This is a genomic window from Levilactobacillus sp. HBUAS70063 (assembly GCF_038374745.1).
GTDB lineage: Bacteria > Bacillota > Bacilli > Lactobacillales > Lactobacillaceae > Levilactobacillus.
The window spans coordinates 172,424-230,094 of record NZ_JBANSM010000002.1; the positions used below are offsets into that span (position 1 = coordinate 172,424).

The window sequence follows — 57,671 nt, forward strand, 5'->3', positions numbered from 1 at the left end:
CTACTTCTTCATTCATTACCGGCATGAAAACCTAGATACGCTGTATATGGATCTGAATACCGGGAATAAAGAGATTCGTTATCATGGCGTCAATAAAGAGGCCTATGTCGCGACAATCTTAGCTCTCATATTGTCACTCAGTGGTCAATTTATTCCAGCCGTAAAAGTTATTTCTGATTTGTCATGGTTTGTTGGATTTATCTCTGCATTCCTGATTTACCTAGGGTTAAAGAAAATGGTGTCGAAAAAAGAACCGGCAACACTTAACCAGAGTTTAAACCAAGATATAAAGGAGGAATAAACATGAGTCATGAATTAGTCATTAAAAATGGATTAGTTATCCTTGAGGGTGGCGAAGTCCACACTGATGTGGCGGTCGACAATGGTAAGATTACGGCCATCGGGCAAAACCTGGATGGAAGTAAGATTGTTGATGCCAAGGGCTTAGTTGTTAGTCCTGGGATGGTTGATGCCCACGTACATATTACCCCAATGGGTGGTGGGTACCGGGATCAATGGGAAGGTTATGTAACCGGAACGGCTTCTTGTGCTAAAGGTGGGGTTACTTCCTTTATGGAAATGCCACTGAACCAAGTGCCGGCAACGGTTGATGGCAAGACCCTTGAAGAAAAGTATTCACACAAAGATGAATTGAAAGTGGATGTTGGCTCATTTGGTGGCTTAGTACCATCTAATTTAAAGGGCGGCATTCAGGAATTGGATGAAGGCGGCGTTGCAGGTTACAAGTGTTTCTTAGCAACCTGTGGGGACCGTTCCATCGACGGCGACTTTGAAAACGTTGATGACTACTCCCTGTATGAAGGGATGAAGCAAATTGCCAAGACGGGTAAGGTCTTAGCCATCCACGCCGAAGACGCCGCAATCACCGACCGTTTAGGCGAGATTGCCAAGGCGGAAGGGAAGACTACGTTGGCTGATTACGTAGACACCCGGCCAGCATTTACCGAAGTCATGGCGATTAAGAAAGCCATCTTCATGGCTAAGCAAACGGGCTGCCGGATTCACATCTGCCACGTGGCTTGCCAAGAAGGGGTTGACGCGGTTATCCAGGGACGTGCCGAAGGTGTTGACGTTACCTGTGAAACCTGTGTTCACTACCTCTACTTTGCCAAGGATGAGCTGGATGCCATTGGTGCCGTTGTTAAGTGCTCACCGCCAATCCGGGAACAAGCACAACAAGATGCTTTGTGGAAACGGGTTGAATCCGGTGCCATTAGCTTCGTCACTTCCGACCACTCACCATGTACACCAGACTTGAAGGATACCGACAATGCCTTCGATGCTTGGGGTGGGATTTCCGGTGTTCAAAACGACGTTGACGTGATGTTCGATGAAGCCGTTCAAAAGCGCGGTATGTCATTGACACATTTCGCACAAATCATTGCTTCGAACCCGGCTGATCGGTACAACTTGGACGACAAGGGCCGGATCAGTGTTGGTAAGGATGCCGACTTCGTTCTGATTAAGCCAAACGCGCCTTACACCTTGAAGGCGGAAGACTTGGAATACCGGAACCAGATCAGCCCATACATCGGCCGTGAAATCGGTGCACAAGTTATGCAAACCGTCTTACGGGGCCAAACGATCTACAGCAAGGAGGCTGGTGTCACGTCAGCATTCCCTGGTAAGTTCATCGAAAAGGCATCAAAGAAGGTTGCACAAACCGTTTAAATTGCACGACAGCCATGAGTTGGCTGACCAAACGACTTGTTTTCGACTTGACTCGAAGCGAGTCGTTTTGTTTTGGCGGGAGTTATGCGGGTGACGACACGGAATAACCAATGTGAAATGCCGTGATAACGCTAAGAAAACGATGGGGTGAGGACGATAATTTTCAAAGCGGCTGGTGAGCGGCACTTAAGTTGAGGGAAATGGTTGGTCGTCTGGTTAATTTTGGCTAAATCTAGTCGAAATGCGACAATTTCACGATTGGATTTGGTCAGAATGACTAATGATGATCGGAATGAAAGCGCATACAATGAGTTTGTAACATAATATGAAGGAGGCAAAGATTATGGAACTCGAAAAAGTTGTTGATGAACGACTTAAGAAATTGTCATCGATTGGTAGCGATCCCACGGGTGGGATGACGCGGTTGCTGTACTCTGATTCTTGGCTAGAAGCTCAGAAGTACGTCAAAGCTCAGATGGAATCTACCGGCATGGCAACCAAGTTCGATGATGTTGGTAATTTATTTGGGCGAATCGAAGGGTCCGAGAAGCCTGAAGAAACCATCATGACGGGTTCACATATTGATACGGTGGTCAATGGCGGGAAGCTTGATGGCCAGTTTGGGGTTGTCGCCTCACTGACCGCTGCTCAGTTCCTACAAGACAAGTACGGCGCACCGAAGCGGTCCTTGGAAGTTATTTCCATGGCCGAAGAAGAAGGTAGCCGGTTCCCAACCGTATTCTGGGGCAGCAAGAACTTTGTCGGGATTGCGAATAACGACGAAGTCAAGGACGTTGCCGATGCTAACGGTAAGAAGTTCGTTGATGAAATGCACCGTCAAGGCTTTGACTTTAGTGAAAAGCAAACGCGACGTGATGACATCAAAGCCTTCGTGGAAGAACATATTGAACAAGGAAGCATCCTCGAAAGAGAACATGAACAAATCGGGGTTGTAAATAGCATTGCCGGTCAGCGGCGGTACGACATTACCTTGAAGGGTGAAGCCAACCATGCCGGAACCACGCCGCTGAGTTACCGTCACGATGCCGTTTATGGCATGGCCAAGATAGTGAATACCGCTTTAGACAAAGCTCATGAAATTGGCGATCCACTGGTTCTGACGTTTGGTAAAGTTGTCCCGAAGCCTAATACGGTTAACGTGGTTCCCGGAGAAGTTCTCTTCACGATGGACTGCCGGCACACCGATGCGGATTACCTGGTTAAGTTCACCACTGAGATTGAGAACATGATGCGTGATGTGGCCAAGCAAATGGGCTTAGACATTAACATCGATCTCTGGATGGATGAAAAGCCCGTTCCAATGAGTCAAAAGATTGTGGACACCATCGAAGGCCAAGCCAAGGCTGGCAATTACAAGTATCGGGTTATGCATAGTGGTGCTGGCCATGATTCTCAAATCATTGCGCCGGTTTATCCAACGGCGATGATCTTCGTGCCAAGCATCAATGGGGTGAGTCACAACCCAGCCGAGAATACCAAGTTTGAAGACTTAGTTGAAGGCGTGAAGTTGATGGCAGATACGCTCTATCAATTGGCTTACAAATAATCTACTTAGAACAAGGCAAAAACTAATCAAAAAAGTTGGGAGACTTGATCATGAGTTACAAAAACAATCGTATGGGTTATCAAAAACAATTATTGGGTTCACGTTCCGTTGTTAAGGCCGGCAACTTCGCTTTAATTCCTAATGACGGCTTGGTTAAGAACAACGTACCAGGTTTTGAAAATGTAGACGTTTCCATCATGGGGACACCACGCTTGGGCGCCCACTTCGTTGATTACATTGCGAGCTTCCAAAAGGGTGGTAAGCACACTGGTTTTGGTGGCGAAGGCATTGAAACGGTGGCTTACGTGGTTTCCGGTAAGCTGAAAGTTTCCGATGGTAAGGAAGAAAATATCCTGACTGACGGTGGATACGCCTACTTCCCTGAAAGTGTCATTATGACCATGGAAAATGCACAGGACGAACCAACCGAAGTCTTCCTGTACAAGAAGCGCTATCAACCAATCGCTGGTCACAAGGCTTACAAGATCGTGGGTAACACGCATGACCGGGCACCACAAGACTACGAAGGCATGACCGACGTTCACCTGTGGGACTTCTTACCAACCGATGACTTAGGCTTCGATATGAACATGCATATCTTGGCCTTCGAACCAGGTGCTAGCCACGCTTACATCGAAACCCACTATCAAGAACACGGCGCATACTTAATCAGTGGTTCTGGGATGTACAACCTGGATAACGGCTGGTACCCAGTTGAAAAGGGTGACTACCTTTACATGGGTTCTTACTCACCACAAGCTGCTTACGCCGTTGGCCGTGGCGAACCATTAGCCTACGTCTACTCCAAAGATGCTAACCGCGACCCAGAAATCTAACACACGACCACACACACTAGACTCGGAGGGACAGCATATGTCAGATTCAGGAATTACGCTAGTTGAAGCGCAAGAATTACAAGATTTAATGATGAATAAGTTTATCGCCGCCGGGTTACCTAAGGAACCTGCTGAAGAAACGGCTCGGCACCTCACCTATGCCGATGCTTGCGGGATCCACTCCCACGGGACCGTTCGAGTAGCTTACTATGCCGAACGGATTGCGAAGGGTGGCGTTAACCTTAACCCAAACATTCAATTTGAAAAGACCGGGACGTCTACCGGGATTGTCCACTGTGACAATGGTATGGGGCAATACGTCTGCAACGAAGCCCTAACCTACGCGATTGATATGGCCAAGGACACCGGGACAGCCGTCGTTGGTGTTGAAAAGACCGGCCACAGTGGGATGCTCTCCTACTACGTTAAGCGAGCCGCCGAAGAGGGCTTGGTTGCCATTGCAATGTGCCAATCCGACCCGATGGTGGTGCCTTACGGTGGTAGTGAAAACTACTTTGGGACCAACCCAATCGCCTTCTCAGCACCACGTTCCAGCGGTGAACCGCTCGTCTTCGATATGGCGACGACCGTTCAAGCTTGGGGGAAAGTTCTGGATGCCCGGTCTAAGAACCGGTCCATTCCGGATACCTGGGCCGTTGATGGCAACGGGGATCCAACCACTAATCCTCACGATGTACGTGGCTTGCTCCCAATCGCCGGACCTAAAGGCTATGGTTTAATGATGCTGGTCGACGTGGTAGCCGGTTCCTTACTCGGCTTACCATTTGGGAAGCACGTTTCCTCAATGTATGCCGATTTGACCGAAAAGCGGAACTTAGGTCAATTCTACATTCTGATTGATCCGAAGAAGTTCACGGACCCTGACGCCTTTGCTAAGCAGGTTCAACAAATGACGGAAGAGCTACACGAGATGAAACCAGCTAAGGGCTTCGATCAAGTTTACCTGCCAGGTGAACGTAGCCAGATTCGCCGGAAGAAAGCGATGAAGGACGGTATCGAAGTGGCTACTGAAATTTACGATTACTTGAAGAGCGATACGGTTCACTTTGATAAGTACAATGGGCAAGGTGCCTTCGCCGAATAAAATCTAAACGAAAGAGAGTTGATAACTATATGCTGCACACAGTGATTGAAAAGAATAGTTATCAGGACTCCATCGTGCTCATGCTGTTGACCAACTATCTGGAAACACTGGATGGCGTCAACAATGTACAAGTCATGATGGGAACCCCTGCTAACAAGGATATCTTTAAGACGGGTGGCCTGGCGACCGATGAATTGGAAGCCGCTACACCTAACGACATGGTCATCGTCCTCGATGTCGACAATGAGGATTTGATCGATGACGTGGTTAAGAAAGCCAAGACTTACTTGGATGAACAATCCAGTGGAAACGACGATGACGCCAGTGGTGAGGAACGGGTTAAGACCTGGGACAAGGCCTTAGAAGTGGCTAAGGATGCGCCCGTTGCCTTAATCTCCGTACCCGGCGTCTACGCCGCTAGCGAAGTCGAAAAAGCCTTGGATGCTGGTAAAAATGTCTTCTGTTTCAGTGACAATGTCACTATCGAAGACGAAGCACGCCTGAAGCAAATGGCTCACGAAAAGGGACTGCTCTTAATGGGACCTGACTGTGGGACTGGGATTGCCAATGGGTTACCCTTAGCCTTTGCTAACCGTGTTCGTAAAGGGAGTATCGGGATTGTTGGTGCTTCCGGAACCGGGATTCAAGAAGTCACGGCTATCATCCACAAGATGGGTGAAGGGGTGACCAACGCCATCGGTACCGGTGGTCGTGATCTGAAGGCCCAAGTTCAAGGTATTACGTTTAAGGATAGTATTGCCTTACTGGATCAAGATCCCGATGTCAAGGTGATTGTGGCCATTTCCAAGCCGCCTGCAAAGGAAGTTCGCGATGATGCCGTTGACCTGTTACGGGCAGCCAAGAAGCCAGTCGTGGCCATCTTCTTAGGTGAGAAGCCGGAAGCCCATGAGAAGGGCCTTTACCGGGCTTACACGCTGGAAGAAACGGCAAAGATTGCGGTTGGCCTGCTCCATGGACAAGAGCCAACCGGGCATGAAGATGTTGCCGTGAAGGTTCCTGATGTCACCTTACAGCCACAGCAGAAGTACATTAAGGGCTACTACTCTGGTGGAACCTTGGCTTATGAAGCCGCGACCTTGATGAACAATACGTTGGGCTTGCATGCTGAGAATGGCGTGGATGGTTCCATCCTGAAGAAGGACGGTTACGAAGTCTTAGACCTCGGGGATGACGTCTTTACACAAGGTCGGCCACACCCGATGATCGATGCTACGAAGCGAAAAGAAATGATGGTTTCGGCCGGTAAGGATCCGGAAACTGCCGCAATTCTCTTAGATATTGTGCTGGGTTACGGGACGACCGACGATATGGCCGGTGACTTGAAGGATACGATCATCAAGGTTAAGGCGGATGCCAAGGCTGAGGGTCGTGAATTACCAGTCATTGCCACGATTGTCGGGACCGACATGGACCCACAAGACTACAGCCAACAACAGAAGACGTTGGAATCTGCCGGCGTTATCCTGTGCGAAAACAACGCTCAGGCGGTTAAGACGGCGTTGGCTATCGTGGGCCATCCAGTAGAGGAAAAACCATTACCAATCCTCCCAGAACAGCCATCGAATGTGAAGATGCCGGCTGTTTCTGACAAGCTGAAGGAAATGCTGACGGCCACACGCTTCTTAAACATTGGTCTGGAAAGCTTTGCGGATGCGATTAACGAAAGTGGCGGAAGCGCTGTCCAATTCGATTGGAAGCCGATCGCCGGTGGGAATGTTGAGCTGCAAAAGGCGCTGCTATTCCTCAGTAAAGTAGATTTGAAAGTAGGGGTGTAATGAATGGTTTATAAAAGTATTGACGAAGCCAATCAGGCGGTAGTCTCAAAAATTATTGCCGGTTCACCATTCCTATTGGATGTTGTCCCTGCAATGGACGTGATTGACGAATTTAAACATGGCAAAGTGTTACTGCATGCCGGTCCACCAATCACTTATGACAAGATGATTGACCCCGTCCAGGGTGCCTGCATCGGTGCCGCCATGTTTGAGGGCTGGGCAGATAACGAAGATGATGCACGCAAGCTCATGGAGAGCGGCGAAGTCACGCTGATTCCTTGTCACCACGTGGATGCGGTTGGTCCAATGGGAGGGATTACCTCAGCGCACATGCCATTAGTCGTTGTCGAGAACCGGACGGATGGCAACCGCGCTTACTGCACGATGAACGAAGGAATTGGTGCGGTTCTGCGGTTCGGTGCCAACGGTCCTGAAGTCATTGACCGGCTGCGTTGGATGCGAGACGTCTTGGGGCCAGTTTTGAGCAAGGCCTTGCAAAAGCGCGAACCACTTAATGTAAACGTTTTAATTGCCAAGGCCATTGCCATGGGTGATGAGTTCCATCAACGGAACATTGCCGCTTCGCTGGCCTTCCTCAAGGAAATGTCCCCAAGCATTGTGGCTTTGGATATTGACCAAAAGGATAAGGAAGACGTCATTCAATTCCTGGCCGATACCGATCAATTCTTCCTGAACATTATGATGGCTTCCGCTAAGTCCGTCATGGATGGCGCCCGTCAGATTCAAGAAGGAACAATCGTAACGGCGATGTGCCGGAACGGTTATGAATTCGGTATTCGGATTGCTGGGATGGGGGACGAATGGTTTACCGGTCCCGTTAACACGCCGCATGGCCTGTACTTCTCTGGCTTCTCCGAAGATGATGCATCTCCCGATATGGGTGACAGTGCTATTACCGAAACGTTTGGGGTGGGGGGCTTTGCCATGATTGCCGCACCAGCCGTCACACGTTTCGTCGGTACCGGTGGTTTCTTCGACGCCTTACACACCAGTGAGGACATGACCGAAATTACCACGGCATCTAATCCGAACTTCCCAATCCCAACCTGGGACTTCCGGGGAATCTCCATCGGAATTGATGCACGAAAAGTTGTCGAAACGGGTATTCTCCCAGTGATTAACACCGGGATTGCCAACAAGAAAGCGGGTCTAGGACAAATCGGAGCTGGGACCGTTAATCCACCGATGGAAGCCTTCGAAAAAGCTGTCCTGGCTTACGCAAAGAAGTTAGGTTTTGAGGAATAAATGCGTGAAGTAGAAGTTCTGGGCGACCATGTACTTCTGGCTCTAGAAGATAGAGAGTGGTATGTTCACAGCATCTTTGAGCACACCTTTAATTTAACAGACAAGCAGCACACGCCGTTGGTGATTCTGACTAGCGACCGCTCAAAACTTTTACCAGGTGGACTCTATCTTCCGCCACGCGATTTTACCGATTTATTGAGTCAAGTTCGAGATACTCGTCGCGTCGAGTTTCACGATGGGGCGTTTTACCTTGAGACCTACCAAGACGCTTGGAAACTCGAGATTACCGAAACCTTCCGGGCGGACTTGCTGACTGAAGGAATTCGCTCGGATCGGCTGGGTTACTTGCTGAATAACTGTCGGAATATTGACCGTCAGACTGGATTTGATCAACCGTTTCAGGATTTCTTGACGATGGAAACGTCGCCCTATCAAAAAGAGACGTCCTGGCTAACAAATGCCGTCACCGTCCAATGGGGAGTCGACTTCTTCATTGGCAGAGGCAGGGGGCTCACCCCATCGGGCGATGACTTCTTGTTAGGCTGGACCCTTATTGATTGGCTCAGTGGCAATCATCAAGAGCTCCGAGCGGCGATTGCGTCACGGATCGAGACGGGCAACTATACCACGGATGTTGGGCGAAGCTACCTATACTATGCTTTGCGACGGCGATTCAGTAGTGCCTTGCTTGGCATTGTTCGCTACCTTAAGGGCAATGAACCGCTGGAAAATTTGGATAATCTCTTGGCACAGGCAATCGATTACGGGAACACTTCCGGAATTGACTGCTTGGCGGGAATTGTGTCAGCGCTCGTTTATAAGCAGGTCAATCTCGACCTTGACTTGAAATATTGATTTGATTTTGAAACGGAAGAAAGGGGGAATCCCAATGGCTAAAAGAGTTGTAATTGCGGTTGGTGGGAATGCTATTCTCCAACCTAAGCAGGATCCAACGTTTGAAGTTCAGATGGAAAACGTGCAAAAGAGTGCGGAACAAATCGCCAAGATCGAAGCCATGGACTATGAAATTGTCTTGACGCATGGTAACGGTCCGCAAGTTGGGAACATTCTCCAACAGAACGAATTGGCTAAGCACACGGTTCCGGCGCTCCCGCTGGATGCATGTAACGGGGAATCGCAAGGATTCATTGGTTATATGCTGGAGCAGAGTTTAAAGAATACGCTACGCAAGAATCAGTCGTCGGCTAACGTTGCAACGTTGCTGACGGAAGTCGAAGTTGATCGAGACGATCCGGCATTTAAGGACCCGAGCAAGCCAATCGGCGTGTTCTATACCCAAGAAGAGGCCGATCAACTAAAGGCTAACAAGGGCTGGATCATGAAGGAAGATGCTGGTCGGGGTTACCGACGGGTCGTTCCTTCACCAATGCCAGCGATGATTCATGGCGTGGATTCGATTAACCACTTGTTGGAACAGAACATCATTGTCATCGCCGGCGGTGGCGGGGGAATTCCCGTTTACCAAGACGAAGATGGCTTACTCCAAGGCTTGGAAGCCGTGATTGATAAGGACCGGACCGGCCGGAAATTGGCGGAACAGGTGAATGCCGATATCTTCATGATTCTGACCGATGTCAGCAACGTCTACATCAACTATGGCAAATCGAACCAAAAGAAACTGGAGAATGTTTGCGTCAAGGAAACCCAGAAGTATCTCGACGACGGTCAATTTGCCGCCGGGAGTATGGGTCCTAAGATTGAAGCAGCGATTGCCTTTGCCAAAACCGGGCGAACGGCTATCATCTGTTCGCTGGATGAAGCCGATTTAGCCTTGCAAGGTAAGGCTGGGACGCGCATCAGCTATACTTAAATCGTTACCAGCATCTAGCTTTAAGATTGATTGATGAAAAGGTTTTTGAACGAATTGCGGTCATCCGCCGACAATGAACTGCCAGGCATCGGGAATGATTTTCCTTGCGATTGTTAGCGGATAACTACTCAAAAGTAACGGCCGAAGCGGAGGCTTTGGACACCACCGTTATGGCGAAGTTGGGTCGAACTATCCTGTGGCATTTGAGCACGATAGCTCGACTTTCGCCGCAATTAATTGTGAATGTTGTTACAACCATACTAGAATTCTGGAGGTCGAACACTATGAGTCATCGTTTAGATGGAAAAGTTGCGATTGTTACCGGAGGAACGTTAGGAATTGGCTTGGCCGTTGCGGACAAGTTCGTTGAAGAAGGCGGCAAGGTCATGATTACCGGACGCCATGCCGATGTTGGGGAAAAGGCTGCCAAGAGCATCGGCGGACCAGATGTCATTCAATTCTTCCAACACGACGCCACCGATGAACAAGGTTGGCTCGATTTATTCGATGCGACCGAAAAAGCTTTTGGCCCCGTAACGACAATCGTGAACAATGCGGGGATGGCCGTTAACAAGAGTATCGAAAATACCACGACGGAAGAGTGGAAACAACAACTGGCCGTTAACCTGGATGGTGTCTTCTATGGGACGCGGTTGGGTATCCAACGGATGAAGAACAAGCATTTAGGCGCGTCAATCATTAACATGTCGTCGATCGAAGGCTTCGTCGGCGACCCTAACTTGGGTGCTTACAACGCTTCCAAGGGTGGCGTCCGGATTATGTCTAAATCGGCCGCTGTCGACTGCGCCTTGAAGGATTATGACGTCCGGGTAAATACCGTGCACCCCGGTTACATCAAGACACCGTTGGTCGATGACTTGCCAGGTGCCGAAGCCGCGATGTCTGACCGGACCAAGACGCCGATGGGCCACATCGGTGAACCCAATGATATTGCTTGGATCTGTGTTTACTTAGCCTCGGACGAATCCAAGTTTGCTACGGGTTCAGAATTTGTGGTTGACGGGGGTTACACTGCCCAATAAACCGGCAGTGCATCGCTTGGTGAAAACGTATACAATAGAGTTGTAAACCCAAATCTTGCAAAAGGAGTGATAGTCATGGCTAGTGTTTTAGTAACTGCAGCAATTCCACAGTCTGCCTTGGCGATTCTGAAAGAGGCCGGACTGGAGATCGATGTCTATACGGGCAGTGGATTAATCACGAAAGAAGAATTGGTTAAACGGATTGCGGGGAAGGATTACTTGATTACCCCACTATCAACGCAGGTTGATCGGGACGTGATCGACGCCGACCCTAACCTCAAGATTATTGCCAACTACGGTGCCGGCTTCAACAATATTGATGCCGCCTATGCTCGGCAAAAGGGAATTCCGGTTACCAATACGCCAGAGGTCTCAACCGTTTCAACAGCTGAAGTCACGACCGGACTGATGATTACGTTAGCGCATCGGATGGTTGAAGGCGATAAGCTGATGCGGACGAAGGGCTTTGACGGTTGGTCACCGCTCTTCTTCTTAGGCCATGAACTCTCTGGCAAGACGTTAGGGATTGTCGGCATGGGACAGATTGGACAAGCCGTTGCTAAACGGATGAAAGCCTTCGATATGAACATCATCTACTCGCAACGGACCCGGCTTGATCCAGCGATAGAAGCCCAATTTGACGCTAAGTTTGTCAGTCTGGAAGAACTGATTAAGACCAGCGACGTTTTGAGCTTACACTGCCCATTGAACGACCAGACGCACCACATGATTGGGGCACCACAGTTTAAGCAAATGAAATCATCTGCTTACTTGATCAATGCCGCTCGGGGGCCAGTTATCGATGAAGCGGCTCTGCTCGCAGCACTGAAGGCTGGCGAATTGGCCGGCGCAGCGCTGGATGTTTATGAAGCAGAACCGAACGTTGACGATGGCTTTAAGGCACTGGATAACGTTATCTTAACGCCGCACGTGGGAAACGCCACCGTCGAAGCACGGGACGCCATGGCTGCGATTGTGGCCAAGAATACCGTTCGGGTTGATCAAGGTCAGGAACCATTACACATCGTTAATTAATTAACACCACCTTCATATTATGATTAGAGAATAGTTTTTGCGGGAGTCGTCCAGACATGGATGGCTCCCGTTTTTTACGCTGACTAAATCTTGAGCGTAGAATAAACACGCTGATTCCCGTGACGGCAGTGTTCTGTTCACTAAAATTAGTGAAACTAGGAGCCTGCGCCTGCTATGGGGCCACTTCCACCCTGGAAAGTGGACTTCTAGTTCGCTTGGAAGCCTTGCCTACCGACTGAGTCGAATCATGAGTGATCGTTCAATTAGGTTAGACCACTATGACTGCTAAAGGATGGAAAGCGAACTTATGGTGATGCCTTTGTTACCTGCATGCCCTCAGCAAGCCAACTTATAGGTTGAGCATACCAGATGCAGCGTAAAATAGCGATAACTATCGTTTTAGCCGATGAGAAGTCAGGTGGGGGAGTTATTTTACTGACCAACCGACTCGCCCCTAAACGGCAAATGCGGTTCTTAGGTAAGGGGCAACACAAAAGGGAGCAGTCACCACTGCTCCCTCACACGACACCACACTAGACTTGCGGTTACCCATATTATACGCTGTCGGTAAAACGAGGACAACGCTTTCACTAATGATTTAATAATTTAACCGTGACCAATCAAAAAGAAGCAGCAAGATCAGTCGCTAGCAAGACGACCGCTACTGCTTCTTCGTTTACGGTTAAAAGCCGCACCGAACCGGCGAATATCGTTAAGTTTATCTGAAAAGTGGCTATTTCGACGAGCCTTATTTTAGGCGACGAGTTCGTACCCAGCAAAGGCACTGGCCACCCCGAGCGTCGCGGACAAGACCAGATAGCTTATGGCCGTAAACGGTCGGTGGTCCATCAACTTGATGAAGTCATTGGTAAAGGTTGAAAAAGTGGAGAACCCACCGAGAAATCCGCTGACCACTTGGAAAAGTAGAGCGGTTGGCGCCAATAGGCCGGTCGCAATCCCCAGCAAACCGGAACCGAGGATATTGATCGAAACGGTGGCGATTGGAAATGAAGTGGCTGGTATCACGCGATCGACCATGTAGCCCACGGTAAATCGGGCCAGGGCGCCACAACCACCGGCTAAACAAATATATAGGATCGCTAGCATCCCGTCACGCCCTTTCGGTGATTCGGGAACTAGAGCGAAAGCCGAGGACGGCGGCACTGCAGCCCAATAGGAGACTGGCTAACCAGTAAGTTAGGGCCAACCCCATGGCCCCCTGCTGGAGGAGGTGGACAACGTCCATGGAGAACGTGGAAAAGGTGGTGAAGCTCCCAACGAGGCCCACGGTTAAACCGGCCATGGCGGCCTCTGAGAGGCGAATTAGCGTGGGAAGGGTTTTCGAGATAAAGGCGAGGAGAAAGGATCCCACGACATTGATGAGCAGGATGGTGGTCAGGTGGTGGCTGGTCATTGCCGTCAGGCCAAGCCGTAAGAGACTACCGCAGCAGGCAAAGATGAAGATGTAACTGAGCTTTTTGAGCACACTGAGGACCTCCAGTTCAGACAAGTAGGCATCTAAGCACCCCTAGTCGTGACCACCCACGATCGTTAGAACAATCTGGCAGTGAGTGGCAACGACTAGGGGTGCTTGGGTGAACATCAATCGTTTTGTGATGGTGCACTAGCAATCGGGTTAATGAAGAACTTACGGTAGACTTAGGCCTGAGCCTGCTTCTTACGCAAGTTAGCCAGTAAGAATAGAATTGTCCCGACGGCCAGTAGAATGATGGCGATGTAGAAGCCCAGGACCTTGGAACCCGTGGCATCGGAGATACTCCCAGTCAGGGCAGGTGCAATGATTGAGGACATCATACCGAAGAAGTTGAAGACCCCAAGCGTCGTCCCAACACCAACGGCGGGGGCATTTTCACCCAGCCAAGAGATGATGATGGGTTCTACGGCCAGCTTGCCTAAGAATCCGTAGAGGATCAGGGCGGTCAGTAGGAATGCTGAGCTGGTCGCCTGGACGGTCAGTAGCAACATAGCGGCGGAAAGCAATTCCAGAACCACGATAAACTGAATCTTCTTGTTTAAGTATTTATCGGCCAGCTTACTGAAGAAGAGGGCGCCGGGAATCGAAGCGAAGGCGACCAATGACGATGAGAACCCGATGGCGGCACCGTGGAATCCCCGTTCGGTGGCTAAGAAGTTAGGCAACCAGGTCACAATCATGTAGTAGGCGTAGCAGGTCGCAAAGTACAGAATATAGGCGAAAAGCATTTTGGGTTGGAAGAGCGTCCCTAAGGAAACCTTCTCTTTAACCTTGGGTGCTTCGGCTTCAGCGGCCTTAGCGGCGGCTTCGGCAGCTTGAATGTTAACGATATCGTCCTTGTTGCTCTTAATAATAGCTTGAAATGCGATGACCATGCAGATAATCATGACGATGGTGATGTACATCATGGTTTGCCAAGGCAGGCCTTGTTGGGCAACCAGGAAGCTAGAGAGGATCATCCCTAGACCGGAACCAACGGCGGAACCACTATTAACGATGGCCGTTGAGAAACTCTTTTTGTCGGCGGGGATGTTTTGCGAGGTCAAGGAATAAGCGGAACCGTAGAAGGAACCACACCCGAGTCCGGCTAAGACAGACCCAACGTAAATCATCTGAATGGAACTTGCCAAAGCCACGATCAGGGCGGCGATGGCAAATAGAATAAATCCAGGAATCAGGACGCGTTTTTTCCCAATCTTATCGACTAAGAATCCCGCGGGAATCTGCATAATAACGTAACCTAAGAAATAAAAACTAGAGATGGACCCTAGTGCGGTGTCGGACACCCCACCGCCAAGTGATGAGCGGATTTGGGGGTAGACCGGCGCAAGGGCAGAACGGTAAATCCAAATGGTAATCCAGCCGGCACAGAGTAAGATGACAATCTTCTTCCAATAGGCCATACCTGATTTTTCTGTAACTTTGTCCATGATAAGTCCTCCAATTTCACCGTATATGTAAACGCTTACAATGATAATTATAAGGAGATTCACAAGAAATTCATTGCATACTCTGCACCATAAATTAATGGTGTTTGTCTATTTTAGCTAAATATGTTTTAATTAGGGAATGAAAGCGCTAACTTTTATTTAAGGAGGCTAACTAAAGTGAGCACACTCAAAGAGTTACTGAACTTACCGCGCTTTTCAGACTTAGAAGTCCTCTCGACCCATAAAGAGATGGACCGCGTCGTGGAAAGCGTCGAAATTACCGAAACCCCCGATGTGGCGAATTTTATTCCGGAACACGTCATTATCTTGACCACGGCCATGGTCTTTCGGAATGGACAGGAGAAGTTGAAACCATTCTTAGCGTCGTTAAAGCAACGCCACGTGACGGCGCTGGGCATTAAGGTCGGCCGCTTCATTGATAAGATCGATCCGGCGATTATAAAATACGCGACGGAAATTGATCTGCCTTTGATCAAGGTGCCGAGTAGTCAGCCGCTAGGGGGGCTACTGTACCAGATGCAAAGCTACTTATGGGACACCAAGACGGAACAACTCACATACGCGTTAGATATTCAGAAGAGCTTCTCGAACCTACTCATGCACGATGTCAGTAATGGTCGGTTCATCGCCGAACTCGGCAAGATTATCAATACCCCAGTGATCCTATTAAATCCCTGGCACAAGGTGATTGGGAACTCACAATACTTTTCGGAGTCGGATCATCCGGCCTCCTTTTATGCGGAACAACTAAGTATGCAAGATTACCGTCAAATCAATGAGGACAAGAGTACCTTGATGATCGACGATATTCGTGGTCAAAAGATTCAAATCTTGGGCTACCCGGTCAAAGTGGCCAATTACTTCCCGTATTACCTGTTGATCTTGAAGCCCGAACAGATTCCGTATCCCATCTCTGAGTTTGCGATTGAACAGGCGGTACTGGTGCTAACCTTTATTCTCTATAAGAATCGCAAGGTGCAAGAATTCTTCGATCTGATGAAGAGTGACTTCCTATCGCAACTCATTAAGGCCAAGACGACGCAAGAGGATAACCGCGACTGGATTGACTTGGGGGATAACTACGGGCTGGTTCATAGCGACTATTACCGAATGGCGTTGGTGCATTGTGTGCCCAATGAGAATATTCGCAATCAAATCTTTTATCGTAAAGAAGAATCCGAAGTCGCGAACAGTTGGTTACAGGAACAGTTACCGCTTAAGATTCGTGATGTAGTGGCCTTTAAGGTCAAGAATAGTAATGACATCGCCCTGTTATTCCAATCTAAGGAAGTTGGCTTCGAGCGGACGGTGAAGGGCTTGGTTAAGGAGTTGAGGACGGCGCTGGACATCAATCTAAGCTTTTCATTCGGTAATCCGTATGAGAAGATTGAAGACATTTCGAATTCCTACATCGAAGCTAAATCCGCGCTGGAAGAAGTCAAACAGCGGGAGAATCCCGATACCATGAATTACTATCATCCGAAGGGGTTAATTGGCTTGTTCGATGGGACGAATGATGAGGATATTCACTATTACTGTGAAAAGGTCTTAAAGGACCTGGCTTATCCGGAAGATCCCGCCGTCATCGACTTACGGAAGACGCTGCAGTTCTATTTGGACTTCAATTGTGAGATTACCAAGACGGCCAATACGCTCTATCTCCATCGAAACACGATTAAATACCGGATTAAACAGTGTGAGAAGATTCTGGGGCAATCCGTTAAGAATCCACAAACCAGTCTGAACCTGCGATTGGCGTTGGAATTATCAAAATCTGAAGAGACAACACTGGTTTAAGAGCAAAAGACTGGTGTTAGAGGCGTCAAGGGACGTGAGGTGACCTTGGCGTTTTTGTGACGGATTCAATTAAGACGTTGACTTAGAATGGCAATTTCGATAACATTTAAGGGAGACCAGCGTGGGGAACTCGTGTTCTCACAGCGAACTGAGTTCATCTACTGAAAGTGTGATTTGATGGAAAAACGAAGCAACGATGCATTGGTACGGCCGTTCTTAAAGTGGGCTGGAGGTAAAAGACAGCTCCTTCCGGAAATAAAGAAGTACCTGCCCACTGGTTTTAATGATTATTACGAACCCTTCGTGGGTGGGGGCGCGGTGTTCTTAGCGCTGCAGAATAAGAAAACAATTATTAATGATTTTAATTCTAGTTTGGTTAATACTTACCAAGTCGTGAGAGATCACGTTGATGAGTTGATTGGACTGTTGAAGGAACACGAGGCCCATAACTCCAGTGAGTACTATTATGCGTTAAGAAGTTGGGATCGTTCCGAGATGATTAATCAGAAAACACCCGTTGAACTGGCGGCCCGGTTTATTTACCTGAATAAAACCGGTTTTAATGGCTTGTATCGGGTTAATAAGAAAAATCAGATCAACGTTCCGTATGGCCGGTATAAACATCCGGCGATCGTCAACGAAGCGGTGCTACGGGCGGTCAGTCAGTATCTAAGGGACAGTAACACGCAGATTCTGAACGGCGACTTTGCCGCGGCGGTAGCGGATGCCAAGCGTGGTGACTTCGTGTACTTCGATCCGCCGTACGCCCCTGTAGTGGATGACAAGTCGAGCTTTGTGGGCTATACGTTAAATGGGTTTAACGACGACGATCAACGGCGGCTATACGCGACTTTTAAGGCGCTCGATGAACGTGGGGTTTACGTCATGCTATCCAACTCTTCGGTCGATTTTATTCATGAGTTGTATGCCGATTACCACGACACGACGCAGATTGTTCGCGCGACACGGGCGATAAATTCGAATGCCAAGGGTCGCGGTAAAGTAGACGAAGTGTTAATCATGAACTATGACTACCGTGAGCTACCGACGATCGAAGCCTAGCATTTCGACTGTAGAAGTTAACCCGGTAGACGAAGCGGTTGGCCATTTTTAGGAATTAAATGAATCGCGTTTCCCGTTCGAAGCAGCTAGCACCTAAGCTTGATTTTCGAGCGGGATTTTTTTAGGGCTAAAACGTCTGCCAACTAGATTCTAGGCATTTATGGGGTGAGCTGATTCACCAACCGCCGCTGGGCAATGGCTAGATAGTCGGGAGAAATGTCGATGCCGATGCAGTGTCGCTGTAAGGATTGGCAGGCGACGGCCGTGGTGCCACTACCCACAAAGGGATCGAGAATCGTCATCTCTGGGGTCGTTGAGGCCTCAATCATCCGGGTAATGATGCTGAGCGGTTTTTGGGTGGGGTGCCGGCCAAACCGGCGCTCATTTTGTTGAATGACCGGTGTGGACCAGACGTCTTTCATTTGCTTGCCGTGATTATAACGGCGCATCAAGTTATAATTAAAAAAGTGCGGGACTTTAGGATACTTACGCGCCCAAATGATCGTTTCGGTCGAGTGGGTAAACATCCGGCAGCTCAAATTAGGTGGCGGATTTAACTTCTGCCAGGTCACGTTGTTTAGAATGTGGTAGCCGAATTTCTTCAGCAGATAACCGACCTCATAAATGTTGTGAAGACTGCCGAAAGTCCAAATTGTTCCGTTACGTTTGAGGACACGGCGCGCTTCATTTAGGAAGGTGGCGTTGAACTCCTCAGAAGTCTGGTATTTTTCGGTGACCTGATCCCAGTCGCCTTTGTTGACCGGCACTTTCTGACCGCCGCGGTTGGTAAAACCGCCGTTTGAAAGGAAATAGGGCGGATCGGCAACAATGACGTCGATGCTTTCAGTCGCCATACTCTTGAGCAGTTGCAGGGCGTCGCCGGTGTACAATTGAACGAGATTATTTCGGTAGTAAGGTTGAATCACGGGGCACCTCCTGGGGAATTTAACTGGACGTAAAAACAGTATAAGTTCTCCGGGAAGGGCTTGTCAGTCGAACGGATGTTTATTTTAATCACGCAGGATATACATAAAGTTCAAGGGGGAAGATGGCTGTGGAAAAAATGGTGACGTTAAAGCGACATAAGTTGGAAAGTTATGATAAGAGAAATAATAAGCCCAGTAAGGCCTGGGGAATTTTGTTTGCGGCCTATGACATCGTGCGCCACGTTGAAGAAGCCGGGTACTATGACCTGGACGTGAATAAGATGATGCGTGACAGTGAGATTGCCAAGAAGTGGCGTGAGCAGTACCCTGGAGAAAAGGCGCCAGATAATCGGAATATTTTGAAATTTGATTTTTCGACGGACTTGCCGAATATTTTCAAGGAATATAGATTGCAAATTATGCCAATTGGGGGCAATCAATACCGAATCGCCCCCTTTAATATGTACTATCCGTTAGTCAATATGGCGGTGCCGGTCATTCCGATGGCCAGTCCCATGAAAATGGCCAGTTTAGACTTCACTAGTGTGACCACGGAACCCAATGCCCAAACGGTGGCCGAAATTACCAAGATGCTGACGTACATTTTTCATGATTTGAACCCGCAGAACCGTGAGGTGGTCAGCACGCTGAGCGGTAAGAACAATGTGCATGATGTTCGCTTTAATATTAATAATACGGTGGCTAAGGATCGGCCGATACCGTTACGCATTGAGACTTGGCAGGCGGAAATTGATGGTGTCTACGAGTCCAATAAGACGGTGATCGTGGTTGAGAGCAAGATGAAATTTCCCAAGGACTTTAATATTCGTCAGTTATTTATTCCACGATTATTAATCGAACAGACGATGGAAAAGCTGCAACAGCACAAGGATACTTACGTCTGCTATTTTGTGAAAACCAAGGATGTTTATATTTTTACGGTGTATCGCTTCACGGATTTAAATAATATGAATTCAATCACGTTACAACACCAGTATAAGTTCAGACTGTCTGATAACCCGCAGAATATCTTCACGATCGACGGTGCGGCGGCCAAGGCCAAGTACAACAGCGATGAGGCGGTTAGACAGGCCAGGACATTGATTGCCCAAACGGACCTAATGCCCCACTATCCGACCTATACGGATGGCAAGCCCGTCAGCTTCCTTCAGGCCAATAATTTACAGGTGGCGTTGGACTATCTAGACTTTCTCGGTGAGTCCAGTGCCACCGTGGTGGTGAACGATGAACAGGTCGCGAGAAGTGGGGCGGAGGCCTTTGTCGATACGTTTAAATACGATCGTCGTCAGTATAACTATTACTTAGGGTGGTTGGGTTACTTTGGCTTTATCGATCGCTTATCTCAGGGTAAGATTGTGCTAACCGAAAAGGGAAAGTCGTTTAACGCGGCCGGCATAGCCGGGAAAAATAAAATTCTAATTCAGTCGATGGCGGCGCATTTGAGCTCCAGAGTCATCCTAAAGGCACTTTTAGACAAGCAGAAGTTAGCCGTGACGGAGTTGGCGGACGTCATTCGTCAAGAGATGAAAGACGTTCCCGCCCAGAGTCAAATCAGTGGCAATACCTTACCGCGGCGAATCTCGAGTGTGAAGTCGATGTGTAAACAGGTCTTGCTCTTGATGGGCATCCAACTCTAAATGATGGGAGGTTGGTGACCCTCGTCTAAGACTGCCTGACGGTTATCTTGGACCATCATTCACTGCCGCAACTCCAGCGTTTCGGTTTACTTTTCCCCGCGAAGCCCCTATTGTACAAGGTGAGCGAGTAGCGGAGAGAGGCGATGAACGTGCAAAAACTTTACGGCTACGTGCCCCTGTTGAGTGGTCTGGGCAGCTTGTATTTTCTGTTGGTGATGTCGCTAGTACCTTCATCGACCAGCAGCCTGGGTCTGGACTTTAGTTGGCACAGTCCCGATGTGTTGGGTGTTGTGGTGATTCTGTTCGTCGTGATTGCCACGGCGTTTGCGAAACGTCTCTGGGCCAAGCGCATTGGTCTGCTCGTCAATGCCGTTATTGTCCTGGGCATGACGGGCGACCTGCTACACACCCAGCATTCGCCCCTACTAACGGATTATCTGTGGCTTTGGGGCCTACTCATGTTGTTCGACCTGGGCCTGATTGGCTGGGGGATCTACCAGTTGTGGCGAAAAAAGAAATAAAATAATCGCGCATTCCAGTACCAGTTAGCCGGTCGCAGATGCGCGATTTTTACGTTAGTTATTGAATTTCTGACTTGTACTTAATCGAATCGGCCTCGGTGATCTCGCGTACCACGCGGCAGGGGTTCCCCACGGCCAACGAATTAGCCGGGATATCTCGCGTGACCACGGACCCCGCACCAATCACACAGCCACTACCAATCGTGACGCCACCGATGACGGTCACGTTGCTACCGAACCAGCAATTATCCCCAATCTTAATTGGTTTGTCGTATTCGATATTGAAGAGGGAGCCGTCAGCATGCGGCTGTAGATTCCGTTCCTAGAGCTTAGGGTCAGAGGGATCATAGAACTTACCCGCTAACATTTTTTTCTTCCGTCATGGCTTGGCACCTCCTTAAGTTAAATCACGATGCCTTCACAGTGGTCGACCTCGTGCTGAATAATCTGGGCCACAAAGCCGGTGAAGGTCTGGTGTTGGCGCTGGAAACTCTGATTGAGAAAGTTCACGTCAATCGTGCGGTAGCGGATCGTGGGGCGCTCGCCGGTCAACGAAAGGCAGCCCTCCTGCGTCTGAAAGGCGCCGGCTTTTTTAGTGATCGTTGGATTAATCATCGCCACCGGCATGATGCCCATGTCGACCACGATGATGCGCTTGTTTTGGCCAATCATGTTGGCCGCCATCCCCACACAATTCTCGCTGTTAGCCTTGAGCGTGTCGAGTAAATCCGTCACGATGGGCGCATCCAGCTTCGTCGCCAGCTGGGCCTTGGTACTAAGCTGGGTGGGATCATGAACCACGTTTCTAATCATGTGCAACCTCCAATAAGTCGTTGAAATTAGTTTCGTACAAATGTCCTCTCGATTATAGCATGCCTAGTCCTCGCGTTCCCGCAGAAGTTGCGCTAGCTTGTGCGACGTGCGGTAACTCCGAGTACTGGTTTGCCGATAAAATGGGGTGCCGAAGACCCGACCGTACGCGGAATGGCGGAAGTCTCCCGGGGTATCGACCGTCCAGAAAATCAGATGAGCCGTGGTGGCAACGTGGTCGAGCGGTGTCAGTCGCTCGCAAAGCCAGCCGTCCAGGTCAATTGCCGGTGTGAGCTTGAACAGGCACATGTGCTGGCGGTGCCCCTGACCATTCCACCAGTCGGGCGCGGCCTGCATTTCCGACAGAATCGTGGCGCCGTCAAAGATGCCAAAATTGATGGGAAAGTCGAAGTAAGTGGCCAGAGTGTCCGCCACGCGTTGCTTACAGGCGACCGGGGTGAGTGAACTTTCAAATAGTAAATTGCCACTCGTTGCGTACGAACTGACTCGCGTGAATCCCGCTTTCGTCAAGTATTCGCGCAAGGCCGCCATAGGGACGTGGTGGTAGGATCCGCCGTTGATGCCGCGTAAGATCAGTAGGGTGGTCATTTCTTAAGTTCCTCCTAAGTCGTGGGTCAACGTGCAACCAAATCGGTGTTAAAAACATTAGTAATAAGTAGGGGCGTCATTTTAAATAGCTGATGAAGCGTTGGGCCGCTTGACTCAAACTGCCGCGCGGATAGACCAGCTGTAGGTGGCTAATCAGCGGCTGGGTGAAGGGTCGCGTCACGTAGGCCGGCGTCAGGAAGGGCGCGGCGGCCTTGGCAAACAGGAAGGTGACCCGCTAGGTGTGGGCGACCATGCCCAGCAGCGTTTCGATGTGCGGCGTGGTAAAGCGGATATTGGGCGTGACGCCGGCTTGTTGGAAGAGGCGCCCGACCTTCTCGTAGACACCAGACCCCGGATTCAAGGTCACCACGTCCTGGTCCTGGAGATCGGCGATGGCGATGCTGGTCCGTTGGGCGAGCGGGTGATCGGCGGCCAGGACGACCCGCAACTCATCGGTATCCAGGTCACGGGTCTCAAATTGGGACTTATTGAGCTGCTGACTCTGCACGTCCCGCAAGATTCCCAGATCAAAGGCCTGATTCTGCAAGGCCTTCAGGAGGTCGGCCCCCTGCAGCTCCTCTAGACGAATATTGATCTGCGGATAGTCGTGCATGAAGCCGCTCATCTTCTGGGTCAATCCGTACTGTGCCATGATGGGGACGCTACCGATGTGCAGGGTGCCGCGACGTAACGCGCGGTAGTCCCGCAGTTCGGCACGCATCAGGTCGTACTGGGCGGTGATGGTCTGGGCATAACGAAAGAAAACCTCGCCACTCTCTGTGATGGTTAATTGACGCTTGTTGCGGGTGGAAATCAGGCGTGTATCCAACTCCTGCTGCATATTGCGTAGCCGTTTGGACAGAGCGGACTGGGTAATATTCAGTTCAACAGCCGCGTCCGAAATGTTACGAATCTGGTAAAGCACGATAAAGCTGTAAAAATCCTCAAGGGTCACGGAAATTCCACCTTTCTGTTGTCGGGCGTTGTTTGACTGTGGGGGCACAGCCTAGAAGGCAGGCTTCCAGTCCGCCCGCCGCGTTTCTCCTATTTGCGAACGACAAGGCAGCCATTCGGACAGTGTTCGGTTGTCTTATTCCTATTAAGCATAACGTTAGTCGAAACTAGATTTGTTTGCAAGCGATTCATCCCCTAAGATAAACGGTGTCAATAACAAATAGGAGGTCATCAGATGACAACTGAACCTTATGATTTACGCAAAGTCCTCGCCGAGCTCAAGACGCATCCCGGCCAGTACCACGAAACCGATGTGGCGGTCGATCCCGACGCCGAACTCTCTGGCGTCTACCGCTACATTGGTGCGGGCGGAACCGTTGAACGGCCTACGCAGGAAGGCCCGGCGATGATGTTTAATACCGTCACCGGCTTTCCGGATACGCGGGTCCTGACGGGGTTGATGGCGAGTCGCAAGCGCGTGGGCTTGATGTTTCACCACGACTATCAAACCCTCGGCCAATTCCTAAACGATGCCGTGGAACATCCCGTACCACCGGTAATGGTCGATGATGCGCCGGCCCACGAGGTCGTGCACAAGGCCACCGACCCGGATTTCGATATTCGTCAATTAGTGGCCGCGCCGACCAATACGCCGGAGGATGCCGGCCCCTACATCACCGTGGGCGTGGTGCTGGGGTCCAACAAGGCCAAGACTATGAGTGATGTCACCATTCACCGGATGGTTTTGGAAGATAAGGACACGTTGGGCATCTACATCATGCCCGGTGGTCGGCACATCGGCGCATTTGCCAAGGAGTACGAGGCGGCCAACGAACCGATGCCCGTGACGATTAACATTGGTTTGGATCCGGCGATTACCATTGGGTGTACCTTTGAGCCGCCAACCACGCCGCTGGGCTACAACGAACTCGGGGTAGCCGGCGCGATTCGCCAGGAAGCCGTGGGCCTGACCCCGGCAGTGACCGTGGACGAAAAGGCGATCGCCCGGTCCGAATTTACCTTGGAAGGGTACATCATGCCCAACGAACGGATGCAAGAAGACATTAACACCCATACCGGGAAGGCTATGCCCGAATTTCCCGGCTACGATGGCGATGCCAACCCGGCCGTTCAGGTCATCAAGGTGACGGCCGTCACGCACCGGGAGCACCCCATCATGCAAAGCGTGATCGGACCGTCCGAGGAACACGTCAGCATGGCCGGCATTCCGACCGAAGCCAGCATTTTAGAGCTGACCAACCGGGCGATTCCGGGCAAGGTACTGAACGTCTACAATCCGCCTGCAGGTGGGGGCAAGCTCATGACCATCATGCAGATTCACAAAGAGGACGAGGCTGACGAAGGGATTCAACGTCAGGCCGCGCTGTTGGCGTTCTCGGCCTTTAAGGAATTGAAGACGGTCATTTTGGTCGACGAAGACGTGGATATTTTTGATATGAATGATGTGATGTGGACCGTCAATACGCGCTTCCAGGCGGACCAGGACTTGATGGTCTTGCCGGGCATGCGCAATCATCCGCTGGATCCTTCCGAACGACCGGGCTATGACCCTAAGTCGATTCGGACCCGGGGGATGTCCTCGAAACTCGTGATTGACGGGACCGTACCGTACGATATGAAGGATCAGTTTGTCCGGGCCCAGTTCATGAAGGTTCCGGATTGGCAGAAGTATTTAAAGTAAAGGATTGATGGCGGATGAAGAAGATTGTGATTGGGGTCACCGGCGCGTCCGGAACGATTTACGCGATTGACCTGTTAAAGAAGTTACAGGCGTTGCCGGACGTCGAGACCCACTTGGTGATGAGTGCCTGGGCGAAGAAAAATTTAGCGTTGGAGACGGATTATACGTTGGATCAGATTAAGGCGTTGGTCGATGTGGTCTACAGCGACCGCGACCAGGGTGCCGCGATTGCCAGCGGGTCGTTTCTGAACGCTGGGATGGTCATTGTCCCGGCCAGCATGAAGACGGTTGCCAGTATCGCGTACGGGTTCGGTGAGAATCTGGTCGCCCGGGCCGCGGACGTGACGATTAAGGAACAGCGCAAACTGGTCATTGTCCCCCGTGAGACGCCGTTAAGCGTGATTCACCTGGAGAATCTGACGAAATTAGCCCGATTGGGGGCCCAGATTATTCCGCCCATTCCGGCCTTCTACAATCATCCGCAGACCATTCAAGACTTGGTCGATCACCAGACCATGAAGGTGTTAGATGCATTTGGCATTCACGAACAGACGGCGAAACGTTGGGAGGGGGATTAGGATGCCTAAATTCAGTGTTACCCGGGAAAATTACACGATTTCCGCGACGGTGACGGTGATTGGCAAGGACTTGTTGATCGTGGTTACCGGTGGAAGCAATCCCCATATCGGTGACGTCACCACCCTCACCAAGGACACGGCACTCCAAACCATCAAGTATCCCAGCCACGATGGCCGGTTTCACAAAGATAATTTTGTTGGTGAGCGGGTCGCCAAGGTGGTTCAACCGGTCTTGCCCGGCAGTTGCACGGTGACGGCCGGCATTCACGTCAATCAGATTACCAAGGCCCAGATTGCCGCCTCCGCTCCCATGGGAGAAGACCTCGGTCACCAAATTGTGGCTTGGCTACAGGCCCATCCCATCGTGGCACCGGCGCCGCAGTATTACAACGATCAGGAACAACCGCAATAGTATTTTAGCGAAGGCAGACCCGAAATGAGCCTGCCTTTTAGTTTCTCGCAACGCCGGTATTCTGCCCACCGCGTTCTCACCCATATTTGACGAACGGTAAGGCGACCAGCTACGAGTAGCGTTGCTGCCAAAAAACCGTCAATTCTGAAGCTTAAAGCCAACTTAAAACTTTGCACATATTGGTCGAGTAGGGGGTATTTTTGACGAATAATCGGTGTATGCTAAGAACAACCATCGTTCTATCAAAATCATTAAGCCCGTGTACGATCGGTCTAGCGGTGGTGATTGGAGGAGATTGCGTATGCATCGAATAGTTTGGCTGTTGGTAGTTTGTTTTAGCCTCGTTTGGCTGGGGACCGCGTCAACGTCCGCTCAGGCCGCGACAACGACGAGTAGTAAGCTGAATATCAGCATTGATGGCGACTTCAGCGACTGGGACGATAAGCCCATGACCACGCTGGCTAATGATGAGAAGGCTTCGCTGATCGCCGATGACAGTGCCGTTTATCTCTACATGAATACGAACCCGAACGACAGCAAGCACGGTGCCGTCTGGTTGCCCGACAGTTATACGCTCAAGGTGGGGAGTAAGTCGTTTACACTCACTTTGGGCAAGGCCCAAGGTCTGGGGGCCGGTAAGACTAAGTCCGTAACCGTCAGCGCGAATGGCGACGTCGTTAGCGGCGGATCGGCCACAATCTCGCGGCCCAAGGATAGCCACGGTAATTATGAAATCGTCGAGATGCGAGTGCCCCTGTCCGGACTGGGCGTGGTGGCCACTTCGAGTCAGAACATTTCACTGACCAGCAGTGACAGTGCCTTTGGCGGTAAGACGTTGACCACGACCGGTGGAAGTACCGGTGGGGTCATTCTGGTGGCCGCCGGGTTTAGCATTGCCCTCGTTGGGGTCATGAAGGTGGCCCGACGTCGGCGAAAAGTGGTGTAAGAAGTTAGACCCATTGCGCAACCGGTTGTGGTCTTGCTTTAGTCGGTGTTAAGCCGCTTTTGTATTCGTCTTTTTGAAAAAAGTGCGGGGCTTATCACACTTTATCGTTTATGATGGAAAATCAGTAGAACTTTCACCAGAAAGTGACTACAATGAAGGCGACTAAAGGACTAACCGATAGATTAAACGATTTTACAGCCGAAATAAGTGCGTAAAGCCGTGTAATCGGGGATTAATCCGGCGTTAAAAGTTGAGGAGGTCTTACTGTGCGAAGAGTCATGTTAATGATGACGGCCCTGATCGTCACGCTGTTGTGGGGGGGACTAGCCACGCCCGTCCATGCGGCCAGCAACGATTCAGCGGCGAATAAGTACAACATCTCGATCGATGGCAACTTTGACGATTGGTCCGATAAGCCCATGACCACGGTTAAGGAGAGTTGGGACGACTACAATATTAAGAAGGTCGCGTTATTGGCCGATGACAACAATATTTATTTCTACCTAAACATGTCGCCGGAACACGGGGGCGGCTATAGTACGCTGCAACCGTCCGGCTACGTATTGAAGGTCGGGAGTAAGACGTTCTACGTGACCTTTAAGACGACCGGCACTCTGACCGATGGCGCCACGGTCGATGGGACAGTCAACGCGTGGAACAGTGACAATGGTGGTAGCGGCGATCTCAGCCAAGCCACGATGAAGGTCCACCGCTTCAAGACGGCCAACGGTCACAACGATATCATGGAGGCGAAGATTCCACTGAGTGAACTCAAGGTTGCTGGTGGTTCGCAGACCATTACGATGAAGAACGATAATTTAGGGTCGCAAACGTTAACGGCAACGGGCGGCTCCACCGGCCCGGTCGTTCTTGCCGGCGTGGGGCTAATCGTTGCCCTGGGTAGCGTGGTCACGTTCACTCGGACCAGAGCAAAAGCCAAGAAGCAGAGGCAGGCTTAGATGAGTAGCTACCTGTTATTCGGCATGTTGGGGTGGCTCTATGTGATTTCAGTCCTAAAACGGGCCCACCTTTCCGCGTATTACTTTATCGTGGGAAGTGTCGGCCTGTTCTTTATCCTCATCGCGTTGGGCAATCCTTACTGGGTGTGGTTCATGACGCACCTGGTGATTAACGGCGTTTCGACGCTGGGGGACTGGACGCACTGGTGTCGGGTCTTCGTTAAATACGGCATCGTGTATATTGGCAACGGCCAGAATCCGGTAACCATGTCGATTGACTACGAGTGTTCCGGGATTATCGAGACCACGGCCTTTGTGGGCTTGTTGGCCTTTTTCCCAACCTATAGTCGGCAGGAGAAGATGTTCTACCTGGTCATGGGGGCGCTGTGGATTTACGTGGCCAACGTCATTCGCCTCATGCTGGTGGTCACGTTGGTCTACTTTGGCGGGGCCAGCTGGTATTTTACCGCGCACACGCTTCTAGGCCGGATTGTCTTTTACGTTCTGGTCATCATGCTGTACTACAACGTTTTCACGTATTCTGAACTGTCGCAAAGCCTGTATACGAACTTCAAACGTCACTTTTCGAGAGGTAAGTCATCGTGAATTACTTGATTAATTTAACCTTAACACAAATGGGATTCTGGATTACCTGGGCGCTGATTCCCATCGTGGTTGAAATCATCCCCTCGTTAATCTCGGCCCTACACCTGATGCGGCAAAGTCGGCACCTGCGGCAATTAGAGGCGCCGGCCAAACTACCTTTTATTTCAGTCATTGTGCCGGTCTACAATTCCGAGGAGACCCTCTTTGCCTGCCTGCAATCGATCAACGATTCCACGTATCCCAACCGAAACATGCAGATTGTGTTGGCGGATAACCAGAGTACCGATGATAGCTTCGGTGCCTACGCCAGAGCGCAGAACCACTTTGACCTGAATCTCCAGCTGATGCGGACGGCTCAGGGCAAGGCCAAAGCCTTAAACGGGGCGATTTACCAGTGTATCGGCACCTACATCATTAATATCGATAGTGATGGGGTATTGGAAAAAAACGCCCTGATGAATATGGTGTTACACTTCGAAAACGATATCGACCTCGCTGCGTTGACTGGAACCATCCTGACGCAGCGGCATCAGATTAAACAAACGCCCAAACGCTGGCTACGTTTTCTACAGAAGACCGAATACTTTGAATATGCGCAGGCCTTTCTCTCCGGGCGAACGATTGAATCCAATAAAAACGAGTTATTCACCATGTCCGGGGCGTTCTCGGCCTTTCGCAAATCCACGCTGGTCGATACGTTTATGTACAACACGGACACCGTTGGCGAGGATACCGATATGACGTTTCAGGTGCGGCAACGCCTCAAGCAAAAGGTCATGTTGTGTGCCGATGCCATCTTCTACATCGAACCGTTGGAAAGCTTGGAACAACTCTACAAGCAGCGGCAACGGTGGATGCGCGGCGAGTTGGAAGTTTCCAAAGAATACATGCAGCACAACGCGACGCTGGGAAACTTCTTCAACAACTTTCTGGTTCGGCGGATGATGATTGACCACACCTTCGTTTTTCCGAAGATGATTTGGATGTTCGCCAGCGTCGTCCTGCTATTCTTCCGGTATTCGCCGGTGGTTTTGGGATTGTCCTACGTCGTCATTTACCTGCTGTACGTCTTCGTGTCGCTGGTCAACTACGTTAGTGTGGGGCGCCTACTCCAGAAGTTTCCGGACGAACAAAAATTCTATCACAGCATTCGGTGGGTCGTCTGGTCACTGCCGCTGTACAACTTCTTCGTTTCCTGGATTCGCTTGGTGGGGGTGATTAACTCCATGTCACTGCCCGGCGTGTGGAACACGGCGACCTTCACGACGGAGGCGCGGTCGGCCAAGCACGTGGTGGGCCAGGATGCCCGTTATTTGCGGCAAAAAAAGGGAAGCGAGTGGAATCATTAAGCGTCACCGTCATTAGGGACGTGGGCGGTGGGTTAGGAGGAAACCATGGATCATCAGTTATTTAATTATGGTAACCGATTCATTCGCGGCCTATTTTACTTTTTCTTTGGCCTCACCACGTTTTTTGCCATCACCTCGGCCAATCTCATCTTGGGCGATAACGCCCAGACCGGTGCCGGAACCACCGTCGTGACAGCCATTGTCCTAATTTTGGCGATTGCCGCGGTCTTGGTCGGCTTTGCCTATCCCCAAGTGGCGCGCGTCTTTAAATGGGTGTTCGTCCGCCATCAAGGCGTGACGGCGACCGTGCTCTTACTGGCCACCGTAGTCTGGCAGATTGTTTTTGTACTGTGCGTTCACCCGGCCATTGGTTTTGATGTGGATGCCATTCACCAAGCCCTGCTGAACCCACGAGACACCAATACGATGTCTTATTTCAGCCAAAACGCCAACAACTTGCCGATTCTGTTGGCCCAGCACTGGCTAGCCCAGACGTTTCACACGACTTCTTGGTTATTCTTCGATTGGGTGACTCTGGCGTTGACGGATCTGTCGGCCCTGCTGAATATCCTCAGTGTGGCGGTGATCGACCGGCGCAAGGTGCCCACGGCGTTGTACGTTCACGCCGGCTGGTTGGCGCTATTTCCCATGATTATCGTGCCCTATACCGATGCCTGGGTCTTGCCCTTCGTGTCGGCCTACGTGTTCTGTTATTGCGTCATGAGCTATGGGCGCGGTCATTGGTTGCTTAAATTGCTGGCCGCCGTCGGGTTGGGCGCCAATGCAGTCGCGGCTTACTTCATGAAACCCTCTGCCATTGTGGCCTTGATCGCCATCGTGTTGGTCGAATTGCTCCAGGTGGTGCGCCGTGAATTCTGGCAGAAACTGACGTGGCGGCGTGGCCTGCTGATAGCATTGCTATTGCTTGTAAGTGGCAGTGTGGGCGGTGGCGCCTATGTCGCCGGCAACCGGGTATTGGAGACGCAGACCTATATCAAAATCAATACGGCTCGCGCCATCCCGGCGGTCCACTTCATGAGTATGGGAATTTCCGGTGACGGCGGCTACAACGCCAAGGACGCCTTGAAGATGGCGCAGTTACCCACGAAGAAGGCCCGTGCCGACTGGTCGAAGAAGATGTATATCAAGCGTCTCAAACGGCGGGGATTCTGGGGCTATCTGGCCTTTCTGGTCAAGAAACAGCGGAATAATAGTGCGGATGGTTCCTTTGCCTGGATTAAGGAAGGTCATTTCATCCTGCACGGAACCAAGCCCCGCGGGACGGGCTTTGCTCGCGGCCTGCGAGAGTTCGTTTACCTCTACGGCACGCGGCTGGGGGACTTTCGCTACCTCGCACAGGCCTGGTGGATTATCTGGTTAGTGATGATTTTCTTCGGTTGGAGTGATCAGCATAAATTCACGCAGGTGCTGCGGCTAACGATTATTGGGGGATTCATGTTTCTCTTGCTCTTTGAAGGTGGGCGTAGTCGGTATCTGATTCAATACTTGCCGGCCTTCCTGATTTTGGGAACGCTGTCGTTTCACCGTTCGCTCACACTTCTGCGCCACCTCTTTAGCTGGGTCAAGTTGCCAGATTAAGGTGACAGACTGGCAACTGGAGAGGGAGTCGCCTGCGACTGCCAGAAATTTCGCCTGCTGTGGGGAACGCCTTCAGCCAAGGGACGGGCTTCCGGATCGCTTGAAAGCCTCGCCAAAAGCACGAGTTTTTCAAGGCGTCCCCCCAGTAACCTGACTAAGAAACGTCAGCTAACGGGGTGCTCACAGCTGGCTCCACCCCTGGCGATCTCCGGCAGGATGGTGTTTATGTGGGGGTAAGTCGCTGGTTGCTGGTCAGCACTCTCGCAGCCTTGAGTGCGCCAAATATGGGCTCAGCCGTGGGAGTTCCCTAAGTGGCACGGTTCCCGCTTAGGGAACTGGCGTCTTTGAGACGTGGGCTGTCGGCTCAAAGCGAGGCCGAAACCGCTTCTCGGGTTCGGTTCGGTCAACCCCTATTTGGCGAACGGTAAGGCGGCCGCTTGCCACTGCGAAATTGTAAACGACTAATATTAACGCCATGAATTGTACGATGACCATAGTTTTAGTCAATCTCTATCTTTCAACCTTTAGAACACAAATTTGCCGGTAAATAATGGCCGCAATCGTGGCGGCCATTATTTATTTTTTTATACGGTCGTTACGGGGGTAACTGGTGTATACTATTGGCGTACCAACAATACAACAGATTCCTGGGGAGGAGTTTTTGTGATGAAAAAGCAAGTGTGGTTAGTGGCGGTACTTGCCGGTCTTCTTTGGGGTGGCGCACAAGTAGTGACCCCCACGACGGCGCAGGCCAAGGCGCAACGGACGGCGAAAGTCTATCCCAAGCGGTTGCGCGGGACCTGGTACCATTACGATGGCCAAGGTAAGTATGATCGAGTCAAGTTTACGAAGACCAAATGGCGGTCCGTGGGGTATGACAACCAGCAACGTTATGCCAGTACCTTGAAGCTTCATCAGCGGCGGGTCAGTGCCGATCCCGAACAGATTGCCCGGCATCCAAAATGGGTGGTCGGCTATAAGCTGCGGGCTCGGCATGCCAGCTGGATCGAACTGCGCGGCTGGAATCAGTCGGCCGGCGATGGAACCTACTACAAGGTGGCCAACAAGCACTACCACGGTCAAAAGATTCGGGTCATCAGTGAAGCAGGGGGCGCTGGCCTCTGGGTCACCCAGCACTACTACGCCTCCAAGAAAGTGGCGAAACAGTTAGGCAATCACCGATTCCACGGTGAAGTTTATTATGCCTCATAGGAATTAGAGAATGGTGGAGCGATCACGATGACGGTGATCGCTCCTTTTTTTATGACGGGGGTCAAAAGGTGACGGGAAACGAGCGCTGTCATGCTTGAATTAGGCGGGCCGGCTTAGGCAGTCGAGTCGCTGATAAGCCGGGAAGCGACTATCTCAATGGAAAGGTGTTTCTATTGAATCCGGGTTACCGAGTTGCTCGTGACGAAGGGCAACGATTCACGTCGCGACCATTCCGATTGAAAAGACCGAGAAAAAGCTAGCAACCCCTGAGTTCCGTGAAAGCGCGGCGCATCGACTGGACACGCCGAATTTAGAGTAATTATGGCAATCGCTAATCCTGTCGCGGGGATGGCGACTTTTTGTTTTCATGAAAAATAGGCTTGCATTCTAAAATGGATGTGCTATATTGAAGTTGGTAATTGAGCACTCACTTAATTTCTGTGAGCGAAGGAGGGATTGCCATGAGAACACGGGTTTATCACACTTTTCAGGATGATCTGGTCACGAGTCATCGGCAAGATCAGCAGTTGCCGGCCGACTACGATTGGCAGCCAGCGGGGAAGCGGTGGCAACGATGCTTGGTGCGAGCACTGGCGAATGGCCTGAGTTATCTTTATTGTCACTTCGGTCGCGCCATCACGTTTAAAAATGCCTGGCGCTTGAAGGCGGCTGGCCAGCACGGCTTCGTGGTGTACGGGAATCACACCCAACCAGCCGGAGACGTCTTGATCCCTTACTATCTGGGCAATCATCACACGTTCAATGTCCTTGCTAGTCCGGCTAATCTGGGGGTCCCCGTCCTGGGGCGGTTGACCGTCTTGGGTGGTGGCCTCCTCACGCCACAATCTTTTCATCAATTGGGCCGGTTCAATCGCACGGTGGTGGCAAAACTACGGGCCGGAGAGTGGATGATGATTTATCCGGAGGAACACGTCTGGCCGTATTATACCGGCATTCGGCCGTTTAATCCCGGGGCCTTTCATTTTCCGGTGGCCGCGCAGGTGCCCGCCTACTGCCTGACCGTGACTTATCGTAAGCGTCGATGGCGCCGACCGCGGCTGGTGGTTTATCTGGATGGCCCGTTCACACCAGATACCAGCCTACCATCCAAGCAGCAGCAACGCTTACTTCAGCAGCAGATTCACGCGCAGATGTCGCGGCGGGTTGCGACCAACAACGTTCAATACGTGACCTATGAGGAGGGATAAACGGTGAATATTCTATATTGTGGCGATGCGAATATGAAACCTGGCTTGTTAATCTCAATTCTATCGCTACGCAAGCAGGTCCATGAGCCGTTAAATATCTACATTCTAACGGCGTTCATGCAAAGTGATTCGCGACGATTTCAACCACTCACGGCGCAAACCGCGGCGGAATTAGCCGGACTCGTCAAGCAGACTAATCCGGCTAACCGGGTAACCCGAATCGATGTGACCGCTCTGGTGGCGGCCAATCCGCCAACGGCCAATCGCAACACCATCTTTACACCGTGCTGTATGCTACGGCTCTACGCCGACCAGGTGCCGGCGTTGCCAGATAAGCTATTGTACCTGGACACCGATGTCATTTGTCGCCTGAACTGTCAGCCGTTCTATCATCAGGATAGTCACGACTTGGAGCTAGTGGGGGTGTTGGACCACTACGGCCGCTGGTTCTTTCACCAGAGTTGGAAACACTTCGACTATCTGAATTCGGGGGTTCTCCTGTTAAATCTCAAGGAAATCCGGCGTACCGGCTTGTTTGCCCGGAGTCGGGAGCTGTGCCGAACCAAGGAAATGTTTATGCCCGATCAATCCGCCATTAACCGCTTGGTCAGACATAAACGGCTGGTGCCGCGGCGATACAATGAACAGCGGCGGTTGAAGGGCAATACGGTCTTTCAGCACTTTACGACCAGCTTCCGCCTGTTCCCATGGCTGCACACGCTGACCGTCAAGCCGTGGCAGGTCGATGCGGTGCACGACAAGCTGAAGTTACACGAATACGATGATTTATTAGCCGATTATCAACAATTAATTGTGACCCTGTAAGGAGGAGACCACGATGACCCAACCAATTCCTGTTTTCTTTTCAATCAATGATGCCTATGCCCCATTTCTTTCCGTTGCCATGACGTCCATTATTGCCCATGCCGATTCGCAGAAAAAATACGAGTTGATTGTCCTGTACGAGGATCTGAACGCGGAAAATCGTGAACGACTCGGCCAATTGGCCACCGACAACGTGACGATTCGGTTTGTGACCGTTAACGAAGACCTGATGAAGCAGCTGGCCGGCGAACACATGAAGCTCCGGGGAGACACGTTTACCCTGACCATCTACTACCGGCTCTTCATCGCCGCCATGTTCCCCCAATACGATAAGGCCATCTACCTCGACGCCGATGTCGTGGCGACCACGGACTTGGCTGAGCTCTTTCAGACCGATCTCGGGACGAATTTAGTTGGCGCCGTACAGGATACGTTTGCCGCGGATAATCCGCAGAGCATTCAGTACGTCGAACACCATCTCCAGTTGCCCATTGCTGACTACTTTAATTCCGGCGTGATGCTCCTGAACCTCAAGCAGATGCGCGCAGAACATTTCAACGAGACCTTTATCCGGCTACTCACGACCTACCACGTGGAATTCATCGCACCGGACCAGGATTATCTCAACGAGCTATGCCGCGACCGGGTGGTCCACCTCGACCGGGCGTGGAACGTGATGCCAACGAAACAGCCTCGCGTGGCGGCCCCGAAGATTTTACACTTCAGCCTCTTCGGCAAGCCGTGGCACTACGCGGATGCACAGAATGGTCAATATTTTTGGACGTATGCGGCCCAATCGCCTTATTTACCGGAGATTGAAGCGATCCGCGATACCTTTACGGTTGCCGACCGAGCCCAGGATCAAGCAGCCGAACAGGAACTTTTGGGTTCCCTCAGAGCCTTTTCACAGAAGACGAACGACGATGTTCAGCAGATTAGAAAAGAATTGGAGCTGATCTAACATGATTATTGGCGGGATGAAGGAAAAAGTTGTCGAGAACATGGAACACGATGTCCGGACTGGCCAGCTCAATGCCAAGGTCGAGGTCAATGACCCCACGTTTACGAAAGCCCAGCAGCAAGCGGTCCTCCAACGCTATTTGCGCCGCAACGGGACGCTCACGTATCGCGTCAATAATCACGTTTCTCGGCAGGTAGCGGGGCTGGCCACGCGTTACTTCAACCGGCGCACACGCTTTGAGGGACTGGAGAATCTTCGCGGTGTGACCGGTGGGGCGATTATTACCAGTAATCACTTTAACCCCCTCGACAATACGGTCGTGCGGCGGATGGTGCAGCGGACCACCAAGAAACGCCTGTACATCGTGAGTCGGGAAACGAATCTAGAGATGGGCGGGTTCATCGGCTATCTGATGAACTATTACGACACGATTCCGATTAGTGACGACAAGGAATACGCTGGCCGAGTCTTTCCGAAATTCATTCAACAGGCACTCGCTCAGCAACAGTACGTCTTGATTTATCCGGAACAGGAGATGTGGTTTAATTACCGCAAGCCCCGGCCGGTGAAGCGCGGCGCCTACTACTACGCGGCAAAATTCCAGGTGCCAATCATCTCGTGTTTCGTGGAAATCCGCGACCTGCCACGGATGGACAACGCCGAATTCGATCAAGTCCGCTACGTCATGCACGTGCTTAAGCCAATCTTTCCGGACCCCAATCAGTCCGCTCGGGACAATAGCCGCCGGATGATGGCCGTCGATTATCAACAGAAGAAGGCCGCTTACGAGCAGGCGTACGGCAAGCCCTTGACTTATCGGTTTGAGGACGGGGATGTCGCTGGCTGGCGGGGGGAGCGGATGCCCGTCCCCGTATCGCCGAAAAAACGGTATAATTAGAGGCAAACATCTTGAGTGGAGCGACGAAGTTATGACAAAGAAAAGTGACCAGCAACGCCAGAAGATTATGGCGGTCAGTCGGGAATTATTTACCCAAAAGGGCTACACGGAGACGTCCACGCGCGAGATTAATGAACGCGCGGGAATCGCGGAAGGCCTGCTATATTACTATTTTCCCAAAGGAAAGCGGCAGTTGTTAGATGCCATCGTGCGAGAAGGGGTCGATGACCGGGTCCGGATTGCGCGGAATATGACGACCAGCTGGACGCGTGCCACCATCGAGCAGGACGTCGTGAGCTTGTTTGAACAGATGTGGCACCTGCTGGGGGATGGCATCGGCTATCAGGAATTTATTATTACCATTCGCAACCGGGCCATGTTGTCGGACGACCAGTCGGCGTGGTTGGTCACTTCCTTTGAAAGCGTCCAGCAGATGGTTGCCGACCGGCTCTTTGCGGTAACGTCCGCCGAGATTACCCGAGAGCGGACGGACCAGCTCGCCATGGCCATCATGGCGACCTTTCAAAAGGTCATCTTTGATGAGCTACTGATTCGTAACCGCCAGGAGTTACCGGCCGGAACCCATGCCTTTATCAGCCGCCAGATCCATCTCTTAATGGAATTAATTTTAAAAGATTAAGCCAGTTAGTCACGAAGAGAGTGGGACAAGAGGCGATTAGCCGGCGAGCATTAAGGCTGCTAACCGAATAATCCCGGGTTTGGATTGTTTGGTTAGCAGTTTTAAGCGGAACCGGCTGCCTTTTGTCGCACGTTTCAGCTATGTAAAGGTGACACAAACAAGTTAGGGAGGTTTGTCCCAGGCATTTTATGATCGGTGCTGCACCGCTATTAGGGAATTTATAGAGCGTCCCTTACATTTCACACAATTAAACGTGGTACACTGAAACTGAAATTAACCAGTTTCCCTTGGCAATGTGGAAAGGATGTTTGTTGATGACCCAAAAGTTTGTAGCAGAGATTCAGCCGTTAAACGCCGCTAAGATTGGGACGAGTGCCCACGGGACGGCGACCTTTACCCTGACGGCTGAGACACTGGATATTCAGATTGAAATGTTTGATACCCCGGCCAATACCAATCACTGGGAGCACTTCCACGGGTTCCCTGACGGTCAGGATGCCGCGGTCGCCACGGCGGCGCAGGACGTGAATGGGGATGGCTTCGTTGACCTGCCAGAAACGGGACCGGTCTCGGGGACCACGATGGTGCCATTTGACGACGCCCCGCAGGACCTGAATATCCCGCATGATAATTACCCAACCGCGGACAGTCAGGGCCACTTTGCTTACGAGCAGCGCGTGCCCCTAGCGGCGTTGCAAGCGAAGTTTAAGGCCGCTTTTGGTACGGAAGACCTGGACCTGGCCAAACGAGTTGTGTACATTCACGGTGTACCTGACAGCTTGGACTTACCGGCCAGTGTCGGCGGTGCCGTGGCGGGGTACGATGCTCACACCACGTTGCCGATTGCGGCGGGAAAGATTAAGGCTGTGGATTAAATTGTCGCGAATAAGTGTAATTTAAAGTCAAAAGACAGACCCAGGCGATCGGAATCTTCCGGTCGCCTTGGGCTGTCTCTAGGGCACTTATTTATTGAAAAACTGAATAATCAATTGCGCAATCGTCTGGGCGTGGGTCTCCAAGGCGAAGTGACCGGTGTCTAGCAGATCGACCTCAACGTTGGCGTCATCGTGTTTGAAGGCTTCGGCACCGGCGGGAATGAAGGACGGATCGTTCTTGCCCCAAACGGCGAGAATCTTAGGCTAGTATTCGCGGAAGTATTGCTGGAATAACGGATAGGCCTTCACATTGTTTTGATAGTCAAAGATGAGGTCCAATTGCCGTTCGGCGTAATCCGGCGTGTGGGTGTAGGCAATGTCGAGGGTGTAGCCGTCCGGAGCCACGCGGTTCGGCTGGGTACCGGTGATGTACTGGCCCTTGATGGTTTCGGGAGCAAAGGCGCTACGATAGCTGTCGCGCTTGGCTTGGGTCGGGTGGTCCCAGAAGTCTTGCCGGGCGGCCCACTTACTGCCTAAGCCCGCTTGATAGGCGTTACCATTTTGACTGACGATGCCGCGAATCCAGTCGGGGTGGGCCTGGGCGATGTAGTAGCCAATTGGTGCGCCGTAATCGAAGACGTAGAGGTAGAAAGAAGTCAGATGCAATTCTTTCAGAAAGGCCGTCATGACCGTGCTGAGGTGCTGGAAACTGTAGATGAATTGGCTGTGGTCGGGCGCACTGGATTGGCCGAACCCGGGAAAATCTGGGGCAATCAGATGGAAGTGATCGGCGAGGGCCGGCATGAGGTCACGAAACATGTGGCTGGCGGAAGGGAAGCCGTGAAATAAAACCAGGGTCGGTTTGTCAGGATGACCGGCTTCCCTGTAGAAAATAGTAAGATCGTTAACGTTAAGGGTGTGATAGGTAATCATTGTAAATCCTCCCGAATTTTTTGATTGTTGGCGGTGAGTAGGGCCGTCATGGGGGCCTTATCGGCGCCCATGAGGCGATCGGTCGTAGCCGTGAGTTGGTCTAGGCACTGATTGGCCGTGACCAGAAAGGCGGCGCTGGTAGCTGTTAAGTCAATGCTGGTGGCCCGGCCTTGGGCTTGGAGCGTGACCAAGTCTTTTTGAGCGAGCGCCTTGGTTAAGCGCGAAATCGTTGAGCGCTCGTAGCCTAGCTTGGTGGAAAGGTCCTTGATGGTCTGGGGATGTTGGTCTTCCAAGGCCATCATAATGTAGCTGTAGGCGGGCTTCAACCCAGTGGGGGCGAATACCTTATCGGTTAACTGCGTCACGGACCGCATGTAACGCGCGGCGGTGAAGTAAGCACAGGTCTGGTAGAAATGATGCGTCATGGCGAAGCTTCCTTTTTCTATCGTGTACATACACAGTGCACCCGTTTGAAGTTATTTACAAGACCTTGTTGACAAATAATTAAGAACAATGAAAAGTCGATGCGATTATCAAAAAGAATGGATGCAACTACAGTCTGATATACGCCAACATCGATTCCACCAAGATGGCAACGGTTAAGCGGTCGTCCATCGTCTTGGGATAGATGTTGCGCTATGGGGTTCGCGCCATGATTCAGGCCATCTTGAACGTGGTCGGTTTGAAGCGATATTGGAAAGTTTAACGAAAATGCCAGGCGTTTGGCGGCTAGGTCGCGTATAATAAACGAGTACAGTCGATTGCCGCCAGCGAGGGTGACTCACCGCGGCCGGCAATCCGTATCCGTGAAAAAATAAATAACGAGGAAAGGGTGAGCGGTGTGGAACCCAATATTTTTGTCAATTACCGCGATTGGCTGGATCGACAGAAGATGCCGCGCGGTAGGAAGGCGGCGTTGGTGGCGGCCATGGAACTCTTTTCGGAGGATGGCTTTGACGGCACCTCAACGGTGGATATTGCCAAGGCGGCCGGCATTAGCCAGGCGACCATCTTTAAGTATTTTCATACCAAGCAGGACTTGATGTTCGCCATCGTTCGGCCGGTGATGGAGCACTTCTTTCCCGCGTATCGGGATGAGTTCTTCACCGGGATTGCCAAACAGGAGACCCTGCCCGCCATGGTCCACTTTATGGTAACAGACCGATATCACTTTGTGGCTGGCAATATCGAAGCCGTCAAGATCTTGGTGATGGAAATGATGACCAACGAGGAGTTACGGCAACTCTTTGGTAAACTAGTTTCATCGAATGACTTTGATTTCTTAGGCGAGTTGCTGAAGAACTTTCGGCGAACCGGCGAATTGCGCGAGGATATCGACGCGGCGGCGATTGTCCGAATCTTCGGTGGTCAACTGGCAATTTACCTGCTTCAGCGCAATTACGCACCGGTCTTGGTTCACGATGAAGCCCAAGACCTAGAGATCATCTCCGAACAGATTCTGCGGACCATCCAAAAATAAGCGAAAAGAAACGGTTAGTTGCTTGAGAGGACTAGCCGTTTTTTGTATTCTCGTGTAACCTAGAGAGTAACGGAACCGCGTTCGAGCGACAAGCGAACGGAGATTCTAAACTGAAAAATCGCCAATGGATTTGGCGAATGAAAGGAAGTCAACCATGTCGAGGTACCGTCTCCAAACGATTATTTTTGTTCTGACCGCATTTATGTTGGGGTGTAATGAGTTTATAGTGGTTGGGGTTATTTCGGATATCTCTCAGTCACTTCGCGTTTCGGTGGCCACGGTGGGTTATCTGGTCACCATCTTTGCCACGACCTTTGCCGTCAGTACGCCCTTTATCACGGTCTTAACCAATCGCTTCAGTCGATACAAGACGTTAATGGTGTTGATGTTGATCTTCTTAGCGGGGAATACGTTGAGCGGCTTTTCAACGAGCTATGGCATGCTCCTGGTGACGCGGATCATGACGGCATCGGTCGCCGGGGCCATCGAGTCATTTATTATTTCCTTTGCCAACGACATTGCGCCGCACGATAAACGGGCGGTGCTGATTGCCTGGATTTCCGCGGGCTTTAGCATTGCGTCCGTCATTGGGGTGCCGATCGGGGTGGCCATCAGTACCGCGGATAGTTGGCGGACGGCCTTTCACGTGATTTCAGGAATTACGTTAATCACCTATGTTCTACTGGCGTGGCTGTTGCCGCGGCATCTGCCGCAAGTCAAGGGTGGCGTGAAGGATCAGTTAGTCTTTCTGACGGATAAACGCGTTTATCTCGGGATTGCGGTCAACCTCTTCATGGCGGCCACGATGTACGCGTACTACACCTATATTCGCCCTCTCATCACGACCAGCATGGGCTTTAGCCTGACGAGTCTGAACTGGCTTCTCTTTATCCTGGGAATCATGAGTATTATCAGCAATCGACTATCGGGTGCCCTCGCGGAACGGCAGGGACTTCGGCAGTTGCCGTGGTTCTACGTGGTAGATATCGTCTTACTCCTGCTGTTACCTGTGGCCTTAAACAGCCAGGTGCTGGGCTTTAGCGTGCTATTGGTTTTGACGCTGATCGTCACGATTGCCGGGGCGCCCGTTCAGATTCATTTCCTGGATGTGGCCGCCGAGAGCTATCCGCAGGCGACCATGTTGGCCTCCTCGGTTAGTCCCATTTCCTTTAACATTGGGATTTCGGTGGGGTCGGCCACCGCGTCGTTAATGTTGGGGCAGGTTGGTTTGCAAAATGTCAGTTTCGGTGCGGCCGCCTACGCCCTCATTTCGCTAGTGCTGGTGGTCGTCTTGAACCGGGTTATCGCCGCGCATCAACGGGTGACGGCCTTAGAAAAATAAGTTTAAACTTGGGGACGTTTTCATGAGACGTTGAACTGCTTATTTCGCAGAAGATAGTGTATTCTGGGTGATAGTGAGTTAAATCTTGAGAGTTAGAGGAGAAAAAATCTTGAACAAGTATCGTTGGCAAGCCATCGTCTTTGTCCTGGTGGCGTTTATGTTGGGCTGTAATGAATTTATCGTGGTCGGGGTCCTTTCCGACATTGCGCAGGAATACCGGATTCCGGTGGCAACGGTGGGGTATTTGGTCACGATCTTTGCCACGGTGTATGCGGTGAGCACGCCGTTTATTACCGTTTTGACCAGCCGGTTTAGCCGCTACAAGACCTTGATGACGTTGATGGGGATTTTCCTGGTGGGGAACACCTTGAGTGGCTTTGCCATGAACTATCCGGTCTTGTTGCTGTCGCGTATGATGACGGCGATGGTGGCCGGGGCGATTATTTCCCTGATCATGACGTTTGCCAGTTCCATTGCGCCTCGAGAGAAGCGGGCCAGTCTGGTCTCCTGGATTTTCGCGGGCTTTAGCATTGCCTCGGTCTTTGGGGTGCCGATTGGGACGGCAATCAGCACCAGTTACAGCTGGCACGACGCGTTCTATCTGATTTCCGTAATTAGCGCCGTGACCTGCGTATTGCTGGGGTGGTTGTTGCCGCGACAGGTTGAGCAGGTTCAGGGGAGCATCAAGAATCAATTGGTATTGTTAAAGGACCGGCGCATCTACGTCGGCATCGCACTAGTTCTCTTCACGGCGGCCACGATGTACGCGTACTACACCTATATTCGGCCGTTGTTGACGACCGCGCTGGGCTTCAGCACGCAGAGCCTGAATTGGCTGCTCTTCTTGATTGGGATTATGAGTATCATTAGTAATCGCCTATCGGGGATGCTGGCCGAACGCAATGGGCTACGGATAATGCCGCGCTTTTACGTGGTAGACGTCTTGTTGCTGGCGTTACTGCCGATGGGACTGAGCTTTAAGTGGGGCGGTCTCGGCATCCTGCTAGTGTTGAGTCTGATCGTGACGATTATTAATTCACCAATTCAGATTCATTTCTTAAATATTGCGGAGGAAGAATACCCGCAATCCACGGTTCTAGCCTCCTCGTTGAACTCCATCTTTTTTAATTTTGGCATCTCGCTGGGGTCGGCCACGGCCTCAGGTATGTTGGGCGTGGTCGGGTTGAAGCACATTAGCCTAGGTGCCGCGGTGTATGCGGCGATTTCGCTGTTATTGGCGGTGATTTTAAACCGGGTGATCAAACAGCATCGGCGGCAAAATAGTTCCCTTTAAAGTCGTTCAGCGTTAAGGTTAACCTAGTCGAACAATTAAACTAGGAGGTTATTTGATGACAGATATACCAACAGTAACGTTTAATGACGGGTACCTGATGCCAGCGCTGGGCTTGGGGACGTTCCAAGTTCGTGGGGGCCAAGGTGTTAATCAGATTCTGGCGGCAATCAAGGATGGCTATCGGAGTCTGGATACGGCCACAAATTACGACAATGAAGGCGCCGTCGGTGAAGCGATTCGTCGGTCGGGACTGCCACGGTCGGCCTTCTTCGTGACGTCTAAGTTACCCGGAAAATATCACCGGTACGCCGATGCGACCATGGCCATTCAGGAGTCGCTCTATCGGCTGGGGCTGGATTACTTTGACCTGTACCTGATTCACTGGCCGCTGCCTAAACGCGATCACTACGTTGAAGCCTGGCAGGCCATGATTGATGCCCGGACGCGGGGGCTGATTCGCTCGATTGGCGTTTCTAACTTCGAGCCGGAGCACCTGGATCGCTTGGTCAAGGAGACCGGCGTGACGCCGGCCGTCAACCAGATTGAAGCCCACCCGTACTGGAACAACCAGCGCATGTTGGCGGCCGATCAGCAACGGGGGATTGTGACCGAGGCGTGGAGTCCGCTAGGCCGCGGGAGTGCCGCGCTCAAGGAACCACTGATTCAGAAGCTGGCGAAGAAATACGCTAAAAATGTGGGGCAGATCATCCTGCGGTGGCATTTCCAGCGGGGAATTGTCCCGATTCCTAAAGCCAGCAACCTGATGCATCAGCGGTCCAATCTGGCTATCTTTGACTTTAACCTGACGCCGGAAGAGATGCATGAAATTAACGCGCTCAATCGGACGGACGGTCGGGTTGACGGTCAGGATCCGAATGAATACGAAGAATTTGATTAACAGAGATTAACGCATGGTCGATTGACGATGCGTTTTTTTATGGCAGAATAAGGGCTTATATCCGAATAATAGTATAAGCAAATTTGTAAGTGTTCAGTTCTGACAAGTGATCGGATTTCCAGTATAGTGGGGATACTAACTTTTTGAGGGAGGTGAATCCGTGGACCAATTGAAGCAAGACCGGCTGGCCGACCGCATCAAGGGGGTTCTGTACGGCCAAGCCGTGGGGGATGCCCTGGGGATGCCAACGGAACTCTGGTCGGTATCTCAGATTCGCCGGCAATTTCCCGTGGGTATTCGGGACTTTGAGACCGGGCCACGCACAAATGCTATCGCCATGAACTATTTGCGGGGACAATATACGGATGATACGAGTCAAGCGCTGATTATTTTAGACAGTCTCCGGGCGAATCAGTGGCAGGTCAACCCAACTGACCTGGCTCAGCGCTTCTTGACCTGGGCTGAGTCCGTCCACGCCTTTGAGCATAATATTCTGGGGCCGAGTTCTAAGGCCGCTTTGTTGGCGATTCAGGCCGGTCGCGACCCTCAGTCGGCGACTAAAACGGCAGTCACTAATGGCTGTGCCATGCGGATTGCGCCGGTGGGAACGCTATTTACCCCGGACCAACTGCCGGAATTGGTCAGTCTGGTTGTGGCTATCACGCGGGTGACTCACGCGACGGACGTGGCCTTTAGCGGCGCGGCCATGATTGCTGGGGCCGTCACGGCGGCTCTGGCGGATTACGATTGGTCGGCCGTGATGGACTGGGCGAGCTTGGCTGGGGATGCTGCCAAGCGTTTGGGAACCCCTACGTGGGCGGCCAGCCCGCAAGCCCGCTTGCGCTTGGGATTGGAGATTGCCCGGGCCACACAGGATGACGTTGGCGAATTTACTCGCCAATTACGCGAACTGGTCGGGACGGGAACGGCCGTGAGTGAATCGGTTCCGGCCGCCCTAGCCGTGGCTTATTACACGCAGGATATACGACGCTGTGCCTTGTTGGCCGCCAACCTGGGTGGGGATACCGATACGATTGGGGCCATGGCCGTTGCGGTCTGTGGCGCCAAGCAGGGCTACCACCACTTACCCATGGGCTGGGGTAGTCTAATTGATCGGCAGAATCCGCAGCAACATTTGACAACGTACGTGACGGCGCTTTTAGCCGGTCGTCACCAGCTATGACATCATTAAGGAGTTTAGGACGCTATGAATGGGGAAACACTTAAAGTACCACAGAAAGATAAGACGTTAACGCCCGGAAAATTATTTTACAACTGGTTTGCCGCCAATATTGGTATTATGGGGATCGTCTTTGGCGCTATTATTGTGAGTTATCACTTGTCGTTTGTTCAGGCCACGTTGGCTTCGCTTCTGGGCGCACTGTCCTTTGTCTTTCCGGGATGGGTGGCCATGATTGGGAAGCGCGAGGGTGTGACGACATTTAAATTATCGCGGGCGGCTTACGGGACGCGAGGAAATAAGTTGCCCAACGGGATTGCCTGGGTCAATATGGTGGGGTGGTTGGCGATTAACGTCATTACCGGGACCCTCCTGTTGGTGTCGTTGTTTCAGGTCATCCACATTGCCAAGTCGGGACTGGTCACGGCGCTCGCGCTGACCGTGTTTGCCGGGGTGGTGATTCTCTCGGGACTGGTGGACGAGGCCTTTCTGGCTAAGGTTCAGACGTGGTTGTCTTGGATTTTCGGGGCTTTGACGGTCATGACTTTGGTGCTCTTTTTGATGAAGGCCGATTGGCAACAGGCGTTGGCCCGGCCCAGTGGGAAATGGTTCGGTGGTTTCTGGCCGGCCGTCTCAATCGTGGCCGCGGGTTCGGGGATTAGCTGGTCCATGGCCGCCGCGGACTGGGGAGCGTACGTCAAGCCACAGGCCAGTCAGGGGGCAACCTTCTGGCATACGCTATTGGGTGGCGCGATTCCGCTGTTTGTGTTGATGTGGGGCGGCGTTCTCCTGAGCACCGTTGAACCCGGTCTCGCCAGTGCTGCCAATCCAATTGACGTGATGAGCCGTGCGTTGCCGTCGTGGATGACGGTCATTTACTTCTTGGTCGCGGCGGGGGGCCTCATCCCCCAGTGCATCATCAGTCTGCGTTCGGCACGGATTAATCTGGAAACCGTGGGTATTCACATCTCACAACGGCATTCGCTCATTGTTCACGGTCTGATTGTGATTTTAATTCCGGTGTACGTCTTATTCATTGCCGAAGACTTCATGGGTAATTTTGAATTATTCTTGGGCTTTTTGGGGACCTGTTTAGCGGCTTGGGTTGCCGTCTTTCTGTGCGACAGCGTCCTGTATCGCCGGGATGGCTATGCGTTGAGCGAGATGATGCTGGCTTCGCGCAATCGCTACAACTGGAAGGGTATTAGCTCCTGGTTGGTTGCGGTCGTGACGGGCTTCTTGTTTACGAATAACGCTGTGTGGAATGGTCCCTTTGCACAGGGGATTTTCCGGGATAACAGCCTCGGCGTCTTCGTGGCCGGCATTGCCGCGGTGATTTGCATGTTGATTCTTCGACCATTAGGCAAGCAACTCACCGAGGAGGTCGAGTAGGATGGGTGGGATACTGGTGATTGGCGCGGCTTACGTGGATGTCGTGGTCGACGTGCAACGTTTGCCGCAAAGTGGCGAAGACGTCCCTGGAAAATGGCGGCGTACCCAGGTCGGTGGCTCGGCGTTCAATGTGCAACGGGCTTTGACGTACGCCGGGACGCAGGCCGCTTTATTGGCGCCGGTGGGTCGGGGCCAACATGCCACCATTGTGCGGGAGGCCTTCCGGCGGCTACAGATTCCGATTCTGCTGGAAGATGATCGGGCGGATAACGGCTGGGACGTTTCGTTTGTCGAGGCGAATGGCGAACGGGCCTTCCTATCCATCAGTGGGGTGGAACGCTACTGGCAAGCGGAATGGTTCGACCGGATCGCGCTAGACACCTACGACTACGTGTATCTTTCGGGATATGAATTGGAAGATCCGCAAGCTGCCGCGGTGATTTTGACCGCCCTGCAACGCTACCCACGGCTGTCGATTCTGTTCGATACCTCCCCGCGAATCGGCCAGCTATCGTCAGCGGTGCTACAGCAGCTGATTCGCCCCGGTGTCATGATTCACGGTAACGTGGTCGAGATTCAACGGCTAGGCACCCCCACGGAGACGTACCAGACGATCGCCAAGCGGCTGAACGCACTGACGGGGGCCTTGGTCGTAGTGACCCTCGATGCGCAGGGCTGTTATTACGTGGATCAGGGCGTCGGCCGAATGGTGCCGGGAGAAGCCACCCGAGTGGTGAATACCATCGGGGCCGGGGACACGCATTGCGGTGGGCTACTGGCCGGGTTGGCCGTGGGTCAGCCTGTGGACGCCGCGATACGGCAGGCCAACCAGTTAGCGGCGCAAGTGGTGGCCCAGCGTGGCGGGGCCTTGGAGGTCGATTGAAGGAATGAGAAAGGACAAGCAGATGCCAAAGTACCAAGGATTAACGCGTTGCCTACTCCTTGCCATGTTGGGGAGTGGGTTGATTGGTGGCGGTTATGGCCAAGCTTGGCTGGCCATGGTTGACCTTTTTCCACGGGATCGTCCGGTCGCCCACAAGTAGTCGCGCCGATTAAGATTGGTCGGAGATGTGGTTTCACAAGGCCGTTCAAGGTATAATAAGGATCATGAGAACTTCAGAAAGAGGCGAGAATGTGGTAAAACGGCGAACATTAACCAGAGAGATTGTGTTAGATCAGGCTAATCGTTTAATTGCGGAGCGGGGATTAGAGAATCTAACGATCCGCGCCTTGGCCGATGCCTTGGAGATTCGCCCGCAATCCGTTTACAACTACGCTGATAGTTTAAATGATCTATTAGACCAGGTGGGCCTGCGGTTCGTCAATAAGTTAACCGACCGGCTGATGCATCGTTTATTTGGCGTAGGTGGCAAGGAAGCCTTATTGGTTTTTGCACAGGAGTTTCGTAAGGGGTGTCGGCAAGAAAAGCACCTGGCCCCCATCCTCATGAATCCTAACGACTTGCGCCAGTTGAAACGCACGCATCAGGCCCTGTGGGATTTGTATAAGCAGATGTTTGAAAGTCTTCACGTCCTCGAGGGCGCGGACAACCCGAACCTCGTGGAATCGACGCTGTATCGTTCGGCGCTCTTTGGCTTTATCATGCAGGAATTGGGTGGCTACTTGAAGCTACCGCAGAAACGAATCGATGAACGGTTCCAGCAGATGATGACGCTGGTCGTTGATCAAATGACTTTGCCATAAGTAAAGATAAGCGCCGTAAGCCCGGTTGGGGGTTACGGCGCTTTTTTACAGGGTGGGGAATGTCACTGCTTAGCAGAAAACCGGTCAAAATTTTTCCAAAAAAGGTTGACTTAAAGTGCACTCGAAGGTGTTTACTAGGACTTGTAAGGAATTGAGGAGGCGGCGCCATGGTTGAAACGAATAGACGTTATCGGATTGGCGAGTTTGCAAGGTTGGTTGGTCTTTCGACGTATACCTTGCGCTATTACGAGGATCAGGGCCTGATTAAGTCGCAACGAGATGAGAACGGGGTGCGTTACTATACGGATTTGGATATCCGCTGGGTCGGCTTCATTTTACATCTCAAGGGTACGGGCATGCGGTTGAACGAACTCAAGCGTTACGTGACGTTGCGCGCAGCCGGGGATGCGACCATCCCCGAGCGCCGGGCGTTGTTGCAAAGGGCCAAGGACGATGCCGAGGCCGATATTGCCGAATTGCAGATGCATTTGGCGGTGTTGAGCCACAAGATTGACTGGTACGATGGCAAAATCGATCATACCATCGCCGATTCCGAAAGTTTCCACGATTATTTACAGCAATTTAACCAAGAAGGAGCGGATCAATTTGGCAAAGAATGAAGCGGTTAAAAACGGCGTTATTTTTCCCGCCGGCGACAAGAATGTGGCTTATCAGGACGTTTTCACCGGTCAGAGTTACTTACAAGGCTTGGTCAACGACCCCGATGTTAGCGTGGGTGTGGGCAATGTGACCTTTGAACCCGGTTGCCGGAACAACTGGCACATCCACCACAATGGGTTCCAGATTCTGCTGGTGACCGGTGGTGAAGGCTGGTACCAAGAAGCCGGCCAACCAGCGCGGCGATTACACCCCGGTGATGTCGTGGTGACGAAGGACGGCGTTAAGCATTGGCACGGCGCCACGAAGGATAGTTGGTTCAGCCACATCGCCATTACGGCTGGAACACCCGAATGGTTGGAACCCGTTGATGACGCGCATTACGATGCTTTAGACTAGGAGGTCGCGTAATTATGGCAAAGAAACAAACAGCAGGTCGTGACAACTTGGGTGAATTTGCGCCTAAGTTTGCCGAATTAAATGATGATGTCTTATTCGGCCAGGTTTGGTCGCGAGAAGATAAGTTATCCGCGCACCAACGGAGCCTGATTACCATTTCCGCACTCATCTCAGCGGGCAACTTCGAACAGCTCCCGGCGCACCTGAAGATTGGGAAGGGCAATGGCATCACGAAGGATGAGATTTCCGAAGTGATTACGCACCTGGCCTTTTACGTGGGGTGGCCTAAGGCTTGGTCGGCCTTTGGAATTGCCAAGGAGATTTTTAAGGATTAACGGAAACGAGGACTCGGCCGGATTGGCGGGTCCTTTTTATGTACGATCGTTGACGATTGAGCGGGGTCATTTCAGCAGGAATGAGTCATTTTTAACGACAATTTTGATTAAAAGTTAGATAATTAAAAGTAAAGACTCAGTAAAGGGGAATGACACGGGATGCGCAAACATAAAATTTTAGGAGTGTTCCTGAGCTTGTTCGTCGTTGGCGGTCTGGTCGGGGGCTTAACGGCCCTGCGACCAACGCCCGCGCAAGCCAAGACGAGCCAAGCAGTCAAGCAGTATCAGCAGTGGAAGAAAGCCTATGTTGGCGGCAAGACGCAGAAGTATGTGAAGTCAAATAATGGACAGGGAAGCACCACGGCCTTGTCGGAAGGCCAAGGCTACGGGATGTTAGCCACCGTGCTAGCCGCCAAGAAGGGCGCCAACACGCACGCGACCTTCAACCAATTTTACAAATACTACCGGGCTCACCGGATTTCTAGCAAGACGCCGCTGATGCAGTGGCAGCAGACGAAACGTGGCGGGAAGATGACCAGTACTGGGTCGCAGAAGAATTCCGCAACGGACGGGGATTTGGATATTGCCTACGCCTTGATTTTGGCGGATAAGCAGTGGGGCAGTAAGAAGACCAATTACCGGGCCGCGGCCAAGAAGCTGATTAAGGCCATTAAGCAAAAGGAAATCAACCCGACAACCAAGTTGCCAACCATGGGTAACTGGGCCACGAACAGCTACGATCGCAGTAAGCTACGGACGTCTGACCTGATGACGGGGTACTTCAAGACGTTTGCAAAATATACCAAGGACGGTAGCTGGAAGACGGTGGCCAACCGCAGTCAGACGGCCGTGAAGAAGTTGAGTGCCCGGCATAAGACCGGACTGTTCCCCGACTTTATCCTGGTGACGGGCAAGAGCCTCAAGTTAAAGGCCGTCAAGCCGTACAGTATCGAATCCAGCACGGATAACCAAGTAGGGTACAACGCCAACCGAGTTCCATGGCGCTTGGCTCAAACGTACAAGCTGAGCAAGGACGGTACCACCAAGAAGGCGCTGTTGAAGCAGTTGAAATTCTTTAACCGCAAAAAGAAAATTACCGCCGTTTACACGTTAGGTGGCAAGGCCGTTAACAACTATGAGAATACCGCGTTCACGGCGCCCGTCCACTTCGCGGCGAAGACCATGAAGCAGACGGCTTTGAAGAACAAGACGGCCAAGCAGTTGCCACGGACCATTGAGAAGCACAATTATTACTCGGCGACCTTGCAGGTGGTCACGGGGTTACAATAGATGAACAGCGAAACGGCTACCTTTTGGCGCCCGTTTCGGTTATGTAAGGGTGACGCGAAAGCGCCTGGGAGGTTTTGTCCCAGGCGCTTTTTTTTCAGCAAATCTTAAAATAAATCAAGCAATAATTGCAGATTGAAGCCGGTAATTACTGCGGTGAGTAGGTAGCCAAGTAGCGTGACCCACCGGTGATTGGCGTGCGTTCCCAACACCCGTGAGCTACCGGTTAGGGCGACCATTGGAAACAGGGTGAAGGGTAGCGCCACACTTAGGGTGACCTGCGCGTAAACGATTAAGTGCTCAAAGGTTCGGTCGTTAAAGCCAATGAGCCCACCAATGATGAGGATGGGAATGAGCGTGACGGCTCGCGTCAACAATCGACGTTGCCAGAGGGGGAGGCGAATGTGGATGTAGCCCTCCATGACGATTTGCCCGGACAACGTGCTGGTGATAGACGAGATGAGTCCGGTAATCAGCAGGGCAAAGGCAAACAGCCAACTCATGACAGGACTGGCCAGGTTACCCACAATCGTGGGTTCCTTGAGGCCCTCAAAGACCGCTTGGAGACTCGTGAGTTGCCCGGTTCTTCCGAAAAAGAGGGTACCGCCTAAAATTAGAAGCAGGGCGTTGACGATAAGGGCGGCGATGAGGTGGACGTTGGAATCCCATTTGCCAAACCGTAGAGCCTCGTTGACCTGCTGGGGATCGTGGACGTCGTAGCGCCGACTTTGAGCCAGTGCGGAGTGGAGATATAGGTTGTGGGGCATGATTGTGGCGCCGATGATACCGACACTGAGAATTAATTTAGAATGGTCGGTCAGTAGGCTGGTGGTCGGCAAAATGCCGCGGGCAATCGCCGGCAGGGCGGGATGCGCCCGGGCCACCTCGATGGCAAAAATTACGCCCACGGTCAGGATCGCCGCAAGTACGATGAACTCGACGCGCCGAATGCCAAAACGAAGAAATAACAAGACGACTAAGACATCGGCAATCGTGAGCAGAATGCCGTAGACTAGCGGCAGGCCCACCAGCAATTTGAGCGCAATGGCCGTGCCCACCACCCCGGTCAGGTCGGTTGCCATCATGGCCACCTCGTTAAGCAACCAGAGCGTGACGCGCAGCGGTGTGGGAACCCGTTCGGCAATGGCTTGTGCTAAATCTCGCCGGGCCACGACCCCTAATTTAATGGCGAGGGTCTGCATGAACATCGCCACCAGAATCGATAGCGTCAGGACGGCCAATAGCTGGTAACGGTACTGACTACCGCCAGCCAGTGAGGTCAGCCAGTTGCCGGGGTCCATGTAGCCCACGGCCACCAGCGCCCCCGGGCCACTGTAAGCGAGAAACTTCTGGAGAAAAGACGCGCCATTATTGGGGACGGCGACGCTCCGATTGACCTCGTCGAGACTGGGACGTTGGGGTTCAGACATGGCCGTCACGTGCCTTTCGTTGCGCCAGATTAACGAGAATCTCGGCAAAACGGGGATCGTCGTTCATCGGCGGAACCAGCTGGAAACGGTCGCCACCGCTGGCCTTGAACGTCTGGTAATTTTGAACGTAATCCTCTTCCAGAGTCTCGAGGCAGTCGGCGACAAAGGACGGCGTGGCAATTAAGACATTGCGCTTGCCCAGTTCAACCAACTGCATGAGCGTATTTTTTAGGTAGGGTTTCTGCCAGGGCATCGGGCCAAACTTGGATTGATAAACCGTTTGGACTTTGTCAGCGGGCAGGTTAGGCAGACGGTCTAGCACCCCCTGGGTCGTGGCCTGACACTCATCGGGGTAGGGATCACCGTGCGCCACCATTGCGCTGGGGATGCTGTGATAACTGAAGAGGACGGCATCGAAGTCGGCTTGCGTATAGGCGTGCCAGACCTGATCGGCCAATAAGTCGAGGTAGGCGCTGTCCTGATAAAAGTGCCGAATTGGCAACAAGTTGGCGTCGCTGGTCGCCGCTTGCTTGAAGATGCCATCGTGGGTGCTTTGCGTGTACTGGGGGAAGAGGGGCAGAAGGACGATGCGGTCGCAGCCATTGGCCACCATCTGATTAAGCGCTTCGGCGATATCCGGTTCGCCGTACGTCATGGCGTAGCGGACCTGCCAATCGGGCAGTCGCGTCTGCACCAGATGAGTGATACGCTGGGTATAGACGATGAGGGGCGACCCTTCCTTGGTCCAGATGTGTTGGTAAAAGGTGGCCGAGCGCCATGACCGCAAGGGTAAAATGATTCCCCGCAAGATGGGTTGCCACAGCGCCGGGGGCATTTCGATGACACTGCGATCACTGAGAAATGTTTTGAGGTAGGCCCGCACGTCCGCCGTTTCCGGCGATGCCGGTGAGCCTAAATTAACAAGTAATAGACCTTGCTGCATACCAAACCCTCCCGAAGTATTAATAGCTTTATCATAGCATAATTAACCGCTTCCATGGTTACGAACCCGTGGAAGTTGCCACGAAAAAAGCCATCCCGCGGGATGGCTTTTTAGACGTTTCGTTTAGTAGGTTGACACGTAGGCTTTGTTGGCCGTGACGTATTTTCCGTTAGTTAATTGGAAACGGTAGGCATTCTTGCTGTTCTTCGTGATAGCCTTGACCGCTAACTTCTTACCGGCAGTAACCTTGGTGCTCCGCTTGTTCTTGTTAAAGGACGTTGACGAGTATTCGTAAACGGTCTTCTTGGTCTTGATGCCACTAACATCCGTCATGCTGGTGTAGTAGCTGGCGGTGTTGGTCGTCTTACCAGAGAACCACTTGTTAACGGCAGAACTGTCGAGAACCTTGTTCAGATCGACATTACCACTGATACCGGAAACACGACCGGTGCTGGTGTACTGCCACAGGTCAACGGAAGTCCCACTAACCTTAGGCTTTACGGAACTGTACTTGGCAATCCAAGTCCCATCGAATTTGTCAAAGTTCAGTTTGTGATAGTTGGCGTAGTATTCGCCAGCGTACATGATTAATGGCTTGTCGGTCAGGCTACGCATGGTCTTTAACCAAGCGTTGACGTAGGTCTGTTCCTTGCCCTTAGCCGATGGCATCCGCTTTTCTTCATCCAAGACGAAGAACTTTGTGTGCTTGTTACTTCGCTTGTAGAAGTCCTTGGCTTCTTGTTGGGCATCCTTAACGCTGGTAAATTCGGCAAACATGTATTGACCGAATGGCACGCCATACTTGTAGGCCCCGTTGGCGTTAACGTTACGCTTGCTGTCGACCATGTAGCCGGCATCGCCCTTACTCCCGTGTTGAACCCGAATGATGGCGTACTTTAAGTCTTTAGACGCCTTTTTCCAGTTGATATTCCCTTGGTATTGCGAAATATCGGCGACTTTCTTACCCGCGGCATTGGCGATCGTGGTGTTTAAACCGACCCCAACGGCCAAAACGGCAGCAAAAGCAGCGATACCCGCAACCAATTTATGTAACTTAATTTGCATGAATGACATCCTCCTCAGTCTTTGCCTCTTATTGTACACGGTGTGACCGGCTAACAGGTTACTACAGATTTACAATTGATTACAGTTCGATTGCAAGGTTGGCGAAAACGGTGAAAAATCCTGTAGGCCGTGGTCATTCAGATGAGAAAATTGCCGCCAGAAAAAAACTAGCCACGACGTTGATCGTGACTAGTTTGCATTCAGAGCTTAATGAACGGCGGTGTAAATCTTTAAGGCTAATTTCGCGCGGTTCTTGTCGGTCTTAGTCACAGGATTGTACTTGGACAGGCCGGCTTTAACTTTCTTGTAGCTGTAAACGTTGCTACTGCCACTTTCAAAGTACATCAGATCGGACTTATTCGGTGAGTGGTTCAGGCCCATCACGTGGCCCAACTCGTGGGCAATCGTACTGGCGTATTCGTACATCCGGCCATTCTTGGCGACCGTGTTCACGCCGCTGACCTCTTTTTCAAGCGTGGTGTAAGCGGGCAAGGATTTTTCAACGGCTTGGGCTTCGGCGTTAAAGGCATCCTGATAAGTCGAATCGGAAGTCGATAGCCCCTGAGCCGCCAAGTTGGCCTTAGCCTTGGTCTCGATGGTGTGGGCGTACTTGTTGTAAAAGGCATCGTTGAGTTGGTTCGTCATGGCCACGCCAATATTCTTAGTTTCGGCCTGGTAGTAGGACCACCGAACCTGTAACCGCTTGGCGCTAGGTGTCCACCAGGCATCACTCTGGTCGCTCTTGGTGGCCGCCGCCTTGGAGATTGAGAAGGTCAGGGTATGGTTTTTCTTGGAACCTTGAACGAACTCCTTCTTGCCTAGCTTCTTGTTCCAATAGTTCATGGCAATCTTAACGCTACTCTTAAGCTTGGCGTCCTTGGTATTCACCCAGACCGTGGCTTTACCGTTCTTTTTTAACGCCGTTTGTGCGTCAAAAGCGAGCTTGTATTTTTTGCCTAAACGTTTGGCATTCTTGCGATAGTAGCTCTTCGACTTCTTGAGCATGGCGGTCGATGGTGTCACACTGGCCGCTTGGGCCGTGACCGTACTGGTCGTGACCACCGGTGCAAATAGCAATGCGGCCGCTGCCGCAACAAAGAGTGACCGTGGTTTTAAATGGTGTGCGCTATGCATGATGCTAACCTCCTCAATTCCCCAAAACGTAACATTTACAATAGCATAGCCTTTTCTGAAAGGTCGGTCAAGTAAAAACTGCCACTTAATTTTTAAGCGGCTATTTCGATTATAACGGCAATGGTGACGGTTTCAAAATTATAAATGTGAACATTTGTTCGGGCCTTTTGGAAAGGAATCTGGTATAGTTAGGACAAGAGAAAACGAGGGGGTTTCATGATGGTTAAACGGTGTGATTGGGCCACGTCTTCGCCCGCAGTGCAACGGTATCACGATGAGGTGTGGTGCCGACCGACGCATGACGAACGGACCTTATTTGAATGGCTGTGTTTAGAAACGTATCAGGCTGGGCTGAGCTGGCAAACGGTGCTCAACAAGCAAGCTGCTTTTGAGCAGGCCTTTCGGGACTACGACATCGCGGCGGTAGCGGCCATGCAGCCCACCGATATCGATCGGCTAATGACTAACCCGGAAATTATTCGCAATCGCCGCAAACTCGAAGCTACCGTGAATAACGCTCGGGTCCTGCGTGATTGGCCGTTGCCCACGCCTTTTTCCGAGTGGTTGTGGGCGTTTGTAGGCAATCGGCCGATTCGCCATCACTTTGCCACGACGGCTGAGGTTCCCGGGACCACCGACCTGGCGCAACACATTTCACGGGAAATGAAGAAATTAGGCTTTAAATTCGTGGGACCGACCACGGTATATTCGTTTTTGCAGGCAGCGGGGCTGGTCAACGACCACCTGCTGGATTGCGATTGGGCACCGGAGAATCAACAGAAAGGATAGATAAAGATGCGGTTTTTACATACGGCGGATTGGCACATTGGCAAGAAGCTTCACGGCTACGACCTGTTAACGGAACAGCGCGACGCTTACGAACAGATCAAGGCGATTGCCCTAGCGGAGAAGGTTGATGCGGTCGTCATTGCTGGGGACTTATATGACCGTGCGCTTCCCAGTGAGGATGCGGTGAGCGCTTTGGATGCGATGCTGGTGGACTTAAACCGCCACCAACACCTGCCGTTACTCGCGATTAGCGGTAATCACGACTCGGCCGTACGGTTAGGTCAGGGCCGTGAATGGTTTGCCAGCACGGATTTTTACTTGAAAACGCGGCTTGCCGAGGGCTTAAAGCCCGTGGTCATGGACAATACCCAGTTTTTCTTGTTGCCGTACTTCGAACCCTTTGCGGTGCGGCAATATTTTCAAGACGATAGCATTAAAACGGTTGCGGCCGGGATGGAACGCTTGGTGGCGGCGATGCAGCAACAGTTTGATCCAGCCATGAAACACGTCTTGGTGGCCCACTTCTTTGCCGCTGGAAGTCAGCACAGTGACTCGGAAACCTTGGTCCAAGTAGGGGGCTTGAATGCCGTCCCCGTTGACCTATTGGCGCCGTTTGACTACGTGGCTTTAGGTCATTTGCACCGCAAGGAGGCCCTGCAGAATGAACCGGTCATTAAGTACAGTGGCTCGCCGTTAAAATTTTCCACCAGTGAGGCCGAAGATACCAAGGGCGTCTGGATTGTGGATACCGATCAGACGCCCGTCAGTGTGACGTTTAAGCCGTTAAAGCCGCTGAATGATTTGGTGGTTCTGACCGATTCCTTCGACCACTTGATGGATCCCGAGGTGTCGTATCCGGTGACGGCCGACGATTTTATTGCCGTGGCGCTAACGGATACCACACCGATTGCTAACGTCATGCAGCGATTGAAGACCCGTTTTCCGAAGATTATCGAGTTGCAACGGGTTAACCAGCTCGATGTGACGCCGGACACCTTAAATATCGAAGAAGTGCAACGCGATCCCTTGACTTTGTTGACGGATTTCTTCGAGACGGTGACGGACCATGCTTTGACCGACCAACAGCAAACGTGGGCGAAAACCACGCTACAGCAAGCCATGAAGGAGGAAGACTAGATGCGACCTTTAACGTTACGCCTCCAATACTTTGGACCCTACCGTGATGAGACCATTGATTTTAGAAAATTCGACGCCACGCCCCTG

At 51.7% G+C, this 57,671-nt stretch carries 59 protein-coding genes and 1 pseudogene (2 of these 60 running past the window's edge); 46 read left to right on the top strand and 14 right to left on the bottom strand.

Annotated elements, in window-relative coordinates; all coding sequences use genetic code 11:
- The 11 genes from allW to V8I28_RS03755 all read left to right on the top strand — a co-directional run.
- On the top strand, positions 1 to 301 hold the 3' portion of the coding sequence (allW, locus tag V8I28_RS03705; protein ID WP_341778776.1) for an allantoin permease. 1,205 nt of this gene lie to the left of the window's left edge; the window shows 301 of its 1,506 coding nt (coding positions 1,206-1,506); its start codon lies off the left edge, out of view; it ends in the stop codon at positions 299 to 301.
- A 2-nt stretch (positions 302 to 303) separates the two neighbouring features.
- On the top strand, positions 304 to 1,692 hold the full coding sequence (allB, locus tag V8I28_RS03710; protein ID WP_341778777.1) for an allantoinase AllB: 1,389 nt from the start codon (positions 304 to 306) through the stop codon (positions 1,690 to 1,692).
- Between the two features lie 343 nt (positions 1,693 to 2,035).
- Positions 2,036 to 3,259 carry an allantoate deiminase gene (allC, locus tag V8I28_RS03715; protein WP_341778778.1) on the top strand — a complete coding sequence of 408 codons (1,224 nt, stop codon included), beginning with the start codon at positions 2,036 to 2,038 and terminating at the stop codon, positions 3,257 to 3,259.
- 50 nt (positions 3,260 to 3,309) lie between these two features.
- A complete protein-coding gene (gene allE, locus V8I28_RS03720; protein WP_341778779.1) occupies positions 3,310 to 4,095 on the top strand; it encodes a (S)-ureidoglycine aminohydrolase in 786 nt (261 codons plus the stop codon).
- A 37-nt stretch (positions 4,096 to 4,132) separates the two neighbouring features.
- Positions 4,133 to 5,200, top strand: a complete 1,068-nt coding sequence (gene allD, locus V8I28_RS03725) for an ureidoglycolate dehydrogenase (RefSeq protein ID WP_341778780.1) — start codon at positions 4,133 to 4,135, stop codon at positions 5,198 to 5,200.
- Positions 5,201 to 5,229: 29 nt separating this feature from the next.
- Positions 5,230 to 6,996 (top strand): acyl-CoA synthetase FdrA, encoded by a 1,767-nt coding sequence (fdrA, locus tag V8I28_RS03730; protein WP_341778781.1) that lies wholly within the window; start codon positions 5,230 to 5,232, stop codon positions 6,994 to 6,996.
- Between the two features lie 3 nt (positions 6,997 to 6,999).
- Positions 7,000 to 8,262, top strand: coding sequence for a DUF1116 domain-containing protein (locus V8I28_RS03735; RefSeq protein WP_341778782.1), 1,263 nt, complete (start codon positions 7,000 to 7,002; stop codon positions 8,260 to 8,262).
- Positions 8,263 to 9,117: a DUF2877 domain-containing protein gene (locus V8I28_RS03740; RefSeq protein WP_341778783.1), complete on the top strand. Its 855-nt coding sequence runs from the start codon at positions 8,263 to 8,265 to the stop codon at positions 9,115 to 9,117. It abuts the gene before it with no gap.
- 34 nt (positions 9,118 to 9,151) lie between these two features.
- On the top strand, positions 9,152 to 10,093 hold the full coding sequence (arcC, locus tag V8I28_RS03745; RefSeq protein ID WP_341778784.1) for a carbamate kinase: 942 nt from the start codon (positions 9,152 to 9,154) through the stop codon (positions 10,091 to 10,093).
- 284 nt (positions 10,094 to 10,377) lie between these two features.
- A complete protein-coding gene (locus V8I28_RS03750; protein WP_233668622.1) occupies positions 10,378 to 11,136 on the top strand; it encodes an SDR family oxidoreductase in 759 nt (252 codons plus the stop codon).
- Positions 11,137 to 11,211: 75 nt separating this feature from the next.
- Positions 11,212 to 12,171, top strand: coding sequence for a 2-hydroxyacid dehydrogenase family protein (locus tag V8I28_RS03755; RefSeq protein ID WP_341778785.1), 960 nt, complete (start codon positions 11,212 to 11,214; stop codon positions 12,169 to 12,171).
- 753 nt (positions 12,172 to 12,924) lie between these two features.
- Here V8I28_RS03755 and V8I28_RS03760 read toward each other — a convergent pair.
- The 3 genes from V8I28_RS03760 to V8I28_RS03770 all read right to left on the bottom strand — a co-directional run bounded on the left by V8I28_RS03760 (position 12,925) and on the right by V8I28_RS03770 (position 15,096).
- On the bottom strand, positions 12,925 to 13,278 hold the full coding sequence (locus tag V8I28_RS03760; RefSeq protein ID WP_341778786.1) for a fluoride efflux transporter FluC: 354 nt from the start codon (positions 13,276 to 13,278) through the stop codon (positions 12,925 to 12,927).
- Positions 13,279 to 13,282: 4 nt separating this feature from the next.
- Positions 13,283 to 13,657, bottom strand: coding sequence for a fluoride efflux transporter FluC (locus V8I28_RS03765; RefSeq protein WP_341778787.1), 375 nt, complete (start codon positions 13,655 to 13,657; stop codon positions 13,283 to 13,285).
- A 173-nt stretch (positions 13,658 to 13,830) separates the two neighbouring features.
- Positions 13,831 to 15,096, bottom strand: coding sequence for an MFS transporter (locus V8I28_RS03770; protein WP_341778788.1), 1,266 nt, complete (start codon positions 15,094 to 15,096; stop codon positions 13,831 to 13,833).
- A 177-nt stretch (positions 15,097 to 15,273) separates the two neighbouring features.
- Between V8I28_RS03770 and V8I28_RS03775 the strand changes: the two genes are divergently transcribed.
- Positions 15,274 to 16,914: a PucR family transcriptional regulator gene (locus V8I28_RS03775; protein WP_341778789.1), complete on the top strand. Its 1,641-nt coding sequence runs from the start codon at positions 15,274 to 15,276 to the stop codon at positions 16,912 to 16,914.
- 177 nt (positions 16,915 to 17,091) lie between these two features.
- Positions 17,092 to 17,976, top strand: coding sequence for a DNA adenine methylase (locus V8I28_RS03780; RefSeq protein WP_341778790.1), 885 nt, complete (start codon positions 17,092 to 17,094; stop codon positions 17,974 to 17,976).
- 158 nt (positions 17,977 to 18,134) lie between these two features.
- On the opposite strand, the gene V8I28_RS03785 is transcribed toward V8I28_RS03780, so the two are convergent.
- Positions 18,135 to 18,899 (bottom strand): DNA-methyltransferase, encoded by a 765-nt coding sequence (locus V8I28_RS03785; protein ID WP_445928178.1) that lies wholly within the window; start codon positions 18,897 to 18,899, stop codon positions 18,135 to 18,137.
- A gap of 140 nt (positions 18,900 to 19,039) precedes the next feature.
- Here V8I28_RS03785 and V8I28_RS03790 point away from each other — a divergent pair, with 140 nt between their 5' ends.
- Together V8I28_RS03790 and V8I28_RS03795 are read left to right on the top strand one after the other, a co-directional pair.
- Positions 19,040 to 20,560, top strand: coding sequence for a type II restriction enzyme (locus V8I28_RS03790; protein ID WP_445928179.1), 1,521 nt, complete (start codon positions 19,040 to 19,042; stop codon positions 20,558 to 20,560).
- A 149-nt stretch (positions 20,561 to 20,709) separates the two neighbouring features.
- Positions 20,710 to 21,081: a hypothetical protein gene (locus V8I28_RS03795; protein ID WP_341778793.1), complete on the top strand. Its 372-nt coding sequence runs from the start codon at positions 20,710 to 20,712 to the stop codon at positions 21,079 to 21,081.
- Between the two features lie 58 nt (positions 21,082 to 21,139).
- On the opposite strand, the pseudogene V8I28_RS03800 reads toward V8I28_RS03795, so the two are convergent.
- The 4 genes and pseudogenes from V8I28_RS03800 to V8I28_RS03815 all read right to left on the bottom strand — a co-directional run.
- Positions 21,140 to 21,328 (bottom strand): annotated as a pseudogene (locus V8I28_RS03800) (DapH/DapD/GlmU-related protein); the annotation flags it as partial.
- A 155-nt stretch (positions 21,329 to 21,483) separates the two neighbouring features.
- Positions 21,484 to 21,894: a peptide deformylase gene (locus V8I28_RS03805; RefSeq protein WP_341778794.1), complete on the bottom strand. Its 411-nt coding sequence runs from the start codon at positions 21,892 to 21,894 to the stop codon at positions 21,484 to 21,486.
- Positions 21,895 to 21,957: 63 nt separating this feature from the next.
- Positions 21,958 to 22,500 carry a DUF1697 domain-containing protein gene (locus tag V8I28_RS03810; RefSeq protein WP_341778795.1) on the bottom strand — a complete coding sequence of 181 codons (543 nt, stop codon included), beginning with the start codon at positions 22,498 to 22,500 and terminating at the stop codon, positions 21,958 to 21,960.
- Positions 22,501 to 22,735: 235 nt separating this feature from the next.
- The gene (locus V8I28_RS03815; RefSeq protein WP_341778796.1) at positions 22,736 to 23,455 is read right to left on the bottom strand and encodes a LysR family transcriptional regulator; all 720 of its coding nucleotides are present in this window, start codon (positions 23,453 to 23,455) and stop codon (positions 22,736 to 22,738) included.
- A gap of 234 nt (positions 23,456 to 23,689) precedes the next feature.
- Here V8I28_RS03815 and V8I28_RS03820 point away from each other — a divergent pair, with 234 nt between their 5' ends.
- The 15 genes from V8I28_RS03820 (at position 23,690) to V8I28_RS03890 (ending at position 38,224) form a co-directional block, all read left to right on the top strand.
- Entirely contained in the window at positions 23,690 to 25,156 is a 1,467-nt protein-coding gene (locus tag V8I28_RS03820; protein ID WP_341778797.1) for a UbiD family decarboxylase, read from the top strand.
- Between the two features lie 14 nt (positions 25,157 to 25,170).
- Entirely contained in the window at positions 25,171 to 25,734 is a 564-nt protein-coding gene (locus V8I28_RS03825; RefSeq protein ID WP_341778798.1) for a UbiX family flavin prenyltransferase, read from the top strand.
- Between the two features lies 1 nt (position 25,735).
- Positions 25,736 to 26,146 carry a prenylated flavin chaperone LpdD gene (gene lpdD / locus V8I28_RS03830; protein ID WP_341778799.1) on the top strand — a complete coding sequence of 137 codons (411 nt, stop codon included), beginning with the start codon at positions 25,736 to 25,738 and terminating at the stop codon, positions 26,144 to 26,146.
- A 301-nt stretch (positions 26,147 to 26,447) separates the two neighbouring features.
- Positions 26,448 to 27,092, top strand: a complete 645-nt coding sequence (locus tag V8I28_RS03835; protein ID WP_341778800.1) for a Firmicu-CTERM sorting domain-containing protein — start codon at positions 26,448 to 26,450, stop codon at positions 27,090 to 27,092.
- Positions 27,093 to 27,358: 266 nt separating this feature from the next.
- Positions 27,359 to 28,051: a Firmicu-CTERM sorting domain-containing protein gene (locus V8I28_RS03840; RefSeq protein ID WP_341778801.1), complete on the top strand. Its 693-nt coding sequence runs from the start codon at positions 27,359 to 27,361 to the stop codon at positions 28,049 to 28,051.
- On the top strand, positions 28,052 to 28,657 hold the full coding sequence (xrtG, locus tag V8I28_RS03845) for an exosortase family protein XrtG (protein ID WP_341778802.1): 606 nt from the start codon (positions 28,052 to 28,054) through the stop codon (positions 28,655 to 28,657).
- The gene (locus V8I28_RS03850) at positions 28,654 to 30,006 is read left to right on the top strand and encodes a TIGR03111 family XrtG-associated glycosyltransferase (protein ID WP_341778803.1); all 1,353 of its coding nucleotides are present in this window, start codon (positions 28,654 to 28,656) and stop codon (positions 30,004 to 30,006) included. The genes xrtG and V8I28_RS03850 overlap by 4 nt, the downstream gene beginning before the upstream one ends.
- 45 nt (positions 30,007 to 30,051) lie before the next feature.
- Entirely contained in the window at positions 30,052 to 31,605 is a 1,554-nt protein-coding gene (locus V8I28_RS03855) for a TIGR03766 family XrtG-associated glycosyltransferase (RefSeq protein ID WP_341778804.1), read from the top strand.
- A 666-nt stretch (positions 31,606 to 32,271) separates the two neighbouring features.
- Positions 32,272 to 32,817: a hypothetical protein gene (locus tag V8I28_RS03860; protein ID WP_341778805.1), complete on the top strand. Its 546-nt coding sequence runs from the start codon at positions 32,272 to 32,274 to the stop codon at positions 32,815 to 32,817.
- 461 nt (positions 32,818 to 33,278) lie between these two features.
- Entirely contained in the window at positions 33,279 to 34,025 is a 747-nt protein-coding gene (locus V8I28_RS03865) for an acyl-phosphate glycerol 3-phosphate acyltransferase (protein ID WP_341778806.1), read from the top strand.
- Between the two features lie 3 nt (positions 34,026 to 34,028).
- Positions 34,029 to 34,850: a glycosyltransferase family 8 protein gene (locus V8I28_RS03870; RefSeq protein WP_341778807.1), complete on the top strand. Its 822-nt coding sequence runs from the start codon at positions 34,029 to 34,031 to the stop codon at positions 34,848 to 34,850.
- Positions 34,851 to 34,863: 13 nt separating this feature from the next.
- Entirely contained in the window at positions 34,864 to 35,811 is a 948-nt protein-coding gene (locus tag V8I28_RS03875; RefSeq protein WP_341778808.1) for a glycosyltransferase family 8 protein, read from the top strand.
- Position 35,812: 1 nt separating this feature from the next.
- Positions 35,813 to 36,709, top strand: coding sequence for a lysophospholipid acyltransferase family protein (locus V8I28_RS03880; protein ID WP_341778809.1), 897 nt, complete (start codon positions 35,813 to 35,815; stop codon positions 36,707 to 36,709).
- A 31-nt stretch (positions 36,710 to 36,740) separates the two neighbouring features.
- The gene (locus V8I28_RS03885) at positions 36,741 to 37,349 is read left to right on the top strand and encodes a TetR/AcrR family transcriptional regulator (RefSeq protein ID WP_341778810.1); all 609 of its coding nucleotides are present in this window, start codon (positions 36,741 to 36,743) and stop codon (positions 37,347 to 37,349) included.
- 314 nt (positions 37,350 to 37,663) lie between these two features.
- Positions 37,664 to 38,224, top strand: coding sequence for a hypothetical protein (locus tag V8I28_RS03890; RefSeq protein ID WP_341778811.1), 561 nt, complete (start codon positions 37,664 to 37,666; stop codon positions 38,222 to 38,224).
- A 264-nt stretch (positions 38,225 to 38,488) separates the two neighbouring features.
- Here V8I28_RS03890 and V8I28_RS03895 read toward each other — a convergent pair whose 3' ends face one another.
- Positions 38,489 to 39,157 carry an alpha/beta fold hydrolase gene (locus V8I28_RS03895; protein WP_341778812.1) on the bottom strand — a complete coding sequence of 223 codons (669 nt, stop codon included), beginning with the start codon at positions 39,155 to 39,157 and terminating at the stop codon, positions 38,489 to 38,491.
- The gene (locus tag V8I28_RS03900; protein WP_341778813.1) at positions 39,154 to 39,612 is read right to left on the bottom strand and encodes a MarR family winged helix-turn-helix transcriptional regulator; all 459 of its coding nucleotides are present in this window, start codon (positions 39,610 to 39,612) and stop codon (positions 39,154 to 39,156) included. The genes V8I28_RS03895 and V8I28_RS03900 overlap by 4 nt, the downstream gene beginning before the upstream one ends.
- A gap of 386 nt (positions 39,613 to 39,998) precedes the next feature.
- On the opposite strand from V8I28_RS03900, the gene V8I28_RS03905 reads away from it, so the two are divergent.
- The 13 genes from V8I28_RS03905 (at position 39,999) to V8I28_RS03965 (ending at position 51,089) form a co-directional block, all read left to right on the top strand.
- On the top strand, positions 39,999 to 40,637 hold the full coding sequence (locus V8I28_RS03905; RefSeq protein WP_341778814.1) for a TetR/AcrR family transcriptional regulator: 639 nt from the start codon (positions 39,999 to 40,001) through the stop codon (positions 40,635 to 40,637).
- Positions 40,638 to 40,791: 154 nt separating this feature from the next.
- The gene (locus V8I28_RS03910) at positions 40,792 to 41,979 is read left to right on the top strand and encodes an MFS transporter (protein WP_341778815.1); all 1,188 of its coding nucleotides are present in this window, start codon (positions 40,792 to 40,794) and stop codon (positions 41,977 to 41,979) included.
- A gap of 109 nt (positions 41,980 to 42,088) precedes the next feature.
- Entirely contained in the window at positions 42,089 to 43,273 is a 1,185-nt protein-coding gene (locus V8I28_RS03915; RefSeq protein ID WP_341778816.1) for an MFS transporter, read from the top strand.
- Between the two features lie 55 nt (positions 43,274 to 43,328).
- Positions 43,329 to 44,171 carry an aldo/keto reductase gene (locus V8I28_RS03920; protein WP_341778817.1) on the top strand — a complete coding sequence of 281 codons (843 nt, stop codon included), beginning with the start codon at positions 43,329 to 43,331 and terminating at the stop codon, positions 44,169 to 44,171.
- 160 nt (positions 44,172 to 44,331) lie between these two features.
- Positions 44,332 to 45,354, top strand: coding sequence for an ADP-ribosylglycohydrolase family protein (locus tag V8I28_RS03925; protein WP_341778818.1), 1,023 nt, complete (start codon positions 44,332 to 44,334; stop codon positions 45,352 to 45,354).
- A gap of 24 nt (positions 45,355 to 45,378) precedes the next feature.
- Positions 45,379 to 46,743, top strand: a complete 1,365-nt coding sequence (locus tag V8I28_RS03930) for a purine-cytosine permease family protein (protein WP_341778819.1) — start codon at positions 45,379 to 45,381, stop codon at positions 46,741 to 46,743.
- 1 nt (position 46,744) lies between these two features.
- Positions 46,745 to 47,626 carry a PfkB family carbohydrate kinase gene (locus V8I28_RS03935; RefSeq protein WP_341778820.1) on the top strand — a complete coding sequence of 294 codons (882 nt, stop codon included), beginning with the start codon at positions 46,745 to 46,747 and terminating at the stop codon, positions 47,624 to 47,626.
- Between the two features lie 4 nt (positions 47,627 to 47,630).
- On the top strand, positions 47,631 to 47,786 hold the full coding sequence (locus V8I28_RS03940; protein ID WP_341778821.1) for a hypothetical protein: 156 nt from the start codon (positions 47,631 to 47,633) through the stop codon (positions 47,784 to 47,786).
- A gap of 91 nt (positions 47,787 to 47,877) precedes the next feature.
- Complete coding sequence (locus V8I28_RS03945; RefSeq protein ID WP_341778822.1) at positions 47,878 to 48,447, top strand: TetR/AcrR family transcriptional regulator; 570 nt, start codon at positions 47,878 to 47,880, stop codon at positions 48,445 to 48,447.
- Between the two features lie 167 nt (positions 48,448 to 48,614).
- On the top strand, positions 48,615 to 49,067 hold the full coding sequence (locus V8I28_RS03950) for a MerR family transcriptional regulator (RefSeq protein WP_341778823.1): 453 nt from the start codon (positions 48,615 to 48,617) through the stop codon (positions 49,065 to 49,067).
- Positions 49,054 to 49,464, top strand: a complete 411-nt coding sequence (locus tag V8I28_RS03955) for a cupin domain-containing protein (RefSeq protein WP_341778824.1) — start codon at positions 49,054 to 49,056, stop codon at positions 49,462 to 49,464. Before V8I28_RS03950 ends, V8I28_RS03955 begins: the two co-directional genes overlap by 14 nt.
- Positions 49,465 to 49,478: 14 nt before the next feature.
- Entirely contained in the window at positions 49,479 to 49,799 is a 321-nt protein-coding gene (locus V8I28_RS03960; protein WP_341778825.1) for a carboxymuconolactone decarboxylase family protein, read from the top strand.
- A gap of 159 nt (positions 49,800 to 49,958) precedes the next feature.
- Positions 49,959 to 51,089 carry a glycosyl hydrolase family 8 gene (locus V8I28_RS03965; protein WP_341778826.1) on the top strand — a complete coding sequence of 377 codons (1,131 nt, stop codon included), beginning with the start codon at positions 49,959 to 49,961 and terminating at the stop codon, positions 51,087 to 51,089.
- A gap of 104 nt (positions 51,090 to 51,193) precedes the next feature.
- Here the strand turns inward: V8I28_RS03965 and V8I28_RS03970 are convergent, their stop codons facing one another.
- From V8I28_RS03970 to V8I28_RS03985, 4 genes are all read right to left on the bottom strand, one after another.
- Positions 51,194 to 52,516 (bottom strand): Nramp family divalent metal transporter, encoded by a 1,323-nt coding sequence (locus V8I28_RS03970; protein ID WP_341778827.1) that lies wholly within the window; start codon positions 52,514 to 52,516, stop codon positions 51,194 to 51,196.
- On the bottom strand, positions 52,509 to 53,459 hold the full coding sequence (gene hemH / locus V8I28_RS03975; RefSeq protein ID WP_341778828.1) for a ferrochelatase: 951 nt from the start codon (positions 53,457 to 53,459) through the stop codon (positions 52,509 to 52,511). The genes V8I28_RS03970 and hemH overlap by 8 nt, the downstream gene beginning before the upstream one ends.
- Before the next feature lie 123 nt (positions 53,460 to 53,582).
- Positions 53,583 to 54,524 carry a GH25 family lysozyme gene (locus tag V8I28_RS03980; protein ID WP_341778829.1) on the bottom strand — a complete coding sequence of 314 codons (942 nt, stop codon included), beginning with the start codon at positions 54,522 to 54,524 and terminating at the stop codon, positions 53,583 to 53,585.
- Between the two features lie 207 nt (positions 54,525 to 54,731).
- Complete coding sequence (locus V8I28_RS03985; protein WP_341778830.1) at positions 54,732 to 55,658, bottom strand: matrixin family metalloprotease; 927 nt, start codon at positions 55,656 to 55,658, stop codon at positions 54,732 to 54,734.
- A gap of 219 nt (positions 55,659 to 55,877) precedes the next feature.
- On the opposite strand from V8I28_RS03985, the gene V8I28_RS03990 reads away from it, so the two are divergent.
- The 3 genes in view from V8I28_RS03990 to V8I28_RS04000 are tightly spaced (at most 6 nt apart) and all read left to right on the top strand, a layout consistent with a single transcriptional unit that may run on beyond the window.
- A complete protein-coding gene (locus V8I28_RS03990) occupies positions 55,878 to 56,447 on the top strand; it encodes a DNA-3-methyladenine glycosylase I (RefSeq protein WP_445928180.1) in 570 nt (189 codons plus the stop codon).
- Positions 56,448 to 56,453: 6 nt separating this feature from the next.
- Entirely contained in the window at positions 56,454 to 57,584 is a 1,131-nt protein-coding gene (locus V8I28_RS03995) for an exonuclease SbcCD subunit D (protein WP_341778832.1), read from the top strand.
- Positions 57,585 to 57,671: the start of an SMC family ATPase gene (locus V8I28_RS04000; RefSeq protein ID WP_341778833.1), read on the top strand. Its footprint extends 3,063 nt past the window's final position; only the first 87 of its 3,150 coding nucleotides appear in the window; its start codon is at positions 57,585 to 57,587; its stop codon lies beyond the right edge, outside the window.

Coding starts and splice junctions, on each gene's coding strand:
- V8I28_RS03985 (WP_341778830.1), bottom strand. CDS start 55,658: ATGCATAGCGCACACCATTTAAAACCACGGTCACTCTTTGTTGCGGCA.
- V8I28_RS03880 (WP_341778809.1), top strand. CDS start 35,813: ATGATTATTGGCGGGATGAAGGAAAAAGTTGTCGAGAACATGGAACAC.
- V8I28_RS03970 (WP_341778827.1), bottom strand. CDS start 52,516: ATGTCTGAACCCCAACGTCCCAGTCTCGACGAGGTCAATCGGAGCGTC.
- V8I28_RS03855 (WP_341778804.1), top strand. CDS start 30,052: ATGGATCATCAGTTATTTAATTATGGTAACCGATTCATTCGCGGCCTA.
- hemH (WP_341778828.1), bottom strand. CDS start 53,459: ATGCAGCAAGGTCTATTACTTGTTAATTTAGGCTCACCGGCATCGCCG.
- V8I28_RS03980 (WP_341778829.1), bottom strand. CDS start 54,524: ATGCAAATTAAGTTACATAAATTGGTTGCGGGTATCGCTGCTTTTGCT.
- allB (WP_341778777.1), top strand. CDS start 304: ATGAGTCATGAATTAGTCATTAAAAATGGATTAGTTATCCTTGAGGGT.
- V8I28_RS03865 (WP_341778806.1), top strand. CDS start 33,279: ATGAGAACACGGGTTTATCACACTTTTCAGGATGATCTGGTCACGAGT.
- V8I28_RS03930 (WP_341778819.1), top strand. CDS start 45,379: ATGAATGGGGAAACACTTAAAGTACCACAGAAAGATAAGACGTTAACG.
- V8I28_RS03790 (WP_445928179.1), top strand. CDS start 19,040: ATGGTGACGTTAAAGCGACATAAGTTGGAAAGTTATGATAAGAGAAAT.
- V8I28_RS03750 (WP_233668622.1), top strand. CDS start 10,378: ATGAGTCATCGTTTAGATGGAAAAGTTGCGATTGTTACCGGAGGAACG.
- V8I28_RS03810 (WP_341778795.1), bottom strand. CDS start 22,500: ATGACCACCCTACTGATCTTACGCGGCATCAACGGCGGATCCTACCAC.
- V8I28_RS03780 (WP_341778790.1), top strand. CDS start 17,092: ATGGAAAAACGAAGCAACGATGCATTGGTACGGCCGTTCTTAAAGTGG.
- V8I28_RS03770 (WP_341778788.1), bottom strand. CDS start 15,096: ATGGACAAAGTTACAGAAAAATCAGGTATGGCCTATTGGAAGAAGATT.
- V8I28_RS03965 (WP_341778826.1), top strand. CDS start 49,959: ATGCGCAAACATAAAATTTTAGGAGTGTTCCTGAGCTTGTTCGTCGTT.
- allE (WP_341778779.1), top strand. CDS start 3,310: ATGAGTTACAAAAACAATCGTATGGGTTATCAAAAACAATTATTGGGT.
- allC (WP_341778778.1), top strand. CDS start 2,036: ATGGAACTCGAAAAAGTTGTTGATGAACGACTTAAGAAATTGTCATCG.
- V8I28_RS03740 (WP_341778783.1), top strand. CDS start 8,263: ATGCGTGAAGTAGAAGTTCTGGGCGACCATGTACTTCTGGCTCTAGAA.
- V8I28_RS03860 (WP_341778805.1), top strand. CDS start 32,272: ATGAAAAAGCAAGTGTGGTTAGTGGCGGTACTTGCCGGTCTTCTTTGG.
- V8I28_RS03910 (WP_341778815.1), top strand. CDS start 40,792: ATGTCGAGGTACCGTCTCCAAACGATTATTTTTGTTCTGACCGCATTT.
- V8I28_RS03835 (WP_341778800.1), top strand. CDS start 26,448: ATGCATCGAATAGTTTGGCTGTTGGTAGTTTGTTTTAGCCTCGTTTGG.
- allD (WP_341778780.1), top strand. CDS start 4,133: ATGTCAGATTCAGGAATTACGCTAGTTGAAGCGCAAGAATTACAAGAT.
- V8I28_RS03755 (WP_341778785.1), top strand. CDS start 11,212: ATGGCTAGTGTTTTAGTAACTGCAGCAATTCCACAGTCTGCCTTGGCG.
- fdrA (WP_341778781.1), top strand. CDS start 5,230: ATGCTGCACACAGTGATTGAAAAGAATAGTTATCAGGACTCCATCGTG.
- V8I28_RS03935 (WP_341778820.1), top strand. CDS start 46,745: ATGGGTGGGATACTGGTGATTGGCGCGGCTTACGTGGATGTCGTGGTC.
- V8I28_RS03995 (WP_341778832.1), top strand. CDS start 56,454: ATGCGGTTTTTACATACGGCGGATTGGCACATTGGCAAGAAGCTTCAC.
- xrtG (WP_341778802.1), top strand. CDS start 28,052: ATGAGTAGCTACCTGTTATTCGGCATGTTGGGGTGGCTCTATGTGATT.
- V8I28_RS03950 (WP_341778823.1), top strand. CDS start 48,615: ATGGTTGAAACGAATAGACGTTATCGGATTGGCGAGTTTGCAAGGTTG.
- arcC (WP_341778784.1), top strand. CDS start 9,152: ATGGCTAAAAGAGTTGTAATTGCGGTTGGTGGGAATGCTATTCTCCAA.
- V8I28_RS03895 (WP_341778812.1), bottom strand. CDS start 39,157: ATGATTACCTATCACACCCTTAACGTTAACGATCTTACTATTTTCTAC.
- V8I28_RS03820 (WP_341778797.1), top strand. CDS start 23,690: ATGACAACTGAACCTTATGATTTACGCAAAGTCCTCGCCGAGCTCAAG.
- V8I28_RS03920 (WP_341778817.1), top strand. CDS start 43,329: ATGACAGATATACCAACAGTAACGTTTAATGACGGGTACCTGATGCCA.
- V8I28_RS03885 (WP_341778810.1), top strand. CDS start 36,741: ATGACAAAGAAAAGTGACCAGCAACGCCAGAAGATTATGGCGGTCAGT.
- V8I28_RS03825 (WP_341778798.1), top strand. CDS start 25,171: ATGAAGAAGATTGTGATTGGGGTCACCGGCGCGTCCGGAACGATTTAC.
- V8I28_RS03990 (WP_445928180.1), top strand. CDS start 55,878: ATGGTTAAACGGTGTGATTGGGCCACGTCTTCGCCCGCAGTGCAACGG.
- V8I28_RS03940 (WP_341778821.1), top strand. CDS start 47,631: ATGAGAAAGGACAAGCAGATGCCAAAGTACCAAGGATTAACGCGTTGC.
- V8I28_RS03735 (WP_341778782.1), top strand. CDS start 7,000: ATGGTTTATAAAAGTATTGACGAAGCCAATCAGGCGGTAGTCTCAAAA.
- V8I28_RS03805 (WP_341778794.1), bottom strand. CDS start 21,894: ATGATTAGAAACGTGGTTCATGATCCCACCCAGCTTAGTACCAAGGCC.
- V8I28_RS03900 (WP_341778813.1), bottom strand. CDS start 39,612: ATGTACACGATAGAAAAAGGAAGCTTCGCCATGACGCATCATTTCTAC.
- V8I28_RS03890 (WP_341778811.1), top strand. CDS start 37,664: ATGACCCAAAAGTTTGTAGCAGAGATTCAGCCGTTAAACGCCGCTAAG.
- V8I28_RS03760 (WP_341778786.1), bottom strand. CDS start 13,278: ATGCTAGCGATCCTATATATTTGTTTAGCCGGTGGTTGTGGCGCCCTG.
- V8I28_RS03960 (WP_341778825.1), top strand. CDS start 49,479: ATGGCAAAGAAACAAACAGCAGGTCGTGACAACTTGGGTGAATTTGCG.
- V8I28_RS03875 (WP_341778808.1), top strand. CDS start 34,864: ATGACCCAACCAATTCCTGTTTTCTTTTCAATCAATGATGCCTATGCC.
- lpdD (WP_341778799.1), top strand. CDS start 25,736: ATGCCTAAATTCAGTGTTACCCGGGAAAATTACACGATTTCCGCGACG.